Raw genomic sequence first — 57337 nt, 5'->3', positions numbered from 1 at the left:
GGCGATAAATTTGAGTCAAAGCAAAGCGACGCTCTTCTTGGGAAGAGTGGCGGCTGACGGTAATTGGCTGAACTTGGTTCATTGTGGGTCTCCCGTAAAGGTATTGAGGTGAAATACCTGAATCGGGCGTATGGAGTTAGGAAAGCTTTGTGGTTAAGCGTGGGACTGAAGTGATTGCAGCACAATATCGAGGTAGGGGCGTACCAAACTACCACTAGCAGGAGACAAACCGCTAGTAATGGCTTCTTGTAAAGCGCGATAGGCGATCATGCATTGGCTAGTTTTGCGGTGGGCTAGCAAAATTGTGTCGAGCCAAGACATCATTTGTTCTTTAAAGAAAACTTCATCGTCTCGCAGAATTGAGACAGCAATATAGCGCAAAACCTCGGTCATGTCGTACTTACAGCGCTGACCATGTTGCTGAATAATTTCTGGGTAAGCTTGAGCTAACTTACGCAGGGATTGTAGAACAAGCTTGTCGCTTTGATCGCGTAACTGCTGATAGGTTTCTAAACGGACTTTGTAACTTTGGAGATATTGTTCTAGCGGGTCCAACTCGCGAGAGCTGAGATAGCGACCATCCGCTTCCAAAATATTTTTTTCAAGCGTGTGATTGAGAGTATGCATCATGGTTCGGCGCTGAACTAAGTCACTTTAGAAGCACTGCTTCTTCAGACTGCCCTGCCACAATAACTAGCTCAACAGATTGCAGTGATTCTTAATACAATCTTTTTGCCGCTTGTACATAGTGCAAGAATTGCGGGTTGAGAGGTTGGCCTGCATCAAGAGACCATGCAGGTTTATTGAAGAACAAGTTAGCCTAGGGGTAGGTAAGTGCTTGGAATCAACCATCAACAGACAGGTCAGCCAAAGCAATGAATTGGATTTTAAGTTTAGTTGGAAAAGCCCTGGGAATCGCATTGCTCTTTAGCGGTGGTACCGTTTCTACTGCCATCTTGCTAGGTATTGCTGCGAGTCATGCTACAGGGGGGATTCTAGCGCTGCTCTCTATGTTGCTGGTTTTCTTTGGCTTAGCACCTGCCTTGATTGGCGCTGGCTTGCTGTTTCTAGGTGCGTCGGCGAAACGACGGCTGATCCGAGAGCGATTTTTTCAAACTTTGCACATTAAGCAAGGCCGATTATCTTTGCTAGATTTTTCAGCGGCAGCTCGTCTGGAACCCGCGATCGCTCGTCGGCATTTAGACGGCTGGGCTAAAGAGTTTGATGCGACGTTTGAAGTGAGTGACGAAGGCGAAATCTACTATGTATTTGCTGGCGTTTCACCCTCGTTCTATAACCGTGACCCACTCCCTTCGCTCAATTACTGGGTTCGTCGGCTAGAAGAAATTTTCTAGAGTCTGAAATTGACCTAGCGCTAGGCCAAAAGTTTTATTGCTTGGGTTCGTGGCCGTATCTCTAACAGGCCCCTATGCATTGAAATATCCTGGGCTAGCAATTAGATAAACTTATCTAGTCACCACCTAAAAGAAAAGTATTTTTCTAGGCTGTAAGTTGCTTGGGATCATTTACTTGTAAGCCTTCTAGGTAAACCTAATTGTGGATTTTCAAGTCGGCGATCGCATCTTTGGGCCTTATGGGTTACTATCTTTAACTAAGCCCAAGGTTACAAATTGATTGCTGTGTTCTTCATATTTTGTTACAAAAGGTGAAGAGCTGTTTCAATTGAGAACCTGCATGTTTGGCGGTCTTTCTGGTTTGACAACTCCTCCCGGCTCAGGCACCGACTTTGGTGAGCGTATGCTCAACACGGTTGCCAGCCAAAGTATTCGTCATCTGTTTACCCAGAGCGAATCAGTGGAGGTTGCTGTCCGTTGCTTCCCTTCCAGCAAACTCCTCCAGGGCAGCATTGACAGCTTCAAGATGAGTGGTCGTGGCCTCATCATCCGCAAGGATTTTTGGGTCGAGGAAATGTCATTTGAGACGGATGCAGTTTCAATTGATTTTGGGTCGATTTTGGGTGGCAAAATCCGTTTAAAGCAGTCAACCCAAGCTGTGGCTCAAGTCACCTTGACCGAAGACGGCATCAACCAAGCGTTTCAGTCTGAGCTGGTACAAAAGCGTCTGCAAAATCTCACCATGCCGGAACTAACCAACCTGTCTGGGGGAGAGCCAGTTTCATTTCGGGAAGTGCAGCTACAATTGCTGCCCGATAATCAAGTCAAAATCTTGGCTAAAACTGACTTACCTAACTGTGATGCCGTTCCAGTTAGTATGACTGCGACCCTTGATGTGGAAAGACGACGACGGATTTTGTTTCAAAATTCTCAGTTTGAGCCAGAGGCGGTGGATGAATCCTTACGCGCTATCTCTGAAATTTTGACTAAAGCCTTTGCTCAAGTTTTGAATGAAATGGTTGATCTCGATCGCTTCAACTTAGATGGAGTGATGATGCGGATCAATCGTTTGGAGACTCAAGGTAAAAAGCTGATTTTTAGTGGTTATGCTCAGATCGATCGCTTTCCAGGTAACGGTTAGTTGCTTTTGAGTTGGGAGTTTAAAGGCGAGCGATCGCGTCTCGAACTCAAGTCTGAACTGGTAAGCTGTTCAAGGTGAACTTGTTTCTCTTCTTGAAGCTGATCTAGCATGGCATTCGCGAACTTATTTATCTTAGGCGGCGTTGTAATGTGGCCATTGTTGGGATTTTCGATCCTGGCAGTGGCTTTGATTTTGGAGCGAGCTGCCTTTTGGTTCCGGATTACCCAACGGCAAGACCGTGTAGTGCGCGAAGCGCTGAGCTTATACAAGCGCAGTCCTCAAGCGGCATTTCAGAGACTAGAGCAGAATGCTGATCTGCCCATCACTCGCATTTTTTTGACTGCGATGGAACTAGAGCAGCCCTCACCAGAGGAATTTCGCTTGGCCTTAGAAAGTGCGGCCCAAGCGGAGCTGCCCTTGCTCAAGCGCTTTAATACCGTCTTTGAGACCATCATTAGCATTGCACCCCTCCTAGGCCTGCTGGGGACCATTTTGGGCTTGATTGGCTCTTTTGCCTCGTTGCGGGTCGGAGATTTGGGGGGTACTAATGCCACTGGGGTAACGGCTGGCATTAGTGAAGCCTTGATTTCTACTGCCTCTGGATTAATTGTGGCTATCTTTACGCTGCTATTTGCCAATACGTTCCGAGGGTTATATCAACGGCAAATTGCGCTCATTCAAGAATACGGCGGGCAGTTGGAACTGTTGTATCGCCGCCGCTATGAGCGCGATGACTTGCCCTATGCTTCTTCTTGAGCTGCGATCGCTCCACTGTTGAAGCTTGAGAACGGGATTTAGCGGGAGTAGGGGGTATTCACCCTGGAGATAGCTAAACTTCTGTAGGCTTAGAGGTGGGCGGCCAACTGACCTCGCCTTTCGGTAACTGGGCTTGCAGATGTACGGTGAAAACGGTGCCTACTCCGATTTGAGATTTGAAGCTGATGCTGCCGTCATGCATTTCAACGAGCTGGCGTGTCAAAGCTAGTCCTAACCCAGTCCCTTCGTGCTTACGGTTTAAGGCGCTGTCAATTTGCTGAAAAGCTTCAAACAGCAAGTGATGCTTGTCTGCCGCAATGCCAATGCCTGTATCTTCTACTTCGATGGTGACTATATTGCCATCGCACCGCAGCCGCAACCAAACTTGGCCGCCTGCGGGGGTGAACTTGATAGCATTTGATAATAGATTCAAGAGAATTTGTTTGACTCTGCGCTGATCTCCTACAAAGCGATCGCATTTTTGTAGACCTACTAAATCAGTTGTCAAAACTAATTTTTGGCCATGTGCCTTTTCACTCAAGGAGGCAACACTTTGTTCGGCCACTTCTTGCAGAGAAAATCGACTGATTTGTAGAGAAGCTTTGCCCGCTTCAATTTTGGATAAATCTAAAATATCGTTAATTAATTGCAGTAAGTGAGTACCGCTATTGTGAATAATGCCTAGATACTCACTTTGCTTAGGAGTCAACGAACCAAAGAGCTGATTCAGGAGTGCAGAAGACATGCCAATCACTGAAGTGAGAGGCGTACGCAGCTCGTGACTCATCGTCGCTAAAAATTCACTCTTAGCTTGGCTGGCTTTACAGGCAGCGGCTAAAGCGTCTTGAAGTTGTTCGGTTCGCTCCGATAGCGCTTGGCGAGTTTCAATCAGCTCGGTGATGTCTCGTGAAGTGCCAAGTAGGCCATAGACTTCGCCATCTGGTTTTTTGAGGGGCACTTTGAAGGTGTCTAGATGACGCATTCCGCTCGGAAAGACAATAGTTTCTTGCGTGTGCAACGTCTGACCCGATTGAAACACTTGCAGATTTTGTTCAGCAAAATGGTTGAGCAAGTTGCTAGGCAAACAACCAAAAATTGATTGGCCTTGAATATTTTGGCGGTCTTCGTAACCAATGGACTTGGCAAATGCGTGATTGCAAAACGATAAAGTCATGCCCTCTCGATGCATGACAAAAATGTGATCGGGTAGAGCATCAAAGAAGTATTCTAACTCTGCGGTTCGTTGGGCAACCTGCGCTTCTAAAGTTTGGTTGTGCTGCTGAATCTGTTGGTAAAGGGTGGCTTGGTGAATGGCGATCGCTAGTTGATCCGCCACGGTCGTTAGCAGTTCCACTTCTGATTCATGCCAGTAGCGTGGGTAGTGGTCCTGGCGGAACGAAATGCAGCCCCAGAGCTTTTGGTGATAATGAATCGGCACCATTAACCAAGCTCCGGAAACCTCACTCGGTGGCTTTTCTGGATGCCAGGGTCGGAGGGTACGGGCGTCGCTGACTTGTACCGTTTTCAGGTTACGTAGGCGAGCGGAGTGAGGATGAATGGGGGCAAAAACCGTGGCATCCACGGTGGAGGATGCTTCTGGCTGCAACCGATACTCCGTTTGCACTTGCCAGTCTTGAGGGTCTTCAAGATATTGAAAAATGCTACAGCAATCAACTACCACCAGTTGCCCCAACTCCATCACTACTGTTTCAAAAATATGAGACAGGTCTAGTGAGGCTCGAATTTGGGCTACGAGGCGATTGACCAGAGCCGCTCGTTGTACTCGTTCTTCGGCTTGTTGGTAAACCAAAGCTTGATAGAGCACTTGCTCAACTTGGTGAATCACCATGTGGAGCAAATACATTTCTTCGGGTTGCCAAATGCGATCGCGCTCCCATTGCTCAATGCAAAGAAACCCTCCTACCCATTTATCGGCGTGCTTCGGGTGAGATTGGGTCCAACTGGAGAGCGCTGCTCTGGCAACTCCAGACTCGCGAATTTCCGTATGCTCCGCTAGCAGAGGAAATTCATCAGATACCCAAGTGCTCAGGTGGTGATGCTTGTGAATGAGCTGCTCTACGGTTGCCCAAGCAGGATAATGGGTGTGGCGGTCCCCAGTCAGCAGTTCGGGCGATCGCGCGATCGCCCCCCAGATGACACGCTGATCTTTAGCGCTATAAAAAGCAATTAGGCAACGACTAACATTAAAAATTGTCCGAATTACTTCAGCAGAGCGGCGCAGAATCGTTTGCGGCTCTAGGGAACTGCTACTGACATGCAGCAGTTCATGCAGAAGTTTTTCCTGCTGCAACCAATGAGGTTGTTGATAGATAGTTTTGGTATTGGGCCGAGCCGCCACAGCTTGGGAGTTTGGACTCATGCTGTGATTGGTTGAGGTTAGTGCTTGAGGCGTTGCACTATTGGCTTCTAGGGCCATCAACAGCCTTAATGTAATCTCACTTTGCAGCTCTGGGGCATTGCTCTGGGCTACCCAGCTAGCGATCGCCGCATCAAAAGCAGGTGCGATCGCCGCTACAGTCGAGGTCTGGAGTCGTAAATGGGCACAAAACTTGCTGATCTCGCTTGAGTCGTAAATCAGCTCAATTTGATACAAAGGCTCTAAGTCTGCGCGGTTAGCTTCTAAAGGTAGAGAACAGCCTGCTTGAAACAAAATGCTGAAGCGATCGCTGATACCCAAGATGAAAACTAACGGGGTCTGAGAGGGCGAGTGATGAGTTTCGAGGTGAGTTGGCAAGTGCTCTAGGTCTAAGTGGCAGGCAAGCCAACCATTGGAGCTTTCCTTTCCAACCACCCAAGTTGATAAAGGCTGGCTTCTGCCTTCTGGCTTGAACTTAAAATAGCTATTGGGGTGGGTTACAGGAGGTTGTAGCGAGCCTAGCTCAGCGCCAGTTTTTAGATCCAAACTTAGCTGACAGGGCGTTACTTGAGGATTTTGAGAACTAAAAAGTACCAAGTGCAGATCTGGTAACGCTGTTAAAAACTCCAGCAATGCGGAGCCCAAGGCCACACAGGAAGACTGCTTCAACGCATACTTATTATTCATTGTAAAAACAACATAGCCTGTGTCTAAAATGGGCAACTTGACGGAGATGCTGACGATAAAGATGACTCATAAAATCTTGCGGTTAGAGTAACAGGGAGATAAAACTCACTAGTTGGGCTACTCTAAACTCGGTAGATTCTTAAACTTAATTAATAGCGTTATAGGGTAGGCAGGCTCAGCTTTAATCTAAAGTTTTCCTGCCATAGGTGATGTATCAATTTATATCAAGCTCTAACCCAATGCTGTTTGTAATTTTTTTGACCCGCATTTCTCCTGTAGAAATTGTTCCCTATAACTAGAGAGATACAACGGCTACCAGTTGAAAGACTCAAGCTGAATTGAGTTTGGGGTAAAAGTTTGAGAGCGAAGACTCGATCTCTGAAGGATAGATAAGCCAGGCTCGTTTCACAGGTCGGATCAGAGTTTTTACTAGAGGCGACAATTCACTAATTTCTTGCAATCCAGCGGCGGTTTGTAACCTAATGCCCCGTTGGTAGATAGTGTAACCACGGCTACAGGCAACACGAATTCCAGCATAGTGAGTTGCGCTAAAACCAGCTTGAGCTAGCCAAATCGATACTTGCTGCATCAAATGTTCTTGCTCAGTCGCATGCAAGCTAGAGATATCTAGAGCTTTCAAGAGATCGCGATCGAGAAAACGGCGACACAAATCTGCCAACACTGGATCGGCGCAGTGCTGCCAGCGCTGCAAGTGGTAAGTTAGCACACCATCATCGGCTGCCAGGTAATGGGCCAGCGGTAACAGCTTCACTGGAGCCCCTAAGAGAGAACTACCTTCTCCAGGAAGCTTTGATTGAATTAGCCAAGCCGTGACCGTATCATCTGCTTCAATACCACCTAAAGCAAATTGCTCACAGGCGCGTCTAAAAGCTTGCTCCAATACCCAAGTTGCGGCAATATTTTTGGGATGGTTGTAAACCTGGGCGTACATGAAATAGCGCACGATCAAATAATGCTCGATCGCAGCCATGCCTTTACGAGCGACCACCAACTGCTGGCTTACCGGGTCGTAGCTCAGCGCCATCAAAATCCGATCGAGGTCGAGCTTGCCGTAGGAAGCGCCTGTGAAGTAACTATCGCGCATTAGGTAGTCGAGGCGATCGCAGTCAAGCTGACTGGAAACTAACTGCCAGACAAAAGGAACCGGATATTTCTTTAAGTAGACCTGCTCCAAGCTGTCCACCAAGCTGGGGTCAAAGTGGTCTAAAAGTTGACGGACGGGTGTAGATTCTCGCAGAATCCGTCTTGTCCAAGCTTCATGGTGATTACCAAAAATTTCTTCGCTGGTGTGGCTAAATGGTCCATGCCCAATGTCATGTAGCAGAGCTGCACACAAAACAATGGGGCGGTGCGGCTGCACCTGGGGGTAACGTTTGGCAATGCGATCGAACACCCGCCGCGCGATCGCCATCACGCCCAAAGAATGGGTAAAGCGAGAACCTTCTGCTCCGTGAAAGGTGAGGCTGGCAGGACCAAGCTGACGAATACGCCGCAGCCGTTGAAAGGCAGGCGTATCGATTAGGCGAATCAGTAAAGCCTCGGTTGGATCACTGTTATCCAACGCGATCGCCCCATGCAAGGGGTCATGATACGTGCGACTGGAGTTAGGCAGCACCCGCTAGCACAGAAGGCTGGGTGAGTAATTCGACCGCTGCTTGATACTGTTGGTCCTGCTCCGTAGCAACTTGCTCGCGGGTAATGGCTTCTAGAGGTACCAGGCGATCGGGCGTGATGCCTAGCTTATTGATGTCATGGTGGTTGGGAGTTTCATACTTTGCCACCGTCACCGCTAAGCCAGAGCCATCTGAGAGTTCAAAGAGTGACTGGATTAAACCTTTGCCAAACGTTTTTTCGCCGACTAACTCAGCGCGGCCATTGTCCTGCAATGCCCCTGCTAGAATCTCACTTGCGCTGGCGGTACCTTGATTCACCAACACGACCAGTGGGTCTTGCGTCAGGGCAGGGCCGTTCGCTTCAAAACTGTCTTGGATGCCTTGGCGATTCACGGTGTAGACAATAGTGCCGGAGTCTAGCCACAAGCGGGCAATTTCCACCCCAGCTTGCAGCAGGCCGCCAGGATTATTGCGGAGGTCGAGAATGTAGCCCTCGGCTCCTTGATTCTCTAGGCGATGCACAGCTTTGGCTAGCTCAACGGTGGCATTGGCGTTGAACTGATTCAAGCGAATATAACCAATGGTGGGGCGGTCACGAAACTCACGCAACTGGGCATAAACCGGATTAATCGCGATGCGATCGCGCACGACCTGAATATCTAACTCAGGCTCCCCCTCTCGGGCCACAGTTAAAACCACACGACTGCCGATGGGACCGCGCATTTTTTCGGCAGCTTCATCCAAAGTCAACTTAGCTGTAGGAACGCCATCAATGCGCGAGATGCGGTCGGCAGGGCGGATGCCAGCTTGCTCGGCTGGAGAACTTTCAAGCGGCGCAATAACTTTTAACTCACTCGTTTCTGGATCGAGCGCAATCTGCAAGCCGACTCCAGTTAACTCGCCAGAAGTATTAGTTTGTAAGCTGCGGTACTGATCGGGGCGCAACAGCCGCGTGAAGGGGTCGTTCAAGCTAGCCAGCATTTGCTGAATCGTTTCATAGGCAGCTTCTCGGTTGTTGAGTGGACGGCTGAGGACTTGCTGACGTAGCGATCGCCAATTTTGATGATTGAAAGACTCATCGACATAAGAGCGATTGACGATCCGCCAAACCTCATTCACCAACCGCTGCTCCTCTGTGAAAGCCCAAGCTGGAGTAGACCAGCTCAAAGCCACCACAATCGGCAATATCAGCAATAACCCAACCCTAGCGATCCACTTTTTTTGCATGACACCGAATCTTAGTTCACTAGATCCCTAACTTCTTGAGTTGCCTCAGCATGAAATCCTCTTCTGGTCTATGTTACATTTTTTGTAGACTCCTGTGAGTTAGCCCATCCATTTAGCTCAAACTAGCTCAAAGAATTGCCGTCTGAGTCCCTGTTGGAGAAGCTTCACTCAAGCAACGAGCTAATAGAAGTTCAGTAGGTAATCTGCAAGCTTTTTGACAGCGTACTAGGATGGATAGAACATTTGAACTCAATAAGCTCAGACTAGATCAGACCAGAATCTAGCTCTTTAACCTTGTTGAGAGTCTCTTAGAGAACTCTTTGGATCAGTAGCTTACTCCAGCCGACCCCCCAAGATTCTCCTTCTTCTGAGAGACTAGAAAGGTCACAAACAGCAATACATTTTCAGGAATTCTTGCTTCATGTTTACCAAGCAGGTAACCGACTCAAAAGTCTACAACTGGTTTGAGGAACGTCTGGAAATCCAGGGACTCGCTGATGATGTCAGCAGCAAATATGTGCCTCCCCACGTCAACATCTTCTATTGTCTAGGTGGCATTACCCTGACTTGCTTCTTAATCCAGTTTGCAACTGGGTTTGCAATGACGTTCTACTACAAGCCAACCGTAACTGATGCTTTTGCGTCAGTTCAGTACCTGATGACAGAGGTCAACTTTGGTTGGCTCATCCGTTCCATCCACCGCTGGTCTGCCAGCATGATGGTGCTGATGATGATTTTGCACGTCTTCCGGGTTTACCTCACCGGTGGTTTCAAAAAGCCTCGTGAGTTGACTTGGGTAACAGGTGTAATTTTGGCCGTAATCACCGTTTCTTTTGGTGTAACTGGCTACTCACTGCCTTGGGACCAAGTCGGTTATTGGGCTGTCAAGATCGTTTCTGGTGTTCCTGAAGCAATCCCAGTCGTAGGCCCCTTTATCGTTGAATTACTTCGCGGTAGTAGCAGTGTGGGTCAAGCAACTTTGACTCGCTATTATAGCTTGCACACCTTCGTTCTGCCTTGGTTGATTGCAGTCTTTATGCTGCTGCACTTCCTCATGATCCGTAAGCAAGGCATTTCCGGTCCTTTGTAAGCAATTCACTGGAAGCAGCCCATAGGCAGTCTTCAGAGTTTGCTCAGAGCACTTATACTAGGCTATTACATATAGCTCAAGTCTAATTGCTGTCTCGTTCTCTACCTGCTGACTTCAGAATAAAGGAGAGCACTTTTACATCATGGCAACGATTAAAAAACCGGATCTCAGCGATCCACAGCTTCGCGCCAAACTTGCCAAGGGGATGGGCCATAACTACTATGGTGAACCCGCTTGGCCTAATGACCTGCTTTACATCTTCCCAGTTGTAATTGCGGGCACGATCGCTCTTTGCGTCGGTTTGGCAGTTCTAGACCCAGCTTTGGTGGGTGAGCCTGCTAATCCCTTTGCCACTCCCTTGGAAATTTTGCCTGAGTGGTATCTCTACCCTGTCTTCCAAATCCTGCGCATTCTTCCTAACAAGTTGTTGGGGATTGTGTGCATGGGTGCAATTCCTCTAGGTCTAATGCTTGTTCCTTTCATTGAGAACGTGAACAAGTTCCAAAACCCCTTCCGTCGTCCAGTGGCTACCACCCTCTTTTTGTTTGGGACTCTGGTAACTCTGTGGTTGGGAATTGGTGCAACTTTCCCTATCGACAAGTCCCTGACTTTGGGTCTGTTCTAAGAGAGCTGAAGAGTTCAACTCAACGCCTGTTTGTGCTTCCGTAGTGCCAATTGTTGTACTACGGAAGCACCTAAGCAGGCGTTAGTTTTTATGTAAAGCTTTGGGCTGAGTCCTAGCCTCGCTTCGCAAAGATTAGATTAATCTATTGGCTGTCGTTCCCATTCCAACCTGTTATTTGTTAGGATTTGGCAGCAATCTTAAGTTATTACAAAATACTAAGCGAACTGATTATTAATCACTATCAATTGTTCTAGGCTCCTAGCCCTAAAAATTTGGGTGCGAAAACTGCAAATATTTCTGGGGAGCGGAGTAATTTGCTCCGGTAATAATCGATGACTGGAACTTACCATTCACCTGATGTACTGGCAGTCAAGCGTGAAGTTAGAGCTACAAAATTGGACCCTATTACGACTAAAAGTGCTCGTCACGTATTTGTGTTCTTAGAGATTTTTGCCTGCGAAGGTGGCATCCAATCCTACGTCAAAGATGTATTGAAATCTTACGTAACTTTGGTGGAACCAGTAGACCGAGAAATCGCTGTCCCTTACAAAGCAGATGTATTTCTACTGCGGGATGGGCCAGAATGCCACAATCCTTTAGAATCTAGTCCAATCAATTTTCACTATTTCAAAACTCGTCCCCCTGCTCTAGGACGCCTTAAATTAGCTGCTCAGTTGTTGGCTTCTCTACTGCGCGATCGCCCTGAGCGAGTTTTTTGCGGCCATATCAATCTCGCCCCCATGATCCAGGCGCTATGTCAACCGCTAGGGATTCCCTATACTGTCTTGACCTATGGCAAAGAATTTTGGGTCAAGTTGCCACAGCATGAGCAAAAGGCTCTACAGCAGGCAGCCAGTATTTGGACAATTAGCCGCTATAGCCGCGATCGTGCCTGTGAGGTCAATGGGCTAGACCCGCAGCTAGTCAAGTTGCTTCCCTGTATTGTTGATGGCGATGCCTTTACCCCTGGCCCTAAAAACCCAGCTTTAGTCGAAAAGTATGGTTTGGCTGGATCCAAAGTGCTGATGACTGTGGCCCGACTTTGGGCAGGGGACCGATATAAAGGGGTGGATGTAACGATTCAAGCTCTGCCTGCGATCGCTCAAGCCTTTCCGCAGGTGAAGTACCTAGTGATTGGTCGGGGTGATGACCAGCCTCGATTGGCCCAATTAGCTCAAGATTTAGGGGTGGCAGATCGAGTCGTGTTTGCGGGCTTTGTGCCAACTGAAGAGCTAGTTGAGCATTACCGCTTAGCTAATGCCTACGTTATGCCCTCCCAGGAAGGCTTTGGCATAGTCTACCTAGAGGCGATGGCTTGTGGCGTGCCTGTGGTGGCAGGAGATGCAGACGGTTCCGCCGATCCGCTACAAGATGGCAAACTCGGCTGGCAAGTGCCTCGGCGTGACTCAGAGGCAGTAGCTGCGGCCTGTATTGAGATTTTACGCAACACTGAGGATGCTGTGGGTAAACCAAGCGATCGCCGCTGTGACGGAGCTTGGTTGCGCCAAGAAGCTTTATCTTTGTTTGGCGCTGAGGCGCTGACTCAGCAATTAAAACAATTACTGAGTTCGACAATAGGGGAGTCAACAAAGCTATCCTAAAAAAAGCAAGAATTTGTTGCCTCTAGGAGCTTGCTGTGAATCAAGACAGCCTCAGAAGTTTTCAGTTAACCCTCGCTGGTGCAAGTCGCTGGCTTATGTTCCTAGCTTTGCTCTGGCTGCTAGGATTAGCGGGTTTGGGCTGGCTGGTTAAGTCATTTCTGCTTGTGGTTGGTTTTATTTGCTTAGCGCCAGTCATTGCATTTTTAGGCTTTCGCTGGTGGCTGAAGCGCAACTTAGTCCAGGCTCAATGCCCCGTTTGTGGCTCTGAGGTGGCGGGCATCAACCAGACCCAGATTGAGTGTGCTAGTTGTGGGGAAGCACTTAAGGTAGAGAAAGGCCATTTAAGCCGTCTGACGCCACCGGGAACCATTGATGTGCAAGCCATTGAAGTGCCAGCCCAACCGATTGACCGTTAGCAGGACATTTTTTCAACGCGATCGCCTAACTACCCATCTCAATCAAAAAAGTGGACAGTTCTGAAAGAAGAACCATCCACTTTTTTGTTTAAGTCACTAGCGGTTTAGGCTTTTGTTAGTTGGGAGCCTGAGAAATGGACAGTCGGTAAGCATGCTGTCCTTGGCCGCGATCGCCAACGTAAACAGAGTAGGTACCAGGAGACCAAAAACCTGAGATTTGAGCTGGCTTCTGGGAATAAGTATCTGCTAAAGAACAGAATCGTCCCCCTGGACCATCAATTAGCAAGGTGGGTTGACCTTCACTTTGCACTGCAAAACGCAGGTAAGGAACCGCCTGAGTCACTTGAATCACCTGACTGGGGGTATTACTGACATAGCCACAATCGCTACTTTTAGCTCCGCCCGATGTGCCTGTTAGTACTTGAGGGTCAGGCTGAAACCCTGGAGCAACAGGTAAAGGTTTACTCTGAGCTGAACCAGCAACTGTCAAAGCCACCACCAGGGCTGTAGGAACAGCAAGCCAATATTTGTACGTCTTCATCTTGCTCACCCCTCAAAAAGTGTGGAGTGCTCCTAATTCCAGTATCCGCAATTTCCGGCGAATTGCGGAACTGATATGTTCATGTTTCTAGATTGTCACAGAACTTTTTATTGCTGAGGCAGCTAAAGTCCTACGCAACCAATCACTAACTGACTAGGTCGAGTGGCGATATTGTTCTAATAGTTGTGGAATGTGGTCATAGCCATCGACCCCGATCACGGAAGCAATTTGACGGCGGTATTGTTCTAAAGCTGCTTGAAACCCTGCTTCCCCCATTTGCCCCTGCAAAATCATTAGTAGCCCTGCGGGTTGCCGCCACTCACTAGAGGCAATTTGCTCTAGAAGATACATGCCCAAACAGCCACTATAAACAGATTTTTCCAAGTTTTGCAGACGGTAGTAGGCTTCAGCTAAGTGAGCTAAGTTGCGAGCTTGTAAATAGACATCCCCAGAAAACTGCGCCGCTTGAATCCCACCTTCTAAATAAGCGATCGCTATTTGTGATTGATCTAAGACAATATGAGCGATCCCCAAGCTGCTGAGACAGAGGGCTTGGCTTTGGCGATCGCCTAACCGTTCAGATAATTTCAATCCTTGCTGTAAATAATCAATCGCACTTTCGTAGGTTTCAGGTTCAACTTGTTCTAGCTGCTGCGCTTGTAGCACTTCGCTGTAACCCAGGTTAGCTAAAGCATTGGCCTCACCCAAGCGATCCCCAGCCTGACGACTCAGAATCAAGGCCCGCTGACTGTAATTGATCGCTTCGGCATAATTTTTCTCCGATACGCAAGCCCGACTGAGGTGGTTGAAGTTGGCAATTTCACAGGGGCGATCGCCTGCTGTCCGCGCCAGCTCCAAAGCTTGTTGATGAAAATTTTGCGCCCGGTCATATTGGCCTTGCGCCCGGAAAGAATAGCCGAGTAAGGTCAGGATTCTGGCTTTTTCCTGAGTGCCTTCGGCTCGCCGTAATGGTTCATCCAGGTAATTCAGGGCATCTCGTAAATAGTTGCCAGCAAAGGAAGCAAAAATGCCACCGTAAAGCGGAAAGTACTCGCGTTGCGCAAAGGTTCGCAGGATTTGCAGTGTGCTCTGAAAGGCTGCATTGGCAAAGCGATCGCCTAAACCTACGCCCATTTGGGACCACAGGACGGCGAATGCCAGAAACGTCGAGATGGAGAGCTTGGACCCGACTTTGGAATCGTAGACCAACTTATCAAACCACGTCACCAAACCTTGCTGTAAACCGCGCAGAATCACCGTGAGTTCAACCCAATCTTCGAGGTCCACGGTTTGATGTCTACCCCACTCAGCCGCCGATTGTTCATGAGCGAGGGCCTGGAATAAAGATTGAGGCATGGGACTACCAACTTGTTTGGCCCACAGTGCCCAAGGACCACGCTGACCTGGCACACCTTCAAACCCTAACTGCCCTTGGTTTTGGTCGTAAATCCAGCCCACCAAATGGTCTTCTAAACGACGCCAAGCGGCGATTCCGCGCCCAATGCCTGTCGCTAGTTGCTCAATCTGCTGCTGAGAGTCAGTCTCGGTGACGGCAGCGGCTTGCTGCTGTAACGCTTTAGCAAGCTGTTGCCACTGCTGTATCGTCACGATTTGCCCCCGATTGGGATCGGTGACTTGAATCAAGGTTGTTAAGCGCTGCTCAGGCTCAGCCGCTACGACTTGACGCACTGCGGTCGTGAGCATTTCTGTCGCTTGGTTTTGCTCTTGCCAACGTTCCCACTCGCCTTGGATGGTTTGTAAGGCTCTCAGCGTACGGTTGACTTTAGCGAGTTTCAGCTCATCAGTTTGGATTTCGACTTGACGTTGAGCGGCAGTGAGGCGATCGCCCAAACAACGCTCAAAGATCTCCCCCGTCCCGGCACTCACCTCTTGCAATAGCATTTGATAAACCTGCTCTTTAGAGCGGATTTTGCCCTTGAGTGTGGTTTCGACAATGCGATCGATGAGTTCTAGATAGCGACTAGCTAGTGGAGTAGCACCACTCACAGGATCAGCCATAGAATTTAAACGCTTTTAGAGAATTTTCAGTTACCTTACCGAGAGTCTAGCTAAGCACAATCTTTTTTATTTTTTCTTATAAACTGAGCGTGCTTGGGCGACTTCTCTTCGCTACAATCGCAGACACAACAGTAGATTTACTGAGTCCGCTGCTGTTCCTCACCATTTTCGCGATCGCTGCCGAAATTCAGCATGGGAATTTAGCTGAACTTCTACGGCATGAGTTGGTTTTAGAACAAGGATTTGTCCTACTTTACCAGGGTAGCTTTTTTGGTAGGGCTGCTTGCGCAAGTCTAGTCACTAGTTGGTGGATCGTACTGATGAGCTATGACTTAACACCGCGATCGCCTTCATAACCTAATCTCAGCTTGACCCAGGCTCTACGCGGGTAGAGACCTCCTACCCAAGAATTACAAGAACCAATAGACTGCATAACTAGTGACGGGGAGTTTTTGAAGATGGCGAGCCCAACTGTGAGGAGAAGCACCAATCGCTCTCAATCAATGCTACCTAGTTGGCGCTTCAAACGGTTGCCCTTACTACCTCGACGCTGTGGAGCTTGGCTCATTGAGGTTTCTCTAGTTGTGGCTAGCGCTTGGGTGCCGTTCAGCTTAGGGGAATACGCCAAACTCCACTCTGCCAGTGAGCCAGTGCCACTCAATCCCTTTGTCGCTCAAGCTGAAGCGGCGATCGCCCGAACCCTAGCGATTCCGGTGGGTGATCGCGATCGCACAGTTCCTCCCCTGACAAATTTGCTGTGGTCTGGTGCTGTGGTGGCTCCATTTGTGGTGGCGGGGCTAAACCTATACTCACTCGCTAAGACTGGCAAAACCCAACCCAAGCGCTGGTTTGCCGTCAAGGTAGTGACGGCTACGGGAGCGCCTCCCGGTTTGGTGCGAGCGATAGTACGAGAAGGCATTGGGCGCTGGGGTTTGCCGCTGGGACTTGCTTACACGATCTGGCGCTACAGTGGGGCTTTTCCTGACCTCAGTATTTTGTTGGGGTTAGCTAGCTTTCTAGTATTAGGTGAAAACTTTAGTGCCCGCTTCAACGCGCGCCGACGGGCTTGGCACGATCGCTTGAGCGGTACCACTGCGATCGACGCAGCCCAACCCACTTCTATCTATAGCGACCATGTACAGGTATTGCGTCGTGACCATCAAGCTTGGTCAGAGCAGTCATCTCAGTGGAGCGAGGAAGATGCGGCGATCGCGGCCATTGTACTGACACCAGAAAAAGGCTGGCGGGGACAAGGGTTGTGGTACTGGATGCGTCAACATCCTGGCATGACCCTGCTGATCGTGTCGCTCTCTAGCATAGCGTTGGTACTTGGCACCTTTGTGGGCACCCAAGTCTATGTGCAAAGCCAAGCCAATCGTCGGGAGTTTAAGCAGCAGGATAATCAAGTCTTTCTAGCGTTGGTGAGTAAGCTGACCCCCACCTCTCCCGGTGCCCCAGATGAGCGGCAAGGAGCAATTTTGGCGCTGGGTACGGTGAACGACTCACGGGCAGTGCCGCTATTAGTGGATTTGTTGGGACAAGAAGACAAACCTGCCCTGATTGATGCGATTCAGCAAGCTTTGGTCAGTAGTGGTCCCAATGCTCTGCCTTACCTGCAACGACTGAATCAATCTTTGAAGACTGATTTGGAGTCGCTGCGCTACGGCAATAACGAGAAGGAGTACAAGTTATTGGCGTTGAGACGACGGGCGACTCAACGAGCGATCGCTAAATTGCTGACAATCTATAGCGGTCAAGTGCATGCTGCCGATTTGAACCGAGTAGACCTAGGCCGCGTCGCTGAAGGGGCAGCTCAATTTACACTCGTGTTGGATCAAATCGATTTATCAGGGGTCCAACTGAAAAGTGCCATTTTGGCGGGCGCGAGTTTGCAAGGCAGTCGATTCTATGGAGCGGGCGAAGATGAGCGCTGGGGAACCTTCGATGATTGGGTTACCGACTTAAGTGGGGCTGAACTCAAAGATGCCAACTTAACCGGAGCCTTGCTAGGGAATGCTTTGATGGAGCGCACGAATTTAATTCGGGCCATCCTTAACAAAGCGGATCTTTCAAAGGCTCGTCTGTCAAAATCGAACCTCAGTAGTGCCAAACTGGTTGCTGCTAATTTTCGCCAAGCCATCTTGAATCATGCCAGCCTTACAGGTGCGGATCTAGGAAACGCTGACTTCTCCGAAGCAAACTTGCAAGCTGCTCGATTGGGTCAAGCTAGTGCGACCGCCACAAAATTTCAGTTGGCTAACTTAGTGCGATCGGAGTGGCAAGGAGCCGATTTGACTGGGTCAGACTTTAGCCAAGCTAACCTCCAGTATGCGGATCTAAGCTCGACCCAACTGGCAGAGGCTAATTTCAAAAATGCGCAATTACAGAATGTCAGTTTCCGCAACGCAGATCTTAATCAGGTAAATTTACGCGGGGCCAACGTTACGGGAGCAGACTTCCAAGGGGCGATTTTTACACCTCCCTCCTCTAAGCCTTCTAGCCAGTTCATTCAATTAGCACCTAGTGTTTCACAGTCTGGTCTGTTTAAAGGTGTTAATTTTGTCGATGCTAAAAATTTGAATCCTACTCAGATTGCCTATATTTGCGCTCAAGGGGGTCGTCATCCTCAGTGCCAATAGGCTGTCTCTCTATTTTGTAAGTGGCGTGGGCGAAACCCGTATCCTACAAAACAAAATGCAAAACCTGTGCTAATCAGTCAATCAGCTAGATTATTGCGCTGCTTGGGTGAAAATAAGTAACAAGATGCCTGGTTTAAAACTAGGAATTTGCTTGAATAGACCTGAGGGTGAATCAGCCTAGATGAAGGGCTGACGGCTGAAGTTGAATTGAGCGAGACAAATCAATCAATGCTACTGGTAGTGAGGAGTTGGCAATGAAGAGTCTTAAGCGCCTGTCGCAAAGTAAAAGTTGGGCTGGGTTGGCTACGGCGATCGCTCTAGGGGGCGCTGTTGTAGCGGCAGGAGTTGAAGGTCTCGCCCCATCCGCAGCATCGGCACAGGCTGCCTATGGGAGTTATGTTGGCGTTGGTCCCTCGATTGGTCTCACCGATGGCTCCATTAACGAAGACAGCGAAAATGCTTTGGTCATTGCCGCGCGTTACAAGCTGCTAAAGTTGCCAATTTCTCTCAGAGCCCAAGCCTTGATTCTGAATGACAATACGGCGATCGTGCCCACTGTGTCCTACGACATCCCGCTGAGCTGGCAAGCGGATGCCTATATTGGGGCAGGATATTCTTTCTCAGAGGGCGACTCTACTTCGCCTCTAGGCAATCAAGATGCCTTTGCTATTCAACCAGGCATTGACTACGCTCTGCCCAACAGCAAACTCGTGGTGTTTGGCAACGCCATTATTGCCTTTGATGCCTACCGGGAGAGTGGTGGAACAGCGGTCTCTGTGCAAGGTGGAGTCGGATATCGATTTTAATTCCAGAGACTAGAAGCTAGGAGTCGGAAGCCAGGAGCCAGAATTTAGATGGTTCTTGGCTTCTTCATCAAGGTAGTCATGGTAGCCAAAGAGATCTAGAAATAATAAAGCTATTCTTCGGCGGTCGCCTTTTCTGGGGTAGTTTGATCAGGGTTTAGCATGCCACTCTGAATCACAAGTTGGGGCCAGACCAAGATAAAGAAACCCATCCAAGCCAGAATTGGCACTGCAACGAGGCAGGTGAACCAAATGGTGTGGGCGAGGAACCAACTGCCCGCAATAATGGTGATGCCCGTGAGCAAAATGGACCAAGGTTGGCACCACCAAGGTTTATAGGACCAAGGACTGATTTGAGAAGATTCAGACAAAATCTGACGCGATCGCTCCAGAACTCAACAGGGGTTATATAAAGAAACTGTGTTTTAGAAGGCACATCACTTTGAGTACAATGCTAAAACAAACATGACTAGAGTGTGGCTACTGCTCTAGTAATGGAAGGGGTACTGGATCATTCTGCAACTGCATCTTCTGGCGATCGCCATGCCTCACCGCAACTTTGATTCTTTCCGAACTCAGCATTTGTCTGACCTGGAGTGGCCTGCCAATCCTGAACTGCAAGGCCAAATTACAGAATTGCAGAACTCCTATAGCTCCCACTATAAGTTGCTGAATGTAAACGCTTGGGCGATCGCGAAAACAATGGACAAGTTCTATCCAGGTTTTTGGAATCGCTTCATGGCAAATCGGCAAGTGGCGTTGCAGCAATTTCTGGAGCAGAAGCGCCAGCAAGCAGCTCAGGATGCAGCTTCTACACCGCCCTCTGCCAGCTTGGAAATTCCAGAATAAATAGGTAAGGTGAGCATTGCCCACCCTACAAAACGATTCGAATAGCTTCTAAAAGCTGCCTCTAAGAGCGAGAAGCTGCCAAATTTAAGGGTTGATCCAGCTTGATTAAGATGAACTCGCTATCATCCAGTTTGCCTGGAATCCGACCCGAACTAAAGGGATAGTTGTTGTCGTTGATCACCAAGAGAGTATTGGCGTCAATCGGTAACACGTCTTCAATCGTCACGAACGGGAATGTAAACCGACCGTTCACAGTGCCATTACCACCCAGACCTTGAGGGTCAGAAATGTTGAGCAAATCTACGAGTAAATCCTTTTTGACAAAGCCAGCCTTGTCTTGCTGCCGCAAATCTACTTTGTAGAGACGCTTGAACTGGGCAGGATCAGTAAAGTTGGGATTGTTGGGATCACCTTGGCGGTTGTCCCGTTCAATCACAATAAACTCAGAGTCGTTAATGGCGGTAAAGTCGCCAATCGCATGACTGGGGTCTTCTAGCCGATAACCAAGAACTTTTCCGCTATAGCGCTTGCTGGCTAGGTCAAACTCATGAATCAAGAGGCGATCGCGCTGCGGATCACTCACCACAGGCTTCTCTAGCAAAGCGTAGAGTTTGGTGCCACTGGTATTTAGAGCCATGCCCTCAAACCCACCAGAGCGGGGTAAATTCGCCGCCGTCACCCGTTCTTGATCGGTAGGTAGGTTGGCGAAGGCAGGATTGTCAGGCGATTGAATGAAGGGGCGATCGCCCAGCTTGAGGAAGTTGGGTAGGGGAATGGGTGGTTCTAAAAGTTGACCATTGGCGCTGGTATGCAACAAATAAGGCCCAAACTCATCCCCAAACCAATAAGTTCCGTCACTCACTCGACGAAATGCCTCCAGATCAAAATCAGCGCCCGTTAATAGGCGGCGCGATTTGATCGTTGCTGCAACTGGAATTCCTTGCGGTTGGCTGGGGGAGATGCTGCTCGAATAAATCTTTTGCTCCGCCACAATAGGGAAGCCAGTTTGGTTGCGGCGATCGCTGAGCGAGATAAAGCTTTGACGACTAAACTGGCTTAACCGCCCACCAGTTTTTAGGTTGACCGGAAAGACACGCCCAGAAGCAAAGTCGGGTTCAACGGCATAAAAGCGCAGGGGGTAATCTGGAGAATTAGCCTTGGCCCCATAACCGTTGTCTGACAGAACCAAAAAGGTGCCTGGTTTCGGTCCGGGCAGCACCGCAGAAAAACCTTGGACAGGTAGTTTCTCCACAAACGGCACCGAAACTTCATTCGTCGCGCTAATTAGCTGCCCAGAAGTGGGGCCAGGCGCAAAGGTATTGGCTGGCAGAACGGCGCGTCCTACCAACTCTACGGCGATCGCAGGCACATATAGACCTAAAGCATAGAAGGTGCTGACGACCGAAAAAATTGCCGTCAGTCCTGCAACGGAGACTCGTAACTTGGAATGGTGGGTTGAACTTACAGCCTTGTTTACGTTCATCGTCAGCAGTTGAGGTGTGGATAGCGCAACCATTAGCACTCAAAACTTACTGATGATGGGTTAAGGGAACCCTTGCCCAGCCGTTAAGATGTCCTTAAAAAAATCTGATTTCATGAAATCTTGCTGGGAAAACTGCTACTCGCTGTCTTTAGCAACTACTTGAGGCAAGCCCATACTGTAGTTAAGGACACGGCTCTCTAGGTTGTAGCTGATTTCTCCCTTCTTCACGAGCGATCGCACAAAGTGCTCCAAGTCTGAACCAATGCGACGCAGGTTATAGTCGGTTAAGTCTTCCCCTTCATTCGCAGCAACCAGCTCATCAAACTTGCGATATACCTGTTGCAAGGCAGCGTCATTCCATACAAACTCGTTGTCTGGGTCAACATCCAAGGTCAAAACGCCATCAGCAGGATTCAGTTCAGTGCCTTTCACTTCCGCAGTAAAGATGTGGATGTGGCGGGTTGTAGACTTGAGTAGCATAGGAAATGTTACGGTCTATTGAGTGTATTGACTCATTCTAAACTACGACCATGAAACTCCTGTTTATTCGTCATGCTCAGTCTGTGGGAAACATAGAACGGCGGATGCAGGGGCATGGTGAGTTTGAGCTTTCGGCCAATGGCAAAATCCAAGCGGGGAAGCTGGCTCAGCGCTTACTAGAGGAATCTTGGTGGCCTTCCGCAGTCTATAGCAGTCCCTTAAAGCGGGCGGTACAAACCACCGAAATTTTGGTAAATCACTTTGTTACGGCTCCTTTGCCTGCTGCCGTCAGTGACCTGATTGATAGTGAAGACACTTCCGCGGTGAGCATAGCCACAGGGTCTCAAAAACCCTATGCCTTTCAAGTGTCTTACGCTGATGAGCTGACAGAGTTTCAGAATGGCATTTTTCAAGGCTTAACTTGGATGGAAGCGAAGGCGCGATACCCAGAGTTTTGCCGCACCTTAGAAACCTCGCCCGACTGGATTCAAATTCCCGAAGCCGAATCGCTACAAGAAGCTCGCGATCGCGCCCACCAATTTATCCAAAAGTTACTGGCCCAACATCAGGACTCTGACCAAATTTGGATTGTGACTCACAGCTGGATTTTGCAGCATTTGATTGCGGAGTTGATGGGTTGCGATCGCTCTTGGCGCTTACATGCCCGCAATACGGCTTTGTTTGAATTTTGGCTCGATCGATCGCGTTGGCACCTGCAAGACCAGAACCGTTTTAATACCGATCTCTGGCAAGTGCGCCGCTTTAATGATTGCCGCCATTTGGCCTCTTGAAAGCTCGACAATGAGGCGCTAAAGTCTCTGTCAAGACAGATTTCTACCTGGGGTTTTTGAACAGTTTCAATCCACCTCAAGGTACAGTATTGTGAGCAGGGAACCTGGATGACTGCGGCTAAAGTTCAGGATTTTTATTTCGACCGCTGAGCGCACAATGGTAGATTCAATTGAAAATATTACCAAGCAAGCCCGCCAAGGCAGCGTGGCAGCGATTATTCAAGTTTTGAATGACAAGCTGGCGGATTCTGGTGTTAGGACCAGAGCCATTTTTGAGGATGGCGTGCTACAGCTTTTGTGCGAAGCAGCGGATGTCGATCAACTAGAGCAATCTACTTTAGTTGAGCGGGTGCGTCAGATTCTGGAGTCGATTTCCCCCCGCAATATCCGCCGCGTCAAAATTAACAGCCGCATTGTGCGAGAGCAACAACTGTTGTGGCTCGAAGAAATTAATCGCGATCCAGAAAATCAATTGCTTTGGTCGCAGGAAATTACTCTAACTCGGCCTAACCTGTTCAAGCAGTTCATGGAGGATTTGCAGAGCCAGCAAGCAGAACAAGCGGCTGGTATGCCAAAAACTCCTTCTCCTCGCCAAGTCCGGGAGCAACGCCAATTTAAGCGAGGCGTGGTGGGTGGTACTTTAGCGAGTTTACTCCTGCTGTTGCTGGGTTGGGGTGCCTACAGTTGGTTTGGCCCAAAATTCCAGAGTAATAGCCAAGCGAATACAACGCCATCTCCAGACTCGGCCCAATCTCCTGAGCCTAACGCTACTAGTACTAACTCTGCTGCGATCGCCCCTAGCCCCTCTACTGCTCCTAACCCTTCGCCAGTTGTTCCAGCAAGTCCTAGTCCTAGTCCTGAAGCTGCGATCGCTCCCACTTCTGCCGATCCTTTCGCAGATGCAGTCAGACTCGCCGAACAAACCGCCAGTGATGGAAAAGCAGCTCAATCCTCAGCCGATTGGCTAGCTTTAGCCGCAAAATGGCAACAAGCCTCAGACCTAATGGGCCAAGTAACTACCCAAGACAAGCGCTACAGCATCGCCCAAGATCGTACTGCTGTCTACCAACGCTTTAGCGAAGCTGCCCTTCAAGAAGCCAAAAAGAAACAAGGTCAATCTGCTATCAGAACTGGAAACCAGTAGGTTTAGAACTTATCCTGCATAGCTAAGTTGATTAAATCCTGAAGACTAGGAAAAGCAGCAGACAGTTCCGCAATCTATCTGCCTACGTTGCCATACTATGTGGAAGGCGGATAGCTTTAGCCTACATGCTTGTATTGTCATGATGCGTAAAGCTGATAACCTGCGAATCGTTGGCTTCTTTATGAATTAGAGACAAGCCTCTGAAGTATAGTGATGCTCAAAATTGGTAGTGATGACGTAATGAGAGCCTTACACTCAAGGCTGCCAGTGGTGTAGATCATTACATCTTGAACACTACCAGGAATATTTAAGTAGGTTCTTAAGATAGCTCTGAAGTAGAGAAATCTATCTTCTAACCACTCTCATTGTTGTGATGAATTATTCAAAAATGCTAAATAGCCTTAAAAAACGTAAAGTAATCTTTGTCGGTGGAGTACATGGGGTTGGCAAAACAACCTTCTGCAAAGCTCTAAAGGCACAGCTTGACGTTCAGCATTTTTCAGCAAGCGATCTCATTGCCAGAGAAAAAAAAGAACAATATTTCCAGGATAAAAGAGTTCAGAATATTGATGAAAATCAAGATGTGCTTGTGACAGCCTTAAATAAGTATTTAAAAGATGAGACTTGGTATCTTCTGGATGGACATTTTTGCCTTCTAAGTAAGGATGGAGAAATCACTAAAATCCCAGATTCAACCTATGAAGGAATTAATCCCTGCGCGATTATTCTCTTATTTGATAGACCTGAGAATATCTATGATCGTCTAAGTGAAAGAGATAATATTACTTATGATTTAGCTTTGCTACACTCTTTTCAGGAGCAGGAGATAGACTATGCCAAGTACATATCTAATAAATTAGGAATTCCTTACCGAATGTGCGACTCTGCACAGACCAAAAGTGAAACATATTGCTTTGTTGAGAATTTAATAATGTGAGGAGCATCTTGATGAGAATTTTACTAGATACGAATATTCTAATTCATAGAGAAGCCAACCGCGTTTTGAGAGGTGAAATAGGGATCCTATTTAATTGGCTCGATAAATTGCATTATGAAAAGTGTGTTCACCCACTTTCTTTAGAAGAGATAAGAAGGCACAAAGACCCTGATGTAGTTAAAACTATTGAGGCAAAAATACAAAACTATAATTTACTAAAAACTGAAGCACCTGAAGTAGAGAAAATTATTAAACTAAGGCAGAAATACGACAAGAATAGGAATGATTTGATTAATACATCTTTAATTAAAGAGGTTTATTCTGACAGAGTTAATTTTTTAATTACTGAAGACAGAAAGATTCATTTAAAGGCAAATGAATTAGGAATAGCTTCACGAGTATTTAAAATAGATTCGTTTCTAGAAAAAGTTACAGCAGAAAACCCACAGCTTGCAGACTATAAGACTCTTGCTGTGAAAAAAGAGTATTTTGGAAATCTTAATATACAAGACCAGTTCTTTAAATCTTTCAAAGAAGATTATCCAGGATTTGTGAATTGGTTTAATCAAAAATCAGATGAGATCGCTTATATTTGCCTTTCGGAAATAAAGGAAATTTTAGCATTTTTATATCTTAAAGTTGAAGATGAGAATGAGAACTACAGAGATATTCAGCCTATTTTTGACTCAAAGCGAAGACTTAAAATTGGCACATTTAAGGTAGTCCTAAATGGATTTAAGCTAGGAGAGAGATTTCTCAAGATAGTTTTTGATAATGCGCTTGCATACAACGTTGATGAAATATACGTAACTGTCTTTGATAAAACGCCTGAGCAACAGCGTTTAATACTCTTACTGGAAGATTGGGGCTTTGTGCGTCATGGTTTTAAGAAAAGCGCCTCAGCAGAAGAAATCGTTTTAGTGAGAGATTTCTCTGCCAAGGTCAACTTAGAAAATCCACGCGCGACCCACCCTTACTTCTCAGTTCAACAGAACAAGTTTATAGTCCCCATTTACCCTAAATATCATACTGAGCTTTTTCCCGATTCTATACTACGCACAGAGTCTCCTATCGATTTTGTTGAGAATAAACCCAATAGGAATGCGATACAAAAAGTATATATTTCTCGGTCAATCGAAAAAAACTTATCTCCTGGAGACATAATAGTTTTCTATCGTACAAAATCTGGTGGTTCAGCGCATTATACCTCTGTAGCGACCACCATCGGAGTTGTTGAAAAAGTTATAACAGACATACCCAATCTAGAAACGTTTGTTTCTCTGTGTAGAAAAAGAAGCGTTTTTACGGATAAAGAGTTGGCTGAACATTGGAATTACAATCCAGAAAATAGACCTTTTATAGTCAATTTTCTGTATGTTCATTCTTTTCAAAAGCGTCCCAATCTTAAATCTTTGAGAGAAAATGGTATTATTTTAGAAGCTCCACGCGGATTTGAAAGATTAAGCGATGAATCGTTTCAAAGACTCTTGCAAGAGGCGAACTCAGACATGCGTCTTGTTGTCAATCAAGCCTGAATTTGTTGAAAAAATATTTCAAGGAGATAAGAAGTATGAGTTTCGAAAAATACTGTTTAAATCTGCTTATGTAACTAAAATAATTATTTATGCTTCAAGTCCTGTCAAAAAAGTTGTTGGAGAATTTGAGATAGATGATGTTTTATCCCTAAGCATAGATCAGCTATGGTCTGAGACAAGACAATACGCAGGAATCAACAAGGAATTTTACGATAACTATTTCTTCGGAAAATCTATTGGCTACGCAATTAGAATAAAAAACGTAAAAAAATATTCAAAACCTTTAGAACTAAATTCATATAATATTCGACGGGCACCTCAATCATTTGTGTACTTGAGTGAATCTTAATTTTTTGGTAAATGTATTGCGCCAGTCTCTAAAAAATTCTCCTAACTCTGAATTTACAATTTTTTCGTACAAAAATTTAGAATAAAAGCTCATTTTTACTTAATAAACTGAGTGCAATTGCCGCTCTTTCTCTTAGCTAAAAGCCAAATTCAAAATTGGTGAAATGTTATTCACTACGGGCGTAAGTCAAATCGTCGTCTAATTCCTCAGAGTCATAATGCCGCACAACTCCACGCTGAGCGAGTAATTGCCCAAATTCAAATTTATCTAGTTGAGCCAATTCCCGCGCTTTGCCGAAAGATAAAACATTTTGGGTATAGAGGGCGATTGCCAATTCTTGCAGCAATTCCTGTTCAATACGCTGCTCTGGTAAACGGATCGCTTGCAGAATGGAATCAGAAATTGAGAGTTGCAGTCCCATCTACTCAAAGGTTGCTTGAAGTTCATCTACCACCATATTAGATGGGTAGATGGTACGCTCATCAACTTCAGGCTAAGCTAAGATGCACTGGCGCTGAAGGGCTTGGTTTAGCAGGACGCGATACTCTTTTTGCTTGATGATGTAAGCTCCGAACCGCTCTAGGTGGGGGTTCATCATCTGGGCATCAAAGAAGACAAATTGACGCGATCGCAAGCGTTCTACCAACTTCACCAGTGCCACCTTTGAGCCATCGGGGATGTGGAAAAACATCGACTCGCCAATGAACGCACCACCGATGACGATGCCTAAAATTCCACCTGCTAAGCGATCGCCCTGCCAAGTCTCAAAGCTGTGTGCCCAACCTGCGGCGTGGAGGGCTTGGTAAATTTCTTTGAGCTGTGGGGAAATCCAAGTGGTTTCGCGATCGGCACAGCCTTCTACCACTGCGGTAAAGTCTCGGTTCACCGCAACAGTAAAGCGCTCTTGATTCAGGACTCGTTGCAGCGATCGCGGATACCGAAACCGTTCATCTAGAGGAATCAGCGTGCGTTGACGGCTAGAATACCAATCCAACGCGCCCGACTCATCCGCCATCAAGAAATAGCCCTGAGCGTATCCCTGAACAATAGTGGGAACATCAAAGGGTAAGGATTTCGACGCCATCCTCAGTTACAGCTATGGTGTGCTCAAATTGGGCGGATAGCTTGCGGTCTTTGGTCACTGCCGTCCAATTGTCATCCAATACTTCGACTTCCCAGGTGCCTTCGTTGATCATGGGTTCAATCGTGAACACCATGCCTGCCCGTAGCTTTTTACCTGTACCTCGCTTGCCGTAGTGAGGGATGAAAGGCTCAGTATGAAAGACGCGGTGGACTCCATGCCCTGTGAAATCTTGAACCACCGAAAAACCTTCTGCTTCGGCATACTCCTGAATCGCGGCCCCAATGTCTCCGACTCGCGCATCTGGTTTAACTTCAGCAATGCCTCTTCTTAAAGATTCCTCGGTCACTTCCACCAACTTTTTCGCTAGAGGTGACGGTTGACCCACAAAGTAGGTTCTAGAAGTATCTCCATAAAAACCATCCACGATCGGCGTGACATCAATGTTGATAATGTCGCCTTCCTTCAAAATTTGCTTAGCATTGGGGATACCGTGACAAACCACATGGTTAACGCTGGTACAGATCGACTTAGGAAAGCCATGATAACCCAGGGGAGCACTCTTAGCTCCGTGTGCTTGGGTCCAACGTTCTGCTTCGTCATTAATTTCTAAAGTACTAATGCCTGGTCGTACCAGCGGTTCTAAATGGCTCAGCAACTCAGATGCAAAGCGTCCAGCCTGACGCATTTTGTCTATTTCGCGATGCGAAAGCAGTACCAGCGGTTCTTTCCCCATTATCTTGAATCCCCCTTGTGTCTTGGCCGTACTATTTCACCAGATTAATTTTGCTAGTTGGGTTAAACATAACCCCGCAAATCTAGTTTGGTGAAGCCGATCTGAATGGTTGTTGCAGTTTGTTCAGAGGCTCTAATCCGGCGTTGGGGTAGCGGTATAGTGGTTAGAGAAACCCTCTGTTTCCAAGAAGCATCCTAGTTAAGCTGAGCTAGCTTTCCTCTAGGCTGCCTTCAAACAGTTGTCAATTTGCTAGGTCAATGGCCGAACCAATTCCCCCCATCACCCTGCCTCCTGCCGAAAACCCCCAGCAGGAAGGAGAATGGCTAAAAAGCGTTTTATGTCAGTGGCTAGACCACGAATTTATTCCTGAAGCCATTAACCAGCAGATCGCTGAGAGAGCCACTCAAGTTTTTGTTCGCCAACGGATGGAAGGCGAAAATGACTTAGGAGCACTCGTGATTGCCATCGTCACCGAAATGCAAGCCTTTGATTTTTCTAAAAGCTTTTTCAGCGAGTTTGCTGTAGCCAATGCAGTCAGCGACCTGCTCTTAGATAGCTTGGGAATCGATCGCTGCTGTGGTCAGTGATCGGAGTAGTCACTGCGTGGATTTTGGATTTCGGATTTTGGATCGCAAATGATTGACTAATCCAAAACCTAAAATCCAAAATCTGTTTACCAGCTAGACTTAACGACTCCGGGCAGTAGACCTTGGTGGGCCATTTCCCGGAATACGTGACGAGACAAGCCAAAGTCACTGTAGTAGCCTCTAGGACGACCGGTCACCCAGCAGCGATTCCGCAAGCGAGTGGGGGCGCTGTTACGAGGCAACTGTTGGATTTGACGGTGAATTTCAAGCTTTGCTTGTTGGGAAGTTGCTTGGGCAAATTGTTCCTGTAGCTCTTCCCGTTTTTGAGCGTACTTGTCAACCAACTTCTGGCGACGCTTTTCCCGCTCAATCATGCTTTTCTTAGCCATGAATTGCCTGGTTTCTCTCAAATAAAGACAGCATTTTCTATTCTATCTGATTCGACAGACCCTGATCTACCCCCATGTCGATTAATCAGATTTGTGGGGCTGTGAGTAAGGGCGGTTGCAAAGCTGCTATATCCACCTTGTTTGGATCAGCGGAGGAGCAGAGGTCGGCTAGAAGGCAGCGATCGCAAGCAGGGTTACGAGCATTGCAAACCGCCCGCCCATGATAAATGATCCGAATCGACCAATTTTCCCAATCTGGTTGTGGCAGCAGCTTAATCAAGTCCCGCTCAATATGAATGGGGTCGGTGTGCTTGGTGAGTCCTAAGCGTTGAGTCAGCCGCTTAACATGAGTATCGACCGTCACCCCAGCATGAATTCCGTAGGCATGGGCTAATACCACATTCGCTGTTTTACGAGCCACGCCTGGGAGTTTCAGCAAATCTTCCATCAACTTGGGCACTTGACCATTAAATTCAGTCTGAATCAAATAGCAAGCTGCCCGAATATTTTTGGCTTTGTTGCGGTAGAACCCGGTCGATCGCACTAAAGTTTCCAAGTCTAGTGGGTCAGCAGCAGCAAGGGCCGCAGCATCTGGAAAGCGGCGAAACAATTCTGGAGTGACTTGGTTGACTCGTTCATCGGTGCATTGGGCCGAAAGAATTGTCGCCACTAAGAGTTGGACAGGAGTTTCATAATTGAGGGTGCAAGGGGCTTCTGGATAGAGTCGCTTCAAACGAATCAAGATTTCCAAAGCCCGTTGCTTTTTGGCAGACAGTTTTCGCGTAATGCTCATGGCATAGCAGAAGGAGCAGTAGATTCAGCCTGCTGATCTAAGGTTGAAACAACTTTTGTACAGGTTCTAGATTGACCGTATCGCGAATAATCAAGAAAATGCCCAAGCCTAACAAGAGCATTAAACCCGTTTGCATCACGCCATCTTGAATTTTGGTCGGTAGAGGTTTGCCCCGTAGCCCTTCGATTGCGAGAAAGGCCAACTGCCCACCATCTAAAGCAGGTAGAGGCAAGATGTTGATAATGGCCAGGTTAACGCTGATCAGCGCCGCAAACTGGAATAAGCTAGCAGCATCGGAACGAGCAATATTAGCTCCCAGAGCTACGATCGCCACTGGGCCAGAAACCTGCTCAGCCGTTTCACCAAAGTTACTGATTAACTGACCAAAGCCTTGGACTGTCAGAACCACGATGCGCTGAAATTCGTTGGCACCTGTGCTGAAGGCTTCCAAGATATTGCTAGCTCGACGGCGCTTTACCTCGGCGTTTTGAGCCAGTTGCACCCCAATACGGCCTTTGCCTTCTGGGCCTAAATCAGGCTTGACGCTGAGAGACAACGTTTCATCACCGCGTTGCACGGTAAGCGGCAGCGCTTCATTTGGGTGAGTTTGAATCTCTTCCATCAAGATCTGGATTGCTTGTTTGGAAGCACCTAATTCCCGATTGTTAACACTCAGGACGATGTCTCCAGATTTGATGCCCGCTTTCGTTGCGGCTGAGCTAACTTCGGCGGCAACCTTGGGCACGATGACACCAGGCTGATAGTTAAACTCTGGAGTCCCAACTGCGGCGACCTGCCCGACGAGCAGGAAGTAGGCAAAAATTAAATTAGCAATCACGCCAGCGCTAATGACGATCGCTCGATCGAGCACGGGGCGATTTCGCAGTAGATTCGGATCTTCGGGGGGAATTTCGCTCTCTGGATCATCATCAGGAAAGCCAACGAACCCCCCTAATGGGAAAGCGCGAATCGCATATTCAGTTTCTGGCCCTTGATATTTCCACAGAACGGGGCCAAACCCTAGGGAAAAGCGATTCACGTGGATGCCTTGAGCCCGCGCTGCGGTGAAGTGACCCAGCTCATGGACCACAATCAAGAGTGCTAAGACTGCGATCGCCGCCAAAACTGACATAGATTTAAGACCCGAAAAACGTCTGTTAGATATCTTTACTATTCTAAGATGCCTGAATCGTTGACGCCGACTCCATCTTAGAGAACCTCTCGCCGGAGGTAGGGTTGTAACACTTCGGGTAGACGGACTGTACCGTCTGGTTGCTGATAATTTTCCAGAACCGCGGCCATCGTCCGACCGACTGCTAAGCCAGAACCATTCAAGGTGTGAACCAGTTGGGTGCCCTTTTGCCCAGCTTCCTTAAAGCGAATATTGCCGCGTCGGGCTTGGAAGTCCAAGAAGTTAGAACAGCTAGAGATTTCGCGATACTTACCCGAAGCTGGCAACCAAACTTCCAGGTCGTAGCACTTGGCTGCGCCAAAGCCTAAGTCCCCAGTGCAAAGCTCAATCACTCGATAAGGCAATTTCAGAGCTTGCAAGATTGCCTCGGCATTTTGCACCAAAGCTTGATGCTCCTGCTCTGAGGTGCTGGGATGCACCAGTTTGACCAATTCCACTTTATTAAATTGGTGCAGCCGAATTAAACCGCGTGTGTCCCGCCCGTAGCTGCCTGCTTCCCGCCGAAAACATGGGGTATAGGCGCAGTGATGGATGGGTAGTTGCTCCGCCGCTAGAATTTCATCGCGGTAGAGGTTGGTCACGGGAACCTCGGCTGTGGGAGCTAGCCAAAGATCATCTGACTCACACTTAAAACTCTCTTCAGCAAACTTGGGCAGCTGGCCTGTGGCGGTCAGCGATTCACTATTGATTAAGAACGGCGGAATCACCTCCAGATAACCTGCCCCAGTTTGGCGATCGAGCATGAACTGAATCAAAGCTCGCTCCAATGCTGCTCCTGCACCGATAAGAGTCACAAATCGACTTTGCGCTACTTTAGTCGATCGCTCGGTGTTGAGAATGCCGAGTTTTTCGCCGATTTCCCAGTGGGGCAAAATACTGGAGTTTTGCGGCTTGTATTCATCGCCCCAACGCCGCACCTCAACGTTTTCTTCCTCACTCTGGCCCACAGGGGTAGAATCGCTGGGCAAGTTGGGCAAGGTCAGGAGCAACGATTCAATCTGAGCTTTCAGTTCTTTTTCCTGTGGCTCTAAATTGCTGAGCTTGACCTTGATTTGGTTGCCTTCTTCCCGCAACTCTTGAATTTCTGGGCCTTTAGGGTCACTGCCCGATTTAATCTTTTGGCCGACGAGTTTCCCAATCTCGTTACCACGGGCTTGAAGTTGCGATCGCTCCTTCTCAATTTCCCGCTGTTGTTGATCCAATTGCAGAATCGGCTGAATGTCAAAATTGCCCGATCGGCGGTTCAGGCGTTCTTGGACTGCTTGTGGATTTTCCCGGATCTGCTTCAGATCAAGCACAAATCTTCCTCAAAATCTTGATTAATACTTCGGCAATAGATCAAGATATACCGTTTATTGGGATTCTCTTTAAGTTTTGTAGGGCTAACCTAACCCCCAGACCCTTTCCTACCAGGGAAGGGAGCCTAGATTCAAAGCCCCTCTCTGCTTCGGAGAGGGGTTTGGGGTTAGGTCTTAAGGCACGTCAAACGGAATCAACGCTTCTTCTGGGACATAGCTGTGGTAGCGGCCCCCATCTGAGAGCACTAGTACCACCCTTAGCGACCAGTCTGGTTTGGCGGGTAAGTCTGCCCAGGGCACTGCTAACTCTAAGCACTTGTCAATCCTGACCTGGGCGCGGCTGGGACGGGGATGCCATTGGTAATGCTCTCCCGCTTGCTGAAACCAAATGGATTCGGTTGCTAAGTTGATGCTGAGATGGTCGTGAAATAGATAATTCAAGGGCGCTTCGTCGGGCAGGTCCGCGATCGGCGCTGGGCTGTTGTGCATGGTTTGGTTGGTATAGAACCACAATAAATTCAGTTCTGGCGATCGCCCAATCCCAGCCTGCATCCCTGCTTGAAAGTCTAGACGTAGGTAAAAGTTTAAGTGATCAACTCCGTACCAAAGGCGTTGCATGGGACTACTGCGGTGCATGGTGCCTCTGGCTCCCCCCACTTCAATGCGACCTGCTTTATCCCAATCCTGCTCATCCCCACGTCCATCAATCACTGGGTGGATAAACCCTTGAGGACGGTGGTCTCCCTTCGCTTCATGAACCTCAATGGGACGGTACAAGTGGGACGGTACTGGCTCGTTCAGGGCTTGATAGATAGCGCACAAGTGTTCGCGGAAGAGTTGGTCAAAAATGGCATCTTGGTTGGAAGAGTGCCCTTCACCAAACCACCAAAACCAATCGGAGCCTTCAGCGGCGTAAAGCGCTTCCCAAGCGGCAGGATTGCTTTCTTCAGTGGCTTCGGGGTGGTTGGCTAGTACTTGGCGGGCTTCAGTAAGCAGATCCCAGGCCCGATTTTTCGCCGGATCGCCAATCCAAGTTGTGAAGCTACCGTCTACCCAAGAACCGCTGTGGAGTTGAGCCGCTGGTATGGTCTCTGTCGGTGGGAATTTCTCGACAAACTCAGAAACCGTGACCAACTTAATATCTTGATCGTTACTCAAGGTTTGATAGAAGGCCTCTAAGAACGGTTTGCCATCTTGTTGATAAAACTCCCAACAGTTTTCGCCGTCTAACGCAATCGTGACAAGCCAAGGCTGTTCCAGAGCGGTGCTGCCACTGGATTGGCGTTTCTTCAGCGATCGCGCGATCGCCTCCAAGTGCCCCACCAGATCAGCGGCGGCCCGCTTCGGCTCCATGGCGCTGTAAGTAAACCCAATCAAGTCAGACAAACGGTGATCTCTGAATACGATCGCCAAGTCACCATTTGGAGTTTCTAGGCGATACGGTCGGTACAAGAGTTCTGGCTCATGGACATTACCCAGACCGTCGCGATGGAAGAAATGCTTCAGCGTCCAGCCCAACACCGCTTCATCGGAGCACAACCAGTTAAATCCTTGTTTCGCCACATGCGGCAAGATTTCTGGACTCACCGACTGCTCAGAAGGCCATAACCCACGCGGTGCTTGACCAAAGCGATCGAGATACATATCCCAAGATTTCTGCAAATGGCGCGGAATGTCCTCTGCCCACTGAAACCGCTGTTCTGGCAATTTCATATTGGGAATCGCCACTCGCCCAGCGTTGGTATCAGCCAGCAGCGGCAGAATCGGGTGGGTGTAGGGCGAAGTCGTCACTTCTAGCTGCCCTGCCTCCTGCATGGCCCGGTGCTGCGGAATAATGCGGCTGAGAATTTCGCGCTGCTTGGAGTAAATGCGCTGGCGATCGCCAATCGTAAAGTTGCGGCCCTGCTTTAGCCACTGCTCAATCTCGGGGTCATCCCAGAACAGGGGATCTATCCAGGCTAAGTTGTGCCAAGCTAGCAGGTCGCTATAGTCCTGCAAGTTCCAGTTTTCTAAGCACCATGCCTCCCCTCGGTCCTGCCGCTGACCGTATAGCTCAGCATAGCGAGGATGTGGATCGATCAAGGTATGGTGATTCGCATCAAAGAAATGCCCCACAATAAATTCTTTTTGCTCTCGCGTCAGTTGCTCTGTGGGCAACAAAGCAACTGAAAGATAAGGGTCGAATGCTTGTCCCGCTACGTAGTCTTCAATTTGCAGGATCAAAGACGGCACCAAATTGACCGTTTGATGCAGCTTGGGGTAACGCTCTAGTAACAGCACCAGATCCAAATAATCTTTTGTACCGTGCAATCGCACCCAAGGCAGACGGTACTGACCCGCCACGCGCGATTTGTACAACGGCTGGTGCTGATGCCAGATAAAAGCGACGTAGAGAGGATAAGTCATAGGAATTGCGAAGGAGCTCTTACCATAAAAAATAAACAGGAAAGATGGACTTACCTTCCCTGTTTAATCACTTTATGCACAGTGTAAAAAAACGGTTAATGTCAGTAACGTTTCCTTACATGACCTGTTCAACGTCAGCAATTTCTGGAATAAATTCCCGCAAGCGCCGCTCAATGCCCATGCGAAGCGTCATGGTAGAACTGGGGCAGGAGCCACAAGCGCCCTGGAGCCGTAGTTTGACTACTGGTCCATCAATATCTACAAGTTCGACGTTGCCGCCATCTGAGATCAAGTAGGGACGCAGTTCATCCAGTACCTTTTCTACGTTTTCTGAGGTTAACGCTAGAGTTTCAGCCATAGTTTCCCTTTCGCAGTCTGTCAATTGCAGCGATATTGATCCTAGGTTTATCCTAACGCTACAAAGGTAAAGACCGCACAGGAGCTTCTGGCTCCAGCAGAGAATGTTTAGTTATTGCGGTAATCGCTCTACCAAGAGGTCTACCGACTCATTTAATGAAGTAGTAGTGCTCATAATCGGCTCTTGAAATAGAGGCACGTCAAAAGTGACTGTTGAGCCTAATCCTTCACCCAAACTGTAGAAGTTGACTACGCCACCCATTGCCTCGACCAAGCGTTGCGAGATGGCAAGCCCTAAACCTGTACCGCCATATTGACGAGTTCGGGAACCATCTACCTGGCTAAAGGATTGGAACAATTTATCTTGTTTGTCGAGAGAAACGCCAATGCCTGTGTCGGCCACTCGGACTTTCACCATTCCAGGCCGCTCATTGTTTTGTACAGTAACTTTCTTCTTTACCACTTCAGCGCTGATGGTGATTCCGCCTTCATGGGTGAATTTAATGGCATTTCCCACTAAATTCAGCATCACTTGCAGCAAGCGCTGATAGTTACCCTCCAAAATAATTTGGTCGTAAGTAGGGGGTAAATTGATTTCAAAATTCAAGTTTTTCTGTTGGGCTTGAATTTGTCTTTGGGAGAAGTTTTCCACTGCGGACAAGAGTTCGTTGAGGTTGACGGGGCTTAACTCTAGCTGCATTTTGCCAGCCTCGATTCTGGCAATGTCAAGGATGTCATTGATCAGCTGCATGAGGTGAATAGCACAGTCATAAGCTTCTTCGATAAACTCGTGCTGCTCTTCTGGGCTATCGACCATGTCATCCATCACCAGCTTGAGGAAGCCGATCATGCCATTCAACGGAGTACGGAGTTCGTGGGATGTATTGGCTAAGAACTCACTTTTAAGACGCGATGCTTCTTCAGCTTGCTGGCTAGCTTCCTCTAGCTCGCGATGTTTCTGGACTAAATCTTCGTTGACTTTTTGGAGTTGGTTGGCTAAGGTCTGACTCGCGGTAAATAGAGTGGCGTGGGCGATCGCGGTTCCCACTTGGTCGGCCAACTCTCGCACTAGGTCAATTTCAGCTTCGCTCCACATCCGAGGGCGATCGCACTGGTACAAGCAAATCAAGCCGTTGGGTTGATCTTGGTAGCAGGTAGCAACCATCAAAATTGATTGCTTCGGCCCCTCCAGAACTTGCGCCGTGGAACCGTTACTTGAGTGATTTCCTTCCTGACCGCTGTAAGCGCCATTGAAAATATGCATCGTATTGGCGCTTTGCTCGAGCAAAATCGGCTCCAGTAGAGTCAGCGCCTGTCTGACATGGACTTCCTCAGCAATTTTTAGGGTCTGCCCTTGCATGGAGGGAGCCTGATCCTGACAAAATTCTGCCACCACCTTGACAGCAGAATTGCCACTTTCGTAGGGACAGATGATGCAGCGGCTGACGCCTAAAGCTTTACCCAAACCATTAACGGTTTGCTGCCAAATCGTCTCTAAGTCAAGGGTACGCCGGATGTTCCAGGCAATTTGGGTGAGTAGTTTTTGATAGCGATCTGAATTAGGGGCTTCATGGCGGGGGAAATCTGCTTCAACGGCAACTCCTTGATCCCGACCAGAGGTGGATAGTCGTCTACCCATGACCAAGGCTGTTGTAGCGATGCCGCTGGGAGTGAGGATAGGACTAACAATCAAGTCGAAGAGTAGGTATTGATCGCCGAAGCGAAAAGGATAGGTAAAGCGATCGGGAGTTAAATAGTCTAAGACTCGTCGCACCCGCCCCAGATAAGGATTGAGCGCTGCTGGGCCAAACCCTTCTCCGAGGCCATGACCTACCAGTTGATCCGGTGTGAGCCCAAAGTGTTCAGCTTCCTGCCAATAAAACGAAAGGTATTCCCCTGTAACTGTTTGGGTAAATACCAACTCAGACCCTAATCCCTGCAAGTATTCAGGGTTATCAGTAGCAGGTACTAATTCTGTCAGTTCCGTTAATGAAAATTTAGAGTCGGCGGAAGAGGTCATTAGTATAGGATGCGAAACTGCGAAGGGTGCGAATAGAGAAGCACTACGTTAGGCTTAATTTCTTTCAGCTTAGTGAGGCTTCGCGATCGCCTAGAAGGACAGAGTAGATGCAACCAAGCAAATGTCTAGAACCCAAGAAACCGTTCGCTATCTTTAGGAAAACTGCTATGAGTCGTAGAACTTGGCTGGCCCTGACTGGCCTAGGCACTGATATACAAGCAGTTATCCCAGTTCGGCAGTTTAATTAACCTTCAAGGTTTGAGGTGAGCTGCTAGATCAATCATTCCACTCGCCTCTGGGGGGCACCGGAGGATTTCTAGGCAGGGTTCGAGATAGTTCGTAGTCTGAGGAAGATTCTCCCCTTAACCACTGCCGTACTGCTGTCTCAATCACCTTACTAGGATCGCTGGTGAGATGTTGAATTTGATCAAGCAATTCTGGGTCTAAATGAATTGCAATCTCAACCTTATCCGATGGTCGTGGGGAAGGGCTAGCCTGCTCACTCATAAGTAATGACAGAGATCTTCAGTGGATCAAATCGAAGAGACTGGGAAGGCGGCAACGGTTTTTAAGTAGTTTCGCCCTCAAGTAACACCCAAAACGTTTTTTGAAGGATCAAAAATACATCTGAGTCATAAAAAAATCTAGACACAGGAATTAAGTTCCTACGTGCATTGTACATGCTGCCCTCTAATCCCGCGGCATATCTGCATTCAACCTCGGTGATCTAGCTCTGTTTGAGTCTGGGCCAAGCTAAGCTAGCTTTGTAAGAGCTGTGCCTGTCGTGGCTGTTTGAGCCTAGAGTCCTTGCGCTTGCAGACCGAGGATTGTGTCAAAATGCATTACAGAGCCTTCTAAATTCCGCCCCTAATTTGCCCTGGCTTTGGGCTAATTCACAAAGCTGAAATTGTTTCTTAGTCATCTTCATCCTGCCTGTTAATTGAGCCAGCTATATGACCGACGTGCCCGTTTCTCGCATTCGTAATTTTTCGATCATTGCCCATATTGACCACGGAAAATCTACCCTCGCGGATCGCCTGCTACAAACAACTGGCACTGTTAGTGATCGGGATATGAAGGCCCAGTTTCTAGACAATATGGATCTAGAGCGCGAGCGGGGGATCACTATCAAGCTCCAAGCAGCGCGGATGAACTACAAGGCTCGTGATGGCGAGCAGTATGTCCTTAACTTGATTGATACACCAGGGCACGTAGATTTCTCTTATGAGGTGTCGCGATCGCTCGCAGCTTGTGAAGGCGCGTTGTTGGTAGTCGATGCCTCACAGGGTGTAGAAGCGCAAACGCTAGCCAACGTCTATTTAGCTTTAGAACATAATCTAGAAATTATTCCAGTCCTGAACAAAATTGATTTGCCTGGTGCCGACCCGGAGCGAGTTAAGCAGGAAATTGAAGAGGTCGTTGGTCTCGACTGTAGTGGAGCTATCTTGGCCTCGGCTAAAGAAGGTCTGGGCATTAATGAAATTTTGGAGTCGATCGTCCACTTGGTGCCCCCGCCGAAGGACACGATTAACGATCGCTTGCGAGCTTTGATTTTTGATAGTTACTACGATAGCTACCGGGGTGTGGTCGTTTATTTCCGAGTCATGGATGGCACGGTGAAAAAAGGCGATCGCATCCGGTTAATGGCCTCGAAAAAAGAGTACCAAATCGACGAGCTAGGTGTACTTTCTCCCACCCAAGTCCAAGTGGATGAGCTGCATGCTGGCGAGGTAGGCTACCTAGCAGCGGCAATCAAAGCGGTTGAAGATGCGCGGGTAGGTGACACGATTACTCAAGCCAATGCCTCGGCAGCCGAGCCGCTCCCAGGCTATACAGAAGCCAAGCCGATGGTGTTCTGTGGCATGTTTCCGGTAGACGCCGATCAGTACGAGGATTTGCGGGAAGCATTAGAAAAACTCAAGCTCAATGACGCAGCGCTTTACTACGAACCGGAAACCTCTAGCGCGATGGGATTTGGGTTTCGTTGTGGCTTCCTCGGCCTGTTGCACATGGAAATTGTGCAAGAACGGTTGGAACGGGAATATAACCTGAATTTGATTATTACGGCTCCCTCGGTGATCTATCGAGTCACGACTATGAAAGGCGAAGTGACTCTCGTAGACAATCCAAGTCGTTTACCAGGCCCTCAAGAGCGCGAGAAAATTGAAGAGCCTTACGTCCAAGTAGACATGATTACGCCGGAGGAGTACGTCGGCACCCTGATGGAGTTGAGTCAGACCCGACGGGGGGTATTCAAAGATATGAAATACCTCACTAAAGGCCGTACAACGCTGATTTATGAGTTGCCTTTGGCTGAGGTAGTGACTGACTTCTTTGATCAGATGAAGTCGCGATCGCGCGGTTACGCCAGCATGGAATACCACTTAATTGACTATCAAGAAAATCCGCTGGTGCGCCTAGACATCATGATTAATGGAGATCCAGTAGACTCATTGGCTACGATTGTCCACCGCGACAAAGCTTATGGAGTGGGTCGGGTACTGGTCGAAAAACTCAAAGAACTAATTCCTCGCCACCAGTTCAAGATTCCTCTACAGGCAGCTATTGGCTCCAAAGTCATTGCCAGCGAAAGTATCCCAGCGTTACGCAAGGACGTACTAGCTAAATGCTATGGCGGTGACATTAGCAGGAAGAAGAAGCTGCTGCAAAAGCAAGCCAAGGGTAAAAAGCGCATGAAGGCCATCGGTACCGTAGATGTGCCCCAAGAGGCGTTTATGGCTGTCTTGCGCCTCGACCAGTCCTAATTTGGGCTTTGGGCGGCATTACTGAGGTTAGTTTGCCTCGCAAATAAATTTACTTGCATTTGTACTTGCCGTTGGCAGCACTCCCACTCGAAAGCACCTTGCGGGGAAACTACTGAGTGGGAGTATTTTTTGCAAGCCACAAGTAACTCGTGACTGATGCAAGGCTTACTGGCGGAATTTTCATCAGCATCAGCAGGCTCAGGAATTCAAGTTAAAGTCTGATTACATCTGAGCTGTGATCAAGGCTCCTATTTTAGTCAATTCAGCATCTTCCAATTGACATATTTGATATTAAATTTATTCTGATTCTTAGATTATTTACTGGCTAATGCTGAGGCTCTTCAAGCTTAGAGGGCACTAGAGCGATCGCTCCTTAACAGACATTCTCAGCATTTTGGCATTGACTTACTTGGTTTCCGGTAAGGCTAAACTAGGCTAATTTTCATCAATCCAGGGTTGCTATTAAGTTTTGGTGAATTCTACGGTTTTAGATCTGACTCCACCCAAAATTTCTGTTAGTTTTCTAAACAAATCAGTACAAATACGGCAACGCTAGACAGTCCAAAAATCAGAGGTTAACTTAGAGGACAGCTTTCCTCCAAAGAGCTAATCCAACAGCTTAGAAACCTTGAATCGGCCCTAACGTCTGTTTTCCAGTTGACTCAGGATTGGGTTGTAAAATAATTCAACCCTCTTCAAATATCTGTAGCTTCAAACTATGAGAATTTTAGTCACAGGTGGTGCTGGATTTATTGGTTCACATCTCATAGATCGATTGATGACAGAGGGACACGAAGTCCTTTGCATCGATAACTTCTATACGGGACATAAACGGAATTTGCTGAAATGGCTAAATCATCCCTATTTTGAGTTGATTCGCCATGACATCACCGAACCTATTTCCCTAGAAGTGGACCAGATTTATCACCTAGCCTGTCCAGCCTCGCCAGTGCACTATCAGTACAATCCAGTCAAAACCATCAAAACTAATGTGATGGGCACTTTGAATATGCTGGGCTTGGCTAAACGAGTCAAAGCGAGATTTTTCCTCGCTTCTACTTCTGAGGTTTATGGTGATCCAGAGCAGCATCCTCAAACTGAGGAATACCGAGGAAATGTCAACCCTATTGGTATTCGTAGCTGCTATGACGAGGGTAAACGGGTTGCAGAAACCCTAGCTTTTGATTACCACCGCCAAAATGATGTTGAAGTTCGCGTGGCTCGAATCTTCAATACCTACGGCCCCAGAATGCTAGAAAACGACGGTCGGGTTGTCAGTAACTTTGTTGTTCAAGCTCTGCGAGGAGTTCCCCTGACTGTTTATGGGGATGGCTCTCAGACTCGAAGCTTTTGCTACGTCTCAGATTTAGTAGACGGTTTCATCCGTTTAATGAACGGTGAGCATACTGGTCCTGTAAATTTGGGGAATCCTGATGAGTACACCATCTTGCAACTGGCTCAGGCCGTGCAGCAAATGGTGGCTCCAGATGTGGCAATTCGATTTGAACCATTACCCCAGGACGATCCCCGTCGCCGTAAGCCCGACATCACCAAAGCTAAAACTTGGCTGGGATGGCAACCGACTGTTCCTTTACAGGATGGCTTGCGGTTAACTGTGGAAGATTTTCGGACTCGGATTACAAGCCCAAATCCAGATAGTAATCCGTCCGTCAACGATTTAACTGGCTCTCCTGCCATGTTGAAAACGTTCTAAAGCGTTCCCTGCCTCGTTCTGATTTCCTGACCTTTCACCTTCATTTGCCCCTTTTCGAGGACTCACCCTATGCGCGTTTGTGTCATTGGTACTGGATACGTTGGCCTAGTAACTGGAGTCTGCTTGGCTCACATTGGACATGATGTGATCTGCGTTGATAACAACGAAGAGAAAGTCAAACTGATGCAGGCTGGTCAATCTCCCATCTTTGAACCGGGGCTGTCAGAGTTGATGCAGTCTTCAATTCAGCGTGGAAAGATTCAATTCACAACTGACTTGGGTGCAGGTGTTAACCACGGCGAAGTACTCTTCATTGCAGTGGGTACACCTCCACTACCAACCGGCGAAAGTGATACTCGCTATGTAGAAGCAGTAGCTCGCGGCATCGGTAGCCATCTCAACGGCGGCTACAAGGTGATTGTGAACAAGTCCACCGTACCGATCGGCTCAGGTGACTGGGTCAGAATGATTGTGCTCGATGGGATTGCTGAGCGTCAGCAAACTTTGGTCGGCGCTGGCGGTGCAATAGCTGAAGAGAGCCTCGGTGCTCAGTTTGATGTAGTCAGCAACCCTGAATTCTTGCGGGAAGGTTCGGCTGTATACGACACCTTCAACCCTGACCGGATTGTTTTGGGGAGCAACAGCTCTAAAGCGATCGCGATGATGCAAGAGCTCTACACACCAATTACAGAGCGGCAGTTTGCGGAAGACAAGTCTTTGCCCCCAGTGCCAGTGGTTAGCACCGACATCAGCTCGGCAGAAATGGTGAAGTATGCTTCCAATGCCTTCCTAGCTACCAAAATCAGCTTTATTAACGAAGTTGCCAATATCTGCGATCGCGTTGGCGCTGATGTCGTACAAGTGGCTAAAGGGATTGGTCTGGACTCTCGGATTGGTAGCAAGTTCTTACAAGCTGGAATTGGCTGGGGTGGTTCCTGCTTCCCCAAAGACGTTTCAGCGCTGATTCATACCGCTGATGACTACGGTTACGAAGCCCACTTGCTCAAAGCTGCGGTCAGCGTCAACCAGCGCCAACGCTTGATTGCGCTCGAAAAACTCCAGCAAGTCCTCAAAATTTTGAAAGGCAAAACGGTTGGTTTGTTGGGTCTGACCTTCAAGCCCGACACAGACGATATGCGGGATGCGCCTGCTCTAGACTTGATTGAGCACCTAACTCGTTTGGGCACCAAAGTTAAGGCTTACGACCCCATCGTTTCCCAAACTGGTTTGCGTCATGGCTTGTCCAACGTACTAGTAGAAACTGACCCTGAGCGCTTGGCTGATGGTTGCGATGCCTTGGTGTTAGTGACCGACTGGCAGCAATTCCGCACCCTCGACTACGCGAAGATGGCGAAGTTGATGAACAACCCCGTCATGATCGATGGCCGTAACTTCCTCGAAGAAGAAATCCTAGAGCGGGCTGGCTTCCGTTATCTAGGTGTGGGTCGATAGACTCTTAGCTGAAGCTTGGTCTGAACTAGACTCACTGACTTTCAGTATCTAAACACGCTCTAGAAAATGCGCCCTTTCCTATAAGAGGGGCGCATTTTTTTCGGGGGTTTTTGATTGCGATTACAGCAAAGGCTTTGCTTCAGCGTAAGTAGCCAAATCTAGCTGAGCTAGACGATCGTAAGCTTGGGCAATGGCGCGATCGCCTCGTAAAAATCCCGTATTGGCCCCCGGACAGATAAAGCTGAGGGTTTGGGGTGTAAATCGCTCCAGTAGTTTTTGAATGCTCCGCAACTGGCGGGGCCAATGGAAAGTTTTGGCAATTCGCAACGGCACAGGCTCCCCTTGATTGCTGGGGATTAAGTGACGCCCAGAGAACAGCACCCCACCATAGGCTTGGTGATAAAGACAAGCGGAGCCCGGAGAATGTCCTGGGGTCCATAGAGCTTGAGCCTCTGGGTAAAACGAGAAGGTTTCATGAAACTGAATCGGATTTAATCCTGGCAGCAAATAGGCTTCCTGCTCTTGGACCACGATTTGGCAGCCGAGGGTTTGTTGTATTTCACTGACATATTTGCTAATGCCGCCGCGATGAGTGATAAATAGCCAGCGGACACCACCCTGAGCTTGTAAAAACTGTAGGTTGGCTTCGTTCCAAGCAGGACAATCGACCAGGATATTGGCATCGTTTCCTACAATGAAATAAGCAGTACCCCCCAAGATGTCTCGATTAGGTGGGAAGGCGTACAGGGTGTAAGGAGGTTGTCCATCCAAGACAACACGAGGCTGCTTTGATAGTGAGCTTTGTGGCTCCGGCATAGTCTTAGTTTGGCTTTGGAGTTCTTGTAAATTGAGAATACGCTGGCAACAGCTCGTGAGACATGTCTACCAGGCTAGTGGGCTTCTTGCATAGTAGTTTGGCTAGGGCTTGGCCCCACTCAAACTAATCACGAAATCTAATTTGCAGCAGGCTAGTGATAATGTTGCTTACTGGTCATGAAAGTGTTTAAGACATCCTCTGAAGGCCACTTGAGATTAATAGCATGACTTTTTGGTTGCTCTCACTCGTATTCTTGCTTGGCTTCATTACCTACCTGGTTGTGCAGCGCAATGTTGCTAGCATTACCCGCACTCCAGTCTGGATTCTATGGCTGGTAATGATGACGCCTGCGCTAATTTGGAGTACCTGGACCCTAGTTTACGGTGAGAATAATCCGCCCCCACCTATTTTAGTGATTGGGCCTTTTGTCACCTGTACCCTCTTGTATTGGTTATTGATTCGGGTAGGGCGCATCCCTAATTCTGCTAGCAAGACTGCTGAGGCCACTAGCCAACCTACATCGCCGGAAACGAAGCATTCTTTATTAGCTGAGCCAACGGCGGCGGAAGCAAAAACTGTAGTTAAGCCTCTCAATAAAGAGGAAGAGGCCAGTTTGCAAAGCTGCTTTCCTTGGTCAGTCTACTATGTTCAGAACTTTGAGTACCGACCTCAAGCGGTGATTTGTCGGGGACAGTTGCGCACTACACCCGACGCAGCTTATCAGACGATTCGGGACAATATTGAAGCTCAATTTGGCGATCGCTTCTTGGTGATGCTGCAAGAAGGAGCAAATGGCAAACCTTTTTTCGCTTTAGTGCCCAATCCCCAAAGTCACCAAGCCGATCAATCGAAGCAAGAGCCTTTGACTCGACCCGGATTGGCACTGGGATTATTAGTTGCCACGCTTTTCACTACTACCCTAGCGGGGATTGAAATTGCGGGCGTAACGGTGACTTCGCTTTCGCAGTTGTTTGCAGAACCGCAGCTATTTTCGGCTGGGTTGCCCTATGCCTTGGCTTTAATGACAATTTTGGGAATTCATGAGTCGGGGCACTATTGGACGGCTCGCTTTTATAAAGTGCGGGCGACGTTGCCCTATTTCATTCCCATTCCTTTCTTCCTGGGAACATTTGGCGCGTTCATTCAAATCCGTTCACCGATCCCTAATCGTAAAGCGCTGTTCGATCTAGGCATTTCAGGGCCCATGACTGGGCTGATCATTACATTGCCCATCTTGCTGTGGGGGTTAATGCACTCTACGACTGTGCCTGCGACTGATAAGCTTGGCCTCAATTTCAATGCCTTGAATCCTAGTACCTCGTTTTTACTGGCGCTATTAAGTAAGTTGGCTTTGGGTGCTGCCTTGACGGCTGAAACTGCGATTAAATTGCATCCAGTGGCGATCGCAGGTTGCTTGGGCCTCATTGTGACAGCGCTTAATTTAATGCCTGTGGGACAACTCGATGGCGGCCATGTGGTGCATGCGATGTATGGGCAGCGAGCTGGAGCCTTAATTGGTCAAGTGACCCGGTTGCTAGTCCTGGGGCTGTCGCTGGTGCAACCGGATTTCTTTCTCTGGGCAGTACTGCTATTTTTTATGCCAGTGGTGGATGCACCCGCACTCAACGACGTGAGCGAACTCGACAATCGGCGAGATTTACTGGGATTGTTTACTTTGGGCTTACTCTTAATGATTATTTTGCCTGCCCCCAAGGTTGTGACTCAAATCCTAGGTTTTTAAGACATACTGCTGAAAGCCTGACTTGATGGAAGCAGGAAGGAACGTTGCCGATGACTCAAGACGTTAGACAGTGGCTATCTGAAATCAAAGCTTTGCAACAGCAATTGGCTGAAGCGGAGCGAGAACGAGACGCAGCTTATACTAGTGCGACTAACTGGCGTCGGCTCTACGAAACCGAGGCCCAACAGCGCCGCACGGAGACGAACCTAGCGCAACAGGCGATCGCAGATTTGCAAACGGAGATTCAGCAGTTGCGAGGCGGCATCATCTTTGGTGACAATGCCAGCCACTCTGCCGCAGACATGACTCAAGCATTAGACCAGCTCCAAACGCCCGCTGAGCTACGCGAGAAGTTGGGGCAAATTTTGCAAGAGCAAAGTCGCCTCCAAGGTGAAGTGGAGCGATTAGTGCAGGCGTTGCAGCTAGAGCAGGCCAACCATGCCCAAACTCGTAAAAGTTTAACTACTGCCTTAGGCGATACGATTGACTTACTGACGAAAGAGCGAGCCATCAAACAAGTAGAAAAAAGCACCAGTAGTATGACTAATACTGGTGCTGATTCAGCTTCTGAGAATCTAGATTTAGAGGCAACTAAAAGCCCATTGCTTGAGCTACCGCCGTTAAATCAGGCGCAATTCCCTGTTTAAACTGGTTGGCGCTGTGTTTGATGGCTGAGTCTGGATCTTTCAAGCCATTGCCTGTCAGGACACAGACCACCGTAGCTCCCGTAGGAATTTGATCTTTCACCTTTAGCATGCCTGCTACTGATGCGGCGCTGGCAGGTTCACAGAACACACCTTCTTGGGAAGCCAAGAGGCGATAAGCTTCTAGAATTTCTTCATCAGTGACGGGGTTAAAAGCGCCTTGACTGGCATCTTTAACGGCGATCGCTTTTTCCCAATTCGCCGGATTGCCGATGCGAATAGCGGTTGCCAGTGTTTCAGGATGCTCAACCGGAACGCCGGAAATTAGAGGGGCAGCACCTGCGGCCTGGAAGCCCATCATCCGGGGTAAGCGATCGCAACGACCCTCTTGGTGGTACTGGCAAAAGCCCATCCAGTAAGCAGAAATATTACCCGCATTACCCACAGGAATGCAGAGCCAATCGGGGGCGTTACCTAGCACATCCACGATTTCAAAGGCAGCAGTTTTCTGTCCTTCCAAACGGTAGGGATTCACCGAGTTCACCAAAGTAACGGGGTGAGTTTCCGCCATTTCCCGCACAATTTCTAAGGCGCGATCGAAGTTGCCTTGAATTGCTAGCACTTCAGCACCATACAGTAAAGCCTGAGCGAGTTTGCCCAAGGCGACATAGCCTTCGGGAATTAAGACAAAGGCACGCATGCCACCCCGACGGGCATAAGCGGCGGCGGCGGCTGAAGTGTTGCCCGTACTGGCACAAATGACAGCTTGCGCTCCCGCTTCTTTGGCTTTGGAAATTGCCAAAGTCATGCCTCGATCTTTGAAACTTCCAGTAGGGTTAAGGCCGTCATATTTTACGAACACCCGCACCTGCCTACCAATCTGCTCTGCGATCGCAGGAACCGGAATCAGGGGGGTGTTGCCCTCATGCAGCGTTACTACAGGAGTCTGATCAGTAACGGGTAGATAGGGTCGGTAAGCTTCAATCAGACCTGGCCAACTTATGGCCTTTGGTGCAGATCCAACAGAGGAATTAGCGGAGGACAGGCTTAGAGTCACAGTGTCAGCTAGGTGGGTTCCAAAAAAATTGAAGTAAACCTTAGTGTATCGCGATCGGCAAACTTCTCTAAACTTTCAGTGTGCCCACCCTGAGCTTGCGCCTGAACTTATCAGCGTCACGCTCAAATATCGATACATTCCTTCACCTTAGTTCATTAATCCAGTAAAATAAGCAAATGGTGTGAGTAAGCAAAAATGACTAGTCAACTACTGATCTCGACAAGTGCATCCAGCTCATCTAGTGCTCCCAGCGGTCTAGAACCCGGTGAACCTGCCAGTAGTAGCACAGCCGTCTCGGAAGCCAGAAATCGTTTAATAGAATCCATGAAAAAATCTGCTTATCAAGTTGATCACCAAGTTAGAGTCCTGACCTTGCAAGCAGAGGCAGAGGCTTTACTTCAGCAACTGCAAGCTTTAAAGCAGCAACGTTCGATCTCAGAACTAGCTTTAACTCATCGCTCCTAGGTGGCAGTCAGCCCCGCACCCGCTAATCCCTGCTTTCAAGTTTGGGAGCAGGGACACGGAACTTTAGTTTTCTCAGCGAGTGCTATGGGGTGAGATGATTTGGCTCTGCGATCGCCAGCTACGAACTCGCTACGAACCGGAGTGATGCTCAATGGTGGGGGGCCGCAGCGGCTTGCGGATAACCAATATGAGAAATTTTCATCCCTATCTCCAAAAAACTTAATACTTAAATTCAATCTTGTGGTAAAAAGGACTGGTTACTGAGCTTGCAGCTAGAGTGGCACTTTGGTTTGCAGCACTCATTTTTTCTGCCAAGTTTTTCTACATATCAATTGACGCAACTACTTGAAAAGCAGAACCTGCTACCTTGCATTAGCAGGTTTTTAATTGTGCACCCAGATATCACTGCTCATTGGAGAAAGTTCATTTCTTTATGACCGTATCGACAGTAAAGCCTGAAAACCTAGAGTTTGATGCACCTGCTTCAGCTCTACGTCTCAAAGACATTTTGAAGACCTTACCGAAAGAATGTTTTCAAAAAAATAGCCGCAAGGCGTGGTCTGCTGCATTATTCAGCGTCGCTGTCGTGGCTCTAGGTTATTGGGGTTTAGCGGTTGCCCCTTGGTTTCTTCTACCTGTGCTCTGGATTTTTACAGGGACCGCGTTAACTGGTTTTTTTGTGATTGGTCATGACTGCGGCCATCGCTCTTTTGCCAAACGCCGCTGGGTGAATGATTTGGTGGGTCACTTGTTCATGATGCCTCTGATTTACCCCTTCCACAGTTGGCGCATTCTCCATAACTTCCACCACACCCATACCAACAAGCTAGATATTGATAACGCTTGGCAACCGTTCCAGACAGAGTATTACGATAGTTTGCCACGCTCACTTCAGAACGGCTATGAGGGGCTGCGGGGGCGCTTCTGGTGGGTCGGTTCGATCGTGCATTGGGCAGGGATACACTTTACTCTGGCGGAGTTTCAACCCAAGGACCACTCCAAGGTTAAGTTGTCTGTGGCGGTTGTGTTGATTTTTGCCGCGATCGCTTTCCCCACTTTGATTTTGACAACAGGCATTTGGGGCTTTGTGAAGTTCTGGCTGATGCCTTGGCTGGTCTACCATTTCTGGATGAGCACGTTCACTTTGGTGCATCACACCGCACCAGACATTGCATTTTATCCTGAAGAGCAATGGAATGCGGCTGATTCTCAGCTTTCCGGCACGGTGCATTGCAATTACCCTGGTTGGGTGGAGTCTTTGTGCCATGACATTAATGTGCATGTGCCGCACCACATCTCCACCGCAATTCCTTCCTACAACTTACGGATGGCTTACCAAAGCTTGCAGCAAAACTGGGGCGATCGCTTATACAAAGAGTGCAACTTCTCTTGGGCATTGATGAAAGAAATTACAGACCAATGCCACTTGTATCATCCTGAGGCTTGCTACCGCTCGTTTACGGACTATCGTCAAGGCGAATAGGCATCACTTGCGGCTGAAATTTACGTTTTTTTATCTAACGGGAGTTTCAGCCGCTAGAATTAAGGCTATTCTGTGTAATCAGATTGCACGAATTTCAGCAATGTTGGTGAGGGAGTGGGCATGAACAGATTGCAGCAACTGGTAAGTTTCACGGCCACGGCTCTGGTCCTGGTTGGTTGTGCTGGGGGCGATCGTACGGCCCAGCAAAATCCCACTCCCGCTTCTCCGTCTGTGGCTAGTTCCACCCAAACTGTTAAAACTCAGCCGATCGCCCAACAAAATTTTTCTAAGCCCATCGTCCCACCCGTACCCGTGGTCAAAACGGTTCCCGTACCAGGTTTAGTGCAGCCAACTAATGCCACAGCTCGATTGCCGCAAATCGCTTCAGGTCGTCGTGACCCCTTTGCCGCTGTCGTGACCTCTCCAGTCGTGGTGCCTGGACCTGTGACTAGTACTAGTACTGCTGCAAGACCAATCCCTCAGGTTGCTCCGGTGCCGAGAGTGGTGAGAACGGCTCCAGCTAGACCCGCTCCTAGTCAGCCTGCTCTCGCCCCAGTCTTTGCAGCGGCTCCTTTACCGCAGTTGCAGCCTAGCTCTCCTAATTTCACTGCAGTTCCCTTACCTCCGCCTGCTCCGTTTCCTGGTGTGGTGCCTCTGCCGCCTACCAGCGTTGCGAATGTGATCGAGGTGACTGGGGTGGTGCAAGTGGGCCAAAAGGTAAGCGCCATTATCAAAGTGCCAGCAGAGTCTACGAGCCGCTATGTCAGTGAAGGCGAGTATTTAGCGGGTGGCATTTTAGTCAAGCGGATTGAGTTGGGCACCCGCGAAGAGCCTTTGGTTGTGCTAGAGCAAAACGGCGTTGAAATTGTTAAAGCTGTAGGTAGCGCAGGCAATACAGTCGCTCGCGCCTTCTAAGCGCTGAGGCGGAGGCTGGAACGAATTCTGACGTCTAGAATGGGAAGGAGCTTTGCTTGACCCCAGTCTCTAGGTAGGTGTGCGTAGCTATGAAGCGATCGCCTCAGTCAACGATTTCCCGGAACTTGAACTATCAAGAGGTTTATACCTGCCCCATCTGCCGTCATGGAGAGATTGCAGGTATGACCTTGATGGATGCGTTTGCTTGTAATTTTTGCCGCCATATCTTCACGGCTAACTTGGGCGAGCAATCGGTGCAAGTAGTAGATAACTCTCATCCCTTAGCCTGGCGCTGGAACGGGCAGACTTGGCGAGGTCTGCACCAAGTAGATGGTGACCAAACGGTCTTAATTTGGCTGATTGGGCTGATTTTGGTCGTCTTGCCATCGGCTTTGGTGGGGCTGGCCTCTTATATGTTTCCGCCCCTTGATGCCAGTCCCTCTAGCTCTGTCCCTTTGCTGTGGACGAGCTTAACGTTCTGCTTGCACTTCATTTTGGTGGCGTGGTTGGTGGCAGAGCATCACCAGTTCCCGCTGTATGTAGCTTGTAAGGTGCGATTGCAAGGACTTACCAATCGGTCTTGAGGGGTTGCCCTACTCGAATTGCTGTTTCTTGCTAGACCAACGTTGCAGACGGTAGCCCGCAGATCCATCTACGACGAGGACGGGGATGCCACCATCACCTAAGTCTGCGATCGCTAACAGTGACTGTTGGGCCGTTCCATCAAATTCGTTATAGAGCACAGCGCCCGTATCTGACACAATCAAGGTCCGCGATCGCCCAGCAGGACGTTTCTGGGCGTCTGGCTGGTCAAGTTGCAAGGTAGCAAGCGTCTCTGGGTCAAGGGTAAACACGGCTTCGAGTTGCTGGTTGCCAGTCAAGTCAATTTGTTGCACTTGCCAACTACCAATTTCGCTTTGTTGGAGTAAGCCCGCAGGGGTTGCTGTCACTCCCGTGGGTAATTGATTGCTTTGTTGTAGTTCTGTCGCTAGTGCTTGCAAGATCGGATTGGCCAGCTTGGGTTGCTGTTGATTCAGATCTGCCAAAGTAGTCACTGCGGGGGTCGTCCATTGCAAGGCTGTAGTCGTCAGGGCCAAAGGACGGGGTAGGGGTTGTGCAGCCGTAGGAGCAGGAAGGGGGTCGCCAGCCACCAAAATCCGTATGGTGCCGCCTTGTAGTTGTACTGCTTTGGCTGTGGCGAAGACAGTGTCTTGTTGGCCCGCATCGGTCCAGACCAAAATCTGTAGTTGTGGATCGGTGGTGAGGCCCAGCAAATTCCACAACGGTTCGGCCCCATCAGCCTTAGAAAACTTAAGGTCAGAAAAGTTAGAGCGTTGCCAACGCTTGCCATCGTAAAAAGCCGTCACCTCCACTTCGTACCAAGTTTGTCCAGCCTCTAACTTCAAACTTGAGTTCTTTAGTTGCCACCAATCCGCAGGGTTGATTTGCTTCAGTGGCTCTGCTGTGCCGACAACTTGGCTCAGGTGGGTACTGGGAGGAATGACATCCGAGAAGTTGGGGTCGAGGCGATCGAGGAGTTTGCTAATCCGAGCGATCGCGGCTGGTTTGGTTTGGGGTTGTTTCTTTAACCAAGCGATCGCCGCAGCTTTGTCTTTTTTAGCGCCAACAATTAAAGCGCCCCAAGCTTTGGCATCGGTTTGCATTGGGTCAACTTTGAGGGCTGCCTCGACCCGATTCCACAAGCGATCGGCATCTCCCTTCAACAGAGAGGCGACCTCCTGGCTATTATCCACGGACGCTTGAAACACGGATAAAGCTCTGGTCCAACGACCATCAATTAAATTCGTGAGCACTTGTTGGCTAGGGCTAGCCCAAGACTTTTCTGCTTGAGCTTGGGTCGCTTCTGCATGCAGCCGCACAAAATCCATCTCGGCTTGGGCTGCGTTGGACCACAGGTCCGGATTGGCTTCACTGGCTTGGCGGAGCGATTTGAACCAGGCTAAAGCTGGAGACCATAAGCCACTCCGGGCTAAGGTCATAATTTTGCCGTAGATTTCTGTATCAAAGGCTGGATCACTGAGCGAAATAGCTTCTAGCTGAATCGGGTCCGGTAAAAACTGCCGTGGCTGGACCTGATAAACTTCAAATTGCGGCTCTAAGCCAACGGTTTGGTCTACTACTAGTTCTGGGGTGGCTCCGCTAGTAATTGCTTTCCAGGCAGGAGCTTGTCCTGTAGAACTTGTCCACTCCAGCATCCAACCTAGGTAGTCTCGGTCAGGATTGTAGTGAGCCACGCGGCCATAAGCAATAGTGTCGTCGCCTCGTACCAACTCGCCGCTCAGCAGTAACCATACGCCTGAGGTGGGGGCTTTGCCCTCAAAGCGCTGAATGGTGGTGAGCGGGAGCGATCGCGCGGACCCTTGGTTCTCCGAATTGGCATCGACAAGTGGAGCGATCGCAAAAGATTCTTCTGGCCCCGCTACGGCGATTTGGCTAGCTAGCCAGTAAGACTGCTCTTGCTTAATCTGCCGCCGCGCATCCTCAACGGGTCGATAAACCTGGAGCTCAACAATTTGCTCACAGTTACTCTTGGTTGAATCTAGAGTGCTAGTGGCTTGACAGAGGGGGCGTCGAGCCAAAACCGGAATTAAAAGATCGGTAGCAGTTGCGCTTTTGTTGGCTCCCTTGGCTTCATTACCGAGAGAGATGGGTTCACCTGGAATCCGACCTGCTTGGCGAATGCTGGCGCGAATTTCTGAGAGGGTTTGGAAAGTTTCCTGGTTGGCAACCGGGATGCGAGTCCAAGTGGGTAAATATTGATTTAATCCCACGATTGCATCAGGATCAACAATCAGTAGAATGGCTATCCAGGCTCCGCCAACTGTCAGCCCCGCCGCACCGCATAACAGTGCCAGTGCCCCCAGCAGGGAGAGCCAAGAATTAGCCTGAGCCTTAGCGGGTGCCTGGGGAGGACTCGGAACTCTGGGTGGGGAAGCACTCGCAGGCGGCCTTGGAGTCGCTGGCTTGCGCGGTGGCAAAAGCTTCGGTTTCTTCTGGGGTTGGAGCGCAGTCTTATCCGGTTTAATTCCCATTCCAGCTTTCAGTTAGCAATCAAAAATCTTTGGCGATCGCAGGTTTGCAGCTGAGCTGACTGCGTACTGATCCATACAAGGTGTAGTGACCTCTTCCGGTCAACCCATAAATTCTTGGAAGCGAGTTGGAGTCTCAAACTCTCCTTCCCGATGAGGGAAGGGGAGGGGAGTTAGGTCTCATAATGCTTAGCGATCGCGCCATCAACTCAGCAAATTTGGAACTAACTGTACCCCTAATTCTCAATAGTTCAGCAGGAATTTCAGACTTTTGCCAAAATCTACAGAATTTAAGCTTCTAACAAGGCTTGTTCGTAAAGTTGGCCTGCCCGCTCCCAAGTGTAATTGGTTTCGATCATCGATCGCGCGTTGTGAGAAAGCTCTGCTCGTAAAGCTGGATTTTCAAACAACTGGCTAATCGCGCTGACGTACTCAGCCACAGAATTCGCTCGCAATGCCCGCAGAGGCACATCGGCTCCATCCATAGTCAAGCCTTCCAAGCCGCGATTGCTAGCCACAATGGGTGCGCCTGCTGCCATTGATTCCAAGGTTTTGGTTTTAATGCCCAAACCAACGCGGAGGGGGACGACGCATACTGTCGCTTGGTGCATGTAGTCCACCATTGAGGGGACTTTGCCCGTGACCACCACACCAGGTTCCTCTTTGAGGGCTAAAACTTCTGCGACGGGACGCGCCCCCACCAAGCTAAAGGTAGCTTCTGGGTAACGCTGCCTGACTTGGGGAAACACCTCTAAGGCAAAGAAGCGAGCCGCATCAATGTTGTGGGAAGAATCCATCGCGCCTACAAACACCAAGCGCTGTCCCCCTGGGTCACTGGGGCGATAAGGAAACATCTCTAAGTCCACGCCGTTAGAAACGACGGTAATGGGAGAGCCTGGGGAAATGGCCGCTAGCTTTTGGCGATCGTCTTCCGTAGTGGCAATGAGACTCGAAAACTTAGCGCAGTAGCGTTTCTCGTAGCGATAGAGCAAGGGCAGATAGAGGCGATCGCGCAATGGATTTTCTGAAGCCCCATGCTCTAGATGGTTTAGCACCCAACCGTACACCGAGCTATGCACATCGACGACGGTGTGGACAGATTGGCGAAACTCCGGGCGAATATAAACTTCATTGACGCTGTGCTCACAGGCAATCACGTCACATTTTCCAGCGGCGACAAAGGTGTCTACCCAAGCTTGCACTTCTGGGGAATATCGTTTTAGGACGTTGGGGGGTGTGGTTTTGGCCACAGACTCAACAAAGCGACCGACTTTACTCAACAACCCAGGCTTGGCTTGAGACTGCTCCCCAGGAAACACCATCAGGTGGCTGACCCATTGCCGTAGCGCCTCCACATCTTCATCGGAGGTCCAGCGTTGCCGCTCAGTCACTAGCGTCACTTCATGGCGTTGATGCAAATATTTCAATAAATTAAAAGTCCTGCCCTCCGCTGCTCCCCGGCTGGGGGGATAGGGGAACGTATTACAGGAGAGCACCAGAATTTTCATAGGAGTTGTTGGGAAAAACTATAACCATTCAATCTCTGTGGCTTGCTCAGATAGCTTGGCAGCTTGCTGACCCGCTGTTCTGGCTCTGGCGCAGTAGACGCTAATGGGCGTACTGATCAGCTCGATCGCGGGAGTTTTGCCAAGCAGCGTTTTGCCCGTCTGAATCGGTAGTTCCTTTAAGAACCAGCGGCTAAGCAGATAGGCCGATTCCTGCCAGGTGTGTTTGCGGGTTAAGCCTACGCCATAGAGTTCGTGTAAGTAACGATTGGAGCGGCCATAGCGTTGCCACTGGCTTTTGAGGTCTTTGAGGGTAGCGCGATGACGATGTTGCACGATCGCCTCTTCGGCAAAATGTAGCTGCCATTCCGTTTGTTTCTGGATGCGCCAACAAATGTCAGCGTCCCCCCCGGTGGTCATGTAGGGTCGAAATAATCCTACTTGCTCTAGGGCTTGGCGTCTAATGGCTAAGTTAGCTGTTTGGCCGTAGGGACAGAATGAGTGAGCGAGAGTATCTTTTTGGCTCAGGAGGTTGCGGCTGTCAGCGTAGCGCTCTAGCAAGGTTGTGCCAGGCAGAGCAACGATTTCACCTGCAACCAACCCAATACTGGGGTCGGCAAAGGGTGGCACAAGCAGCTCTAACCAGTTGGGTTGGGGGCGGCAGTCGGCGTCGGTAAAGACAAAAATCTCTCCGATTGCAGCTCGAATGGCAGTATTGCGGGCGGCATAAGCGCTTTGAATCTTGGCTTCGGTGAGATGGTGCAGGTTCCACCCTTCGGCTTGGGCGGACTCAGCGGCTTGCTGCAAAATTTCAGCCGTGCGGTCTTGGCTAGCATTATCGACTAAGAGATACTCCACCCGTTCTCTAGGGTAGGTCTGAGCCCGAAGGCAAGCCAAAAGTTCAGGTAAATCGGTTTCGCCGTTGTAGATTGGAATGACAACGGAAACCTGAGGCAAGAAGGTATCTGGCTGAGGGCTATCCATCGCTTGATTTCTCTAAAATCTTTATACAGCCGTCCCTAATCTTTATGAAATTCATATAGCGGGCTCGATCCAGATTCTAAACGGAGCGATACCATCAATATCGAAGTGGCAGTTTGGAACTGCATCTTCACTCCAGTTTTAATGCTCTAGGGATGCGAATTTAAGACATTTTGAGGGGCGCTTTCCCAGTCACAGCATTTTCTAGTAATCAACTCATGCCTAAAGTTAGTATTTGCATTCCTACTTATAACCGAGCCAATCTGCTCCCCTACGCGGTTAATAGCGTTCTTCATCAAACTTACACAGATTTTGAGCTGCTAATTTGTGATGATGGCTCAACTGATGCGACCCCTGAAGTAGTGAGCCAATGGGACGATTCGCGCATTCGCTACATTCGTCATCCCGTCAATATTAAGCGCAGCAAGAACATGCGCTCTGGGTTTGAGGCAGCTTGCGGCGATTATTTCATCAAGTTTGACGACGATGATGCGCTAACGCCAGAGTTTTTAGAGAAAACGGTTGCTGTGTTGGACGCTAACCCGGATGTGGATTTTGTCTGCACGAATCATTGGATTATTAATCCAGCGGGAGAGCGAGAGGAAGCGGCAACATTGGCCAACGCTGCTAAGTGGGGCAAAGATAAGTTGCCAGCAGGTGTAATTCCTAATTTGGTTCACGAAACGTTTGTGCGCCAGAGCTTACAGGTGGGCTCGACGCTATTTCGCAAAGCTTGCTTGGATGAAGTGGATTTCATGCGCTTTGAAGCGGATGGCTGTGAGGATTTTGATTTGTTGGTGCGGTTGGCGATCGCGGGTAAGCAGGGCTACTTTTTGCCAGAGTATTTGATGGAATACCGGATGCACGGGGGCCAGAATAGCCTACGCCAGAGTATCCACTTTTTGAGAGCCAAGCTGTTCTGCCTCAACAGCTACCACTTTGATGCGAGCGATGTGGAGCGGCAGCGGATCAAAAAAGCGGCAGGCTTGAAGCAAGATCTCGCTTTGAGGTTAATTGAGAAAGGCGACACAGCGGAAGGCCGTCAACTTTTGCAAGAAGCGAATCAAGTTTTGGGCACTTCTAACCGCGCTAAGGCAGGCTTGGTGCTCTCGTACCTACCAGAAAGTTTGCGCCAAGTTGCGTTTAATTTATTCCGCCAAGTGCGAACCAAGGACTACGCGGAGCAGGTACGCCAAGTACAAACTTCTAGCTAAATTTGGGTGCTAACAAAAGTGGGTGATTCAGGGGTAATTAGGAGCGATCACCCAAACTTTCACCCATTTAACTCCATCAGTTTTGTAGTTCAGTGAGTAGTTTCGTAGTTCAGTGCGTATGTACAACTAAGCTCTTATCCAGCTATCAATAATATTCAACAGTTTTTTCTCACCAAGCATCTTCTGCATTTTTTTA

Annotated in this window: 54 protein-coding genes (2 of these 54 only partly in view); 27 read left to right on the top strand and 27 right to left on the bottom strand. The window is 48.7% G+C overall.

The window, feature by feature from the left end; genetic code table 11:
- Both H6F90_RS14000 and H6F90_RS13995 read right to left on the bottom strand, forming a co-directional pair.
- A protein-coding gene (locus H6F90_RS14000; RefSeq protein ID WP_190553044.1) for a phycobilisome rod-core linker polypeptide crosses the window boundary here: on the bottom strand, positions 1-82 show its 5' portion. It extends 635 nt beyond the left edge of the window; 82 of the gene's 717 nt are visible here — the first part of the coding sequence; the start codon lies at positions 80-82; its stop codon lies off the left edge, out of view.
- 71 nt (positions 83-153) lie between these two features.
- Complete coding sequence (locus tag H6F90_RS13995) at positions 154-630, bottom strand: hypothetical protein (RefSeq protein WP_242016817.1); 477 nt, start codon at positions 628-630, stop codon at positions 154-156.
- Positions 631-875: 245 nt separating this feature from the next.
- On the opposite strand from H6F90_RS13995, the gene H6F90_RS13990 reads away from it, so the two are divergent.
- The 3 genes from H6F90_RS13990 to H6F90_RS13980 all read left to right on the top strand — a co-directional run bounded on the left by H6F90_RS13990 (position 876) and on the right by H6F90_RS13980 (position 3252).
- On the top strand, positions 876-1355 hold the full coding sequence (locus H6F90_RS13990) for a hypothetical protein (protein WP_190553043.1): 480 nt from the start codon (positions 876-878) through the stop codon (positions 1353-1355).
- Positions 1356-1695: 340 nt separating this feature from the next.
- Entirely contained in the window at positions 1696-2496 is an 801-nt protein-coding gene (locus H6F90_RS13985) for a DUF2993 domain-containing protein (protein ID WP_190432875.1), read from the top strand.
- 108 nt (positions 2497-2604) lie between these two features.
- Positions 2605-3252 carry a MotA/TolQ/ExbB proton channel family protein gene (locus H6F90_RS13980; RefSeq protein ID WP_190553042.1) on the top strand — a complete coding sequence of 216 codons (648 nt, stop codon included), beginning with the start codon at positions 2605-2607 and terminating at the stop codon, positions 3250-3252.
- 73 nt (positions 3253-3325) lie between these two features.
- On the opposite strand, the gene H6F90_RS13975 is transcribed toward H6F90_RS13980, so the two are convergent.
- From H6F90_RS13975 to ctpA, 3 genes are all read right to left on the bottom strand, one after another.
- On the bottom strand, positions 3326-6316 hold the full coding sequence (locus H6F90_RS13975; protein ID WP_190553041.1) for an ATP-binding protein: 2991 nt from the start codon (positions 6314-6316) through the stop codon (positions 3326-3328).
- A 328-nt stretch (positions 6317-6644) separates the two neighbouring features.
- Complete coding sequence (locus tag H6F90_RS13970) at positions 6645-7952, bottom strand: HD domain-containing protein (RefSeq protein WP_190553040.1); 1308 nt, start codon at positions 7950-7952, stop codon at positions 6645-6647.
- A complete protein-coding gene (gene ctpA, locus H6F90_RS13965; RefSeq protein ID WP_190553039.1) occupies positions 7942-9177 on the bottom strand; it encodes a carboxyl-terminal processing protease CtpA in 1236 nt (411 codons plus the stop codon). The genes H6F90_RS13970 and ctpA overlap by 11 nt, the downstream gene beginning before the upstream one ends.
- Positions 9178-9598: 421 nt before the next feature.
- Here ctpA and petB point away from each other — a divergent pair, with 421 nt between their 5' ends.
- The 4 genes from petB (at position 9599) to H6F90_RS13945 (ending at position 12909) form a co-directional block, all read left to right on the top strand.
- Positions 9599-10267: a cytochrome b6 gene (gene petB, locus H6F90_RS13960; RefSeq protein WP_190432888.1), complete on the top strand. Its 669-nt coding sequence runs from the start codon at positions 9599-9601 to the stop codon at positions 10265-10267.
- Positions 10268-10409: 142 nt separating this feature from the next.
- Positions 10410-10892, top strand: coding sequence for a cytochrome b6-f complex subunit IV (petD, locus tag H6F90_RS13955; RefSeq protein ID WP_190432889.1), 483 nt, complete (start codon positions 10410-10412; stop codon positions 10890-10892).
- Between the two features lie 332 nt (positions 10893-11224).
- A complete protein-coding gene (locus H6F90_RS13950; RefSeq protein WP_190553038.1) occupies positions 11225-12493 on the top strand; it encodes a glycosyltransferase family 4 protein in 1269 nt (422 codons plus the stop codon).
- A 35-nt stretch (positions 12494-12528) separates the two neighbouring features.
- Positions 12529-12909: a hypothetical protein gene (locus tag H6F90_RS13945; protein ID WP_313930082.1), complete on the top strand. Its 381-nt coding sequence runs from the start codon at positions 12529-12531 to the stop codon at positions 12907-12909.
- A gap of 115 nt (positions 12910-13024) precedes the next feature.
- On the opposite strand, the gene H6F90_RS13940 is transcribed toward H6F90_RS13945, so the two are convergent.
- Both H6F90_RS13940 and H6F90_RS13935 read right to left on the bottom strand, forming a co-directional pair.
- Entirely contained in the window at positions 13025-13450 is a 426-nt protein-coding gene (locus H6F90_RS13940) for a hypothetical protein (RefSeq protein ID WP_190432891.1), read from the bottom strand.
- Between the two features lie 153 nt (positions 13451-13603).
- Complete coding sequence (locus H6F90_RS13935) at positions 13604-15469, bottom strand: lipopolysaccharide assembly protein LapB (RefSeq protein WP_190553037.1); 1866 nt, start codon at positions 15467-15469, stop codon at positions 13604-13606.
- A gap of 89 nt (positions 15470-15558) precedes the next feature.
- Between H6F90_RS13935 and H6F90_RS13930 the strand changes: the two genes are divergently transcribed.
- The 3 genes from H6F90_RS13930 to H6F90_RS13920 all read left to right on the top strand — a co-directional run bounded on the left by H6F90_RS13930 (position 15559) and on the right by H6F90_RS13920 (position 18914).
- The gene (locus tag H6F90_RS13930; RefSeq protein WP_190553036.1) at positions 15559-15825 is read left to right on the top strand and encodes a hypothetical protein; all 267 of its coding nucleotides are present in this window, start codon (positions 15559-15561) and stop codon (positions 15823-15825) included.
- A 102-nt stretch (positions 15826-15927) separates the two neighbouring features.
- The gene (locus tag H6F90_RS13925) at positions 15928-18108 is read left to right on the top strand and encodes a pentapeptide repeat-containing protein (RefSeq protein ID WP_190553035.1); all 2181 of its coding nucleotides are present in this window, start codon (positions 15928-15930) and stop codon (positions 18106-18108) included.
- A gap of 254 nt (positions 18109-18362) precedes the next feature.
- The gene (locus tag H6F90_RS13920; RefSeq protein ID WP_242024469.1) at positions 18363-18914 is read left to right on the top strand and encodes a hypothetical protein; all 552 of its coding nucleotides are present in this window, start codon (positions 18363-18365) and stop codon (positions 18912-18914) included.
- Positions 18915-19024: 110 nt separating this feature from the next.
- Here the strand turns inward: H6F90_RS13920 and H6F90_RS13915 are convergent, their stop codons facing one another.
- Positions 19025-19282 (bottom strand): DUF6737 family protein, encoded by a 258-nt coding sequence (locus H6F90_RS13915; protein ID WP_190553034.1) that lies wholly within the window; start codon positions 19280-19282, stop codon positions 19025-19027.
- Between the two features lie 172 nt (positions 19283-19454).
- On the opposite strand from H6F90_RS13915, the gene H6F90_RS13910 reads away from it, so the two are divergent.
- Complete coding sequence (locus H6F90_RS13910) at positions 19455-19760, top strand: hypothetical protein (protein ID WP_190553033.1); 306 nt, start codon at positions 19455-19457, stop codon at positions 19758-19760.
- Between the two features lie 61 nt (positions 19761-19821).
- Here H6F90_RS13910 and H6F90_RS13905 read toward each other — a convergent pair whose 3' ends face one another.
- Positions 19822-21243: an esterase-like activity of phytase family protein gene (locus H6F90_RS13905; RefSeq protein ID WP_190553032.1), complete on the bottom strand. Its 1422-nt coding sequence runs from the start codon at positions 21241-21243 to the stop codon at positions 19822-19824.
- 135 nt (positions 21244-21378) lie between these two features.
- The gene (locus H6F90_RS13900) at positions 21379-21723 is read right to left on the bottom strand and encodes an NAD(P)H-quinone oxidoreductase subunit M (protein WP_190553031.1); all 345 of its coding nucleotides are present in this window, start codon (positions 21721-21723) and stop codon (positions 21379-21381) included.
- Between the two features lie 50 nt (positions 21724-21773).
- Between H6F90_RS13900 and H6F90_RS13895 the strand changes: the two genes are divergently transcribed.
- The 5 genes from H6F90_RS13895 (at position 21774) to H6F90_RS13875 (ending at position 26479) form a co-directional block, all read left to right on the top strand.
- Positions 21774-22514, top strand: coding sequence for a histidine phosphatase family protein (locus H6F90_RS13895; RefSeq protein WP_190553030.1), 741 nt, complete (start codon positions 21774-21776; stop codon positions 22512-22514).
- A 157-nt stretch (positions 22515-22671) separates the two neighbouring features.
- Positions 22672-23658 (top strand): hypothetical protein, encoded by a 987-nt coding sequence (locus H6F90_RS13890; protein WP_190553029.1) that lies wholly within the window; start codon positions 22672-22674, stop codon positions 23656-23658.
- 373 nt (positions 23659-24031) lie between these two features.
- Complete coding sequence (locus H6F90_RS13885; RefSeq protein ID WP_190553028.1) at positions 24032-24595, top strand: ATP-binding protein; 564 nt, start codon at positions 24032-24034, stop codon at positions 24593-24595.
- Positions 24596-24606: 11 nt separating this feature from the next.
- Positions 24607-26130, top strand: a complete 1524-nt coding sequence (locus H6F90_RS13880) for a PIN domain-containing protein (RefSeq protein ID WP_190553027.1) — start codon at positions 24607-24609, stop codon at positions 26128-26130.
- Positions 26114-26479 (top strand): hypothetical protein, encoded by a 366-nt coding sequence (locus H6F90_RS13875; protein WP_199295912.1) that lies wholly within the window; start codon positions 26114-26116, stop codon positions 26477-26479. Before H6F90_RS13880 ends, H6F90_RS13875 begins: the two co-directional genes overlap by 17 nt.
- Before the next feature lie 166 nt (positions 26480-26645).
- Here the strand turns inward: H6F90_RS13875 and H6F90_RS13870 are convergent, their stop codons facing one another.
- The 3 genes from H6F90_RS13870 to map form a co-directional block, all read right to left on the bottom strand.
- Positions 26646-26900: a UPF0175 family protein gene (locus tag H6F90_RS13870; RefSeq protein ID WP_190553025.1), complete on the bottom strand. Its 255-nt coding sequence runs from the start codon at positions 26898-26900 to the stop codon at positions 26646-26648.
- Between the two features lie 72 nt (positions 26901-26972).
- Entirely contained in the window at positions 26973-27563 is a 591-nt protein-coding gene (aat, locus tag H6F90_RS13865) for a leucyl/phenylalanyl-tRNA--protein transferase (protein WP_190553024.1), read from the bottom strand.
- Positions 27538-28296, bottom strand: a complete 759-nt coding sequence (gene map / locus H6F90_RS13860; protein WP_190432906.1) for a type I methionyl aminopeptidase — start codon at positions 28294-28296, stop codon at positions 27538-27540. The genes aat and map overlap by 26 nt, the downstream gene beginning before the upstream one ends.
- Before the next feature lie 257 nt (positions 28297-28553).
- On the opposite strand from map, the gene H6F90_RS13855 reads away from it, so the two are divergent.
- Positions 28554-28883, top strand: a complete 330-nt coding sequence (locus tag H6F90_RS13855; RefSeq protein WP_190432908.1) for a hypothetical protein — start codon at positions 28554-28556, stop codon at positions 28881-28883.
- Positions 28884-28969: 86 nt separating this feature from the next.
- On the opposite strand, the gene rpsN is transcribed toward H6F90_RS13855, so the two are convergent.
- From rpsN to H6F90_RS13815, 8 genes are all read right to left on the bottom strand, one after another.
- A complete protein-coding gene (gene rpsN, locus H6F90_RS13850; protein ID WP_190432916.1) occupies positions 28970-29272 on the bottom strand; it encodes a 30S ribosomal protein S14 in 303 nt (100 codons plus the stop codon).
- Between the two features lie 85 nt (positions 29273-29357).
- The gene (gene nth / locus H6F90_RS13845) at positions 29358-30065 is read right to left on the bottom strand and encodes an endonuclease III (protein ID WP_190553023.1); all 708 of its coding nucleotides are present in this window, start codon (positions 30063-30065) and stop codon (positions 29358-29360) included.
- 37 nt (positions 30066-30102) lie between these two features.
- Positions 30103-31197 (bottom strand): RIP metalloprotease RseP, encoded by a 1095-nt coding sequence (rseP, locus tag H6F90_RS13840; protein ID WP_190432919.1) that lies wholly within the window; start codon positions 31195-31197, stop codon positions 30103-30105.
- 77 nt (positions 31198-31274) lie between these two features.
- Positions 31275-32555: a serine--tRNA ligase gene (gene serS, locus H6F90_RS13835; RefSeq protein WP_190553022.1), complete on the bottom strand. Its 1281-nt coding sequence runs from the start codon at positions 32553-32555 to the stop codon at positions 31275-31277.
- Positions 32556-32729: 174 nt separating this feature from the next.
- Positions 32730-34961 carry a glycoside hydrolase gene (locus H6F90_RS13830; protein WP_190553021.1) on the bottom strand — a complete coding sequence of 744 codons (2232 nt, stop codon included), beginning with the start codon at positions 34959-34961 and terminating at the stop codon, positions 32730-32732.
- A gap of 115 nt (positions 34962-35076) precedes the next feature.
- Positions 35077-35319 (bottom strand): NifU family protein, encoded by a 243-nt coding sequence (locus H6F90_RS13825; protein WP_190432922.1) that lies wholly within the window; start codon positions 35317-35319, stop codon positions 35077-35079.
- 111 nt (positions 35320-35430) lie between these two features.
- Positions 35431-37338 (bottom strand): ATP-binding protein, encoded by a 1908-nt coding sequence (locus H6F90_RS13820; protein ID WP_190553020.1) that lies wholly within the window; start codon positions 37336-37338, stop codon positions 35431-35433.
- A gap of 276 nt (positions 37339-37614) precedes the next feature.
- Positions 37615-37845, bottom strand: coding sequence for a hypothetical protein (locus tag H6F90_RS13815; protein ID WP_190432924.1), 231 nt, complete (start codon positions 37843-37845; stop codon positions 37615-37617).
- Positions 37846-38291: 446 nt separating this feature from the next.
- On the opposite strand from H6F90_RS13815, the gene lepA reads away from it, so the two are divergent.
- The 3 genes from lepA (at position 38292) to H6F90_RS13800 (ending at position 43269) form a co-directional block, all read left to right on the top strand.
- Positions 38292-40103 (top strand): translation elongation factor 4, encoded by a 1812-nt coding sequence (gene lepA, locus H6F90_RS13810; RefSeq protein WP_190553019.1) that lies wholly within the window; start codon positions 38292-38294, stop codon positions 40101-40103.
- A gap of 718 nt (positions 40104-40821) precedes the next feature.
- Positions 40822-41817, top strand: a complete 996-nt coding sequence (locus H6F90_RS13805) for a UDP-glucuronic acid decarboxylase family protein (protein WP_190432928.1) — start codon at positions 40822-40824, stop codon at positions 41815-41817.
- A gap of 69 nt (positions 41818-41886) precedes the next feature.
- Positions 41887-43269, top strand: coding sequence for a UDP-glucose/GDP-mannose dehydrogenase family protein (locus H6F90_RS13800; RefSeq protein WP_190432932.1), 1383 nt, complete (start codon positions 41887-41889; stop codon positions 43267-43269).
- Between the two features lie 120 nt (positions 43270-43389).
- Here the strand turns inward: H6F90_RS13800 and H6F90_RS13795 are convergent, their stop codons facing one another.
- Positions 43390-44085 carry an MBL fold metallo-hydrolase gene (locus tag H6F90_RS13795; RefSeq protein ID WP_190553018.1) on the bottom strand — a complete coding sequence of 232 codons (696 nt, stop codon included), beginning with the start codon at positions 44083-44085 and terminating at the stop codon, positions 43390-43392.
- 224 nt (positions 44086-44309) lie between these two features.
- On the opposite strand from H6F90_RS13795, the gene H6F90_RS13790 reads away from it, so the two are divergent.
- Positions 44310-45827, top strand: a complete 1518-nt coding sequence (locus H6F90_RS13790) for a site-2 protease family protein (protein WP_190553017.1) — start codon at positions 44310-44312, stop codon at positions 45825-45827.
- A 50-nt stretch (positions 45828-45877) separates the two neighbouring features.
- Positions 45878-46474 carry a hypothetical protein gene (locus H6F90_RS13785; RefSeq protein WP_190553016.1) on the top strand — a complete coding sequence of 199 codons (597 nt, stop codon included), beginning with the start codon at positions 45878-45880 and terminating at the stop codon, positions 46472-46474.
- Here the strand turns inward: H6F90_RS13785 and thrC are convergent.
- A complete protein-coding gene (thrC, locus tag H6F90_RS13780) occupies positions 46419-47528 on the bottom strand; it encodes a threonine synthase (protein WP_190553015.1) in 1110 nt (369 codons plus the stop codon). The genes H6F90_RS13785 and thrC overlap by 56 nt on opposite strands.
- A 195-nt stretch (positions 47529-47723) precedes the next feature.
- On the opposite strand from thrC, the gene H6F90_RS13775 reads away from it, so the two are divergent.
- The 4 genes from H6F90_RS13775 (at position 47724) to H6F90_RS13760 (ending at position 50975) form a co-directional block, all read left to right on the top strand.
- Entirely contained in the window at positions 47724-47993 is a 270-nt protein-coding gene (locus H6F90_RS13775; protein WP_190433018.1) for a hypothetical protein, read from the top strand.
- A 433-nt stretch (positions 47994-48426) separates the two neighbouring features.
- Positions 48427-49476, top strand: a complete 1050-nt coding sequence (locus H6F90_RS13770) for a fatty acid desaturase (RefSeq protein WP_190553014.1) — start codon at positions 48427-48429, stop codon at positions 49474-49476.
- Between the two features lie 120 nt (positions 49477-49596).
- On the top strand, positions 49597-50391 hold the full coding sequence (locus H6F90_RS13765) for a hypothetical protein (protein ID WP_190553013.1): 795 nt from the start codon (positions 49597-49599) through the stop codon (positions 50389-50391).
- Between the two features lie 89 nt (positions 50392-50480).
- On the top strand, positions 50481-50975 hold the full coding sequence (locus tag H6F90_RS13760; protein WP_190553012.1) for a hypothetical protein: 495 nt from the start codon (positions 50481-50483) through the stop codon (positions 50973-50975).
- 9 nt (positions 50976-50984) lie between these two features.
- Here H6F90_RS13760 and H6F90_RS13755 read toward each other — a convergent pair whose 3' ends face one another.
- The 3 genes from H6F90_RS13755 to H6F90_RS13745 all read right to left on the bottom strand — a co-directional run bounded on the left by H6F90_RS13755 (position 50985) and on the right by H6F90_RS13745 (position 55930).
- Positions 50985-53444: a hypothetical protein gene (locus H6F90_RS13755; RefSeq protein ID WP_190553011.1), complete on the bottom strand. Its 2460-nt coding sequence runs from the start codon at positions 53442-53444 to the stop codon at positions 50985-50987.
- 287 nt (positions 53445-53731) lie between these two features.
- A complete protein-coding gene (locus H6F90_RS13750) occupies positions 53732-54949 on the bottom strand; it encodes a glycosyltransferase family 4 protein (RefSeq protein WP_190553010.1) in 1218 nt (405 codons plus the stop codon).
- 18 nt (positions 54950-54967) lie between these two features.
- The gene (locus H6F90_RS13745; RefSeq protein WP_190553009.1) at positions 54968-55930 is read right to left on the bottom strand and encodes a glycosyltransferase family 2 protein; all 963 of its coding nucleotides are present in this window, start codon (positions 55928-55930) and stop codon (positions 54968-54970) included.
- Between the two features lie 215 nt (positions 55931-56145).
- Here H6F90_RS13745 and H6F90_RS13740 point away from each other — a divergent pair, with 215 nt between their 5' ends.
- Positions 56146-57141 (top strand): glycosyltransferase, encoded by a 996-nt coding sequence (locus H6F90_RS13740; RefSeq protein ID WP_190553008.1) that lies wholly within the window; start codon positions 56146-56148, stop codon positions 57139-57141.
- 126 nt (positions 57142-57267) lie between these two features.
- On the opposite strand, the gene H6F90_RS13735 is transcribed toward H6F90_RS13740, so the two are convergent.
- Positions 57268-57337, bottom strand: partial view of a chromosome partitioning protein ParB gene (locus H6F90_RS13735; RefSeq protein ID WP_190553007.1) — the 3' end only. 656 nt of this gene lie beyond the right edge of the window; the window shows 70 of its 726 coding nt (coding positions 657-726); its start codon lies off the right edge, out of view — the gene reads right to left on this strand; its stop codon occupies positions 57268-57270.

The sequence above is a fragment of the Trichocoleus sp. FACHB-591 genome (assembly GCF_014695845.1).
Taxonomy (GTDB): domain Bacteria; phylum Cyanobacteriota; class Cyanobacteriia; order FACHB-46; family FACHB-46; genus Trichocoleus.
Note: the sequence above shows the minus strand (reverse complement) of the source record. Positions and strands in the feature narration are given on the sequence as shown.

What these genes read in the sequence shown, in the direction of transcription:
- H6F90_RS13905 (WP_190553032.1), bottom strand. Translation starts at nt 21,243, where the DNA reads ATGAACGTAAACAAGGCTGTAAGTTCAACCCACCATTCCAAGTTACGA.
- H6F90_RS13800 (WP_190432932.1), top strand. Translation starts at nt 41,887, where the DNA reads ATGCGCGTTTGTGTCATTGGTACTGGATACGTTGGCCTAGTAACTGGA.
- H6F90_RS13950 (WP_190553038.1), top strand. Translation starts at nt 11,225, where the DNA reads ATGACTGGAACTTACCATTCACCTGATGTACTGGCAGTCAAGCGTGAA.
- map (WP_190432906.1), bottom strand. Translation starts at nt 28,296, where the DNA reads ATGGGGAAAGAACCGCTGGTACTGCTTTCGCATCGCGAAATAGACAAA.
- H6F90_RS13855 (WP_190432908.1), top strand. Translation starts at nt 28,554, where the DNA reads ATGGCCGAACCAATTCCCCCCATCACCCTGCCTCCTGCCGAAAACCCC.
- nth (WP_190553023.1), bottom strand. Translation starts at nt 30,065, where the DNA reads ATGAGCATTACGCGAAAACTGTCTGCCAAAAAGCAACGGGCTTTGGAA.
- H6F90_RS13795 (WP_190553018.1), bottom strand. Translation starts at nt 44,085, where the DNA reads ATGCCGGAGCCACAAAGCTCACTATCAAAGCAGCCTCGTGTTGTCTTG.
- H6F90_RS13765 (WP_190553013.1), top strand. Translation starts at nt 49,597, where the DNA reads ATGAACAGATTGCAGCAACTGGTAAGTTTCACGGCCACGGCTCTGGTC.
- H6F90_RS13785 (WP_190553016.1), top strand. Translation starts at nt 45,878, where the DNA reads ATGACTCAAGACGTTAGACAGTGGCTATCTGAAATCAAAGCTTTGCAA.
- H6F90_RS13775 (WP_190433018.1), top strand. Translation starts at nt 47,724, where the DNA reads ATGACTAGTCAACTACTGATCTCGACAAGTGCATCCAGCTCATCTAGT.
- H6F90_RS13880 (WP_190553027.1), top strand. Translation starts at nt 24,607, where the DNA reads ATGAGAATTTTACTAGATACGAATATTCTAATTCATAGAGAAGCCAAC.
- H6F90_RS13745 (WP_190553009.1), bottom strand. Translation starts at nt 55,930, where the DNA reads ATGGATAGCCCTCAGCCAGATACCTTCTTGCCTCAGGTTTCCGTTGTC.
- H6F90_RS13985 (WP_190432875.1), top strand. Translation starts at nt 1,696, where the DNA reads ATGTTTGGCGGTCTTTCTGGTTTGACAACTCCTCCCGGCTCAGGCACC.
- petB (WP_190432888.1), top strand. Translation starts at nt 9,599, where the DNA reads ATGTTTACCAAGCAGGTAACCGACTCAAAAGTCTACAACTGGTTTGAG.
- H6F90_RS13980 (WP_190553042.1), top strand. Translation starts at nt 2,605, where the DNA reads ATGGCATTCGCGAACTTATTTATCTTAGGCGGCGTTGTAATGTGGCCA.
- H6F90_RS13890 (WP_190553029.1), top strand. Translation starts at nt 22,672, where the DNA reads ATGGTAGATTCAATTGAAAATATTACCAAGCAAGCCCGCCAAGGCAGC.
- aat (WP_190553024.1), bottom strand. Translation starts at nt 27,563, where the DNA reads ATGGCGTCGAAATCCTTACCCTTTGATGTTCCCACTATTGTTCAGGGA.
- H6F90_RS13830 (WP_190553021.1), bottom strand. Translation starts at nt 34,961, where the DNA reads ATGACTTATCCTCTCTACGTCGCTTTTATCTGGCATCAGCACCAGCCG.
- rpsN (WP_190432916.1), bottom strand. Translation starts at nt 29,272, where the DNA reads ATGGCTAAGAAAAGCATGATTGAGCGGGAAAAGCGTCGCCAGAAGTTG.
- H6F90_RS13815 (WP_190432924.1), bottom strand. Translation starts at nt 37,845, where the DNA reads ATGAGTGAGCAGGCTAGCCCTTCCCCACGACCATCGGATAAGGTTGAG.
- H6F90_RS13895 (WP_190553030.1), top strand. Translation starts at nt 21,774, where the DNA reads ATGAAACTCCTGTTTATTCGTCATGCTCAGTCTGTGGGAAACATAGAA.
- H6F90_RS13820 (WP_190553020.1), bottom strand. Translation starts at nt 37,338, where the DNA reads ATGACCTCTTCCGCCGACTCTAAATTTTCATTAACGGAACTGACAGAA.
- ctpA (WP_190553039.1), bottom strand. Translation starts at nt 9,177, where the DNA reads ATGCAAAAAAAGTGGATCGCTAGGGTTGGGTTATTGCTGATATTGCCG.
- lepA (WP_190553019.1), top strand. Translation starts at nt 38,292, where the DNA reads ATGACCGACGTGCCCGTTTCTCGCATTCGTAATTTTTCGATCATTGCC.
- H6F90_RS13975 (WP_190553041.1), bottom strand. Translation starts at nt 6,316, where the DNA reads ATGAATAATAAGTATGCGTTGAAGCAGTCTTCCTGTGTGGCCTTGGGC.
- H6F90_RS13925 (WP_190553035.1), top strand. Translation starts at nt 15,928, where the DNA reads ATGGCGAGCCCAACTGTGAGGAGAAGCACCAATCGCTCTCAATCAATG.
- H6F90_RS13940 (WP_190432891.1), bottom strand. Translation starts at nt 13,450, where the DNA reads ATGAAGACGTACAAATATTGGCTTGCTGTTCCTACAGCCCTGGTGGTG.
- H6F90_RS13995 (WP_242016817.1), bottom strand. Translation starts at nt 630, where the DNA reads ATGATGCATACTCTCAATCACACGCTTGAAAAAAATATTTTGGAAGCG.
- H6F90_RS13910 (WP_190553033.1), top strand. Translation starts at nt 19,455, where the DNA reads ATGCCTCACCGCAACTTTGATTCTTTCCGAACTCAGCATTTGTCTGAC.
- H6F90_RS13755 (WP_190553011.1), bottom strand. Translation starts at nt 53,444, where the DNA reads ATGGGAATTAAACCGGATAAGACTGCGCTCCAACCCCAGAAGAAACCG.
- H6F90_RS13805 (WP_190432928.1), top strand. Translation starts at nt 40,822, where the DNA reads ATGAGAATTTTAGTCACAGGTGGTGCTGGATTTATTGGTTCACATCTC.
- H6F90_RS13825 (WP_190432922.1), bottom strand. Translation starts at nt 35,319, where the DNA reads ATGGCTGAAACTCTAGCGTTAACCTCAGAAAACGTAGAAAAGGTACTG.
- H6F90_RS13740 (WP_190553008.1), top strand. Translation starts at nt 56,146, where the DNA reads ATGCCTAAAGTTAGTATTTGCATTCCTACTTATAACCGAGCCAATCTG.
- H6F90_RS13770 (WP_190553014.1), top strand. Translation starts at nt 48,427, where the DNA reads ATGACCGTATCGACAGTAAAGCCTGAAAACCTAGAGTTTGATGCACCT.
- H6F90_RS13750 (WP_190553010.1), bottom strand. Translation starts at nt 54,949, where the DNA reads ATGAAAATTCTGGTGCTCTCCTGTAATACGTTCCCCTATCCCCCCAGC.
- H6F90_RS13920 (WP_242024469.1), top strand. Translation starts at nt 18,363, where the DNA reads ATGAAGAGTCTTAAGCGCCTGTCGCAAAGTAAAAGTTGGGCTGGGTTG.
- H6F90_RS13885 (WP_190553028.1), top strand. Translation starts at nt 24,032, where the DNA reads ATGAATTATTCAAAAATGCTAAATAGCCTTAAAAAACGTAAAGTAATC.
- petD (WP_190432889.1), top strand. Translation starts at nt 10,410, where the DNA reads ATGGCAACGATTAAAAAACCGGATCTCAGCGATCCACAGCTTCGCGCC.
- H6F90_RS13900 (WP_190553031.1), bottom strand. Translation starts at nt 21,723, where the DNA reads ATGCTACTCAAGTCTACAACCCGCCACATCCACATCTTTACTGCGGAA.
- H6F90_RS13990 (WP_190553043.1), top strand. Translation starts at nt 876, where the DNA reads ATGAATTGGATTTTAAGTTTAGTTGGAAAAGCCCTGGGAATCGCATTG.
- rseP (WP_190432919.1), bottom strand. Translation starts at nt 31,197, where the DNA reads ATGTCAGTTTTGGCGGCGATCGCAGTCTTAGCACTCTTGATTGTGGTC.
- H6F90_RS13790 (WP_190553017.1), top strand. Translation starts at nt 44,310, where the DNA reads ATGACTTTTTGGTTGCTCTCACTCGTATTCTTGCTTGGCTTCATTACC.
- H6F90_RS13870 (WP_190553025.1), bottom strand. Translation starts at nt 26,900, where the DNA reads ATGGGACTGCAACTCTCAATTTCTGATTCCATTCTGCAAGCGATCCGT.
- H6F90_RS13760 (WP_190553012.1), top strand. Translation starts at nt 50,481, where the DNA reads ATGAAGCGATCGCCTCAGTCAACGATTTCCCGGAACTTGAACTATCAA.
- H6F90_RS13935 (WP_190553037.1), bottom strand. Translation starts at nt 15,469, where the DNA reads ATGGCTGATCCTGTGAGTGGTGCTACTCCACTAGCTAGTCGCTATCTA.